54 protein-coding genes and 1 pseudogene (1 of these 55 cut by a window edge) are annotated in these 55015 nt (G+C 72.9%); 17 read left to right on the top strand and 38 right to left on the bottom strand.

The annotated features are described in order from the left end of the window. Nucleotides 1-937, bottom strand: the 5' portion of a protein-coding gene (locus ACQKQD_RS06220) for a YihY/virulence factor BrkB family protein (protein WP_091680380.1). The gene continues 254 nt to the left of window position 1, outside the view; 937 of the gene's 1191 nt are visible here — the first part of the coding sequence; its start codon is at nt 935-937; its stop codon lies off the left edge, out of view. 113 nt (nt 938-1050) lie between these two features. On the opposite strand from ACQKQD_RS06220, the gene ACQKQD_RS06215 reads away from it, so the two are divergent. The 3 genes from ACQKQD_RS06215 (at nt 1051) to ACQKQD_RS06205 (ending at nt 3104) form a co-directional block, all read left to right on the top strand. Then, nucleotides 1051-2124, top strand: coding sequence for a UV damage repair endonuclease (locus tag ACQKQD_RS06215; protein ID WP_020095377.1), 1074 nt, complete (start codon nt 1051-1053; stop codon nt 2122-2124). A gap of 46 nt (nt 2125-2170) precedes the next feature. Continuing rightward, on the top strand, nt 2171-2722 hold the full coding sequence (locus tag ACQKQD_RS06210) for an RBBP9/YdeN family alpha/beta hydrolase (protein WP_042675936.1): 552 nt from the start codon (nt 2171-2173) through the stop codon (nt 2720-2722). A 154-nt stretch (nt 2723-2876) separates the two neighbouring features. Then, nucleotides 2877-3104, top strand: coding sequence for a hypothetical protein (locus tag ACQKQD_RS06205; RefSeq protein WP_012319110.1), 228 nt, complete (start codon nt 2877-2879; stop codon nt 3102-3104). An 8-nt stretch (nt 3105-3112) separates the two neighbouring features. Here the strand turns inward: ACQKQD_RS06205 and ACQKQD_RS06200 are convergent, their stop codons facing one another. The 8 genes from ACQKQD_RS06200 to ACQKQD_RS06165 form a co-directional block, all read right to left on the bottom strand. Next, nucleotides 3113-4141 carry a YcjF family protein gene (locus ACQKQD_RS06200; RefSeq protein WP_427507791.1) on the bottom strand — a complete coding sequence of 343 codons (1029 nt, stop codon included), beginning with the start codon at nt 4139-4141 and terminating at the stop codon, nt 3113-3115. 28 nt (nt 4142-4169) lie between these two features. Next, nucleotides 4170-5615, bottom strand: coding sequence for a YcjX family protein (locus tag ACQKQD_RS06195; RefSeq protein ID WP_056532408.1), 1446 nt, complete (start codon nt 5613-5615; stop codon nt 4170-4172). A gap of 87 nt (nt 5616-5702) precedes the next feature. Continuing rightward, entirely contained in the window at nt 5703-6830 is a 1128-nt protein-coding gene (locus tag ACQKQD_RS06190; protein WP_427507790.1) for a hypothetical protein, read from the bottom strand. 46 nt (nt 6831-6876) lie between these two features. After that, complete coding sequence (gene hisN / locus ACQKQD_RS06185; RefSeq protein WP_012319114.1) at nt 6877-7665, bottom strand: histidinol-phosphatase; 789 nt, start codon at nt 7663-7665, stop codon at nt 6877-6879. A gap of 108 nt (nt 7666-7773) precedes the next feature. Further along, on the bottom strand, nt 7774-9861 hold the full coding sequence (locus tag ACQKQD_RS06180; RefSeq protein ID WP_427507789.1) for an AI-2E family transporter: 2088 nt from the start codon (nt 9859-9861) through the stop codon (nt 7774-7776). Nucleotides 9862-9975: 114 nt separating this feature from the next. Next, nucleotides 9976-11430, bottom strand: a complete 1455-nt coding sequence (locus tag ACQKQD_RS06175) for an MmgE/PrpD family protein (RefSeq protein ID WP_427507788.1) — start codon at nt 11428-11430, stop codon at nt 9976-9978. A 277-nt stretch (nt 11431-11707) separates the two neighbouring features. Then, nucleotides 11708-13000 carry a nicotinate phosphoribosyltransferase gene (locus ACQKQD_RS06170; RefSeq protein ID WP_427507787.1) on the bottom strand — a complete coding sequence of 431 codons (1293 nt, stop codon included), beginning with the start codon at nt 12998-13000 and terminating at the stop codon, nt 11708-11710. Nucleotides 13001-13122: 122 nt separating this feature from the next. Continuing rightward, nucleotides 13123-13626 (bottom strand): pyridoxamine 5'-phosphate oxidase family protein, encoded by a 504-nt coding sequence (locus tag ACQKQD_RS06165; RefSeq protein WP_024830124.1) that lies wholly within the window; start codon nt 13624-13626, stop codon nt 13123-13125. A 127-nt stretch (nt 13627-13753) separates the two neighbouring features. Here ACQKQD_RS06165 and ACQKQD_RS06160 point away from each other — a divergent pair, with 127 nt between their 5' ends. From ACQKQD_RS06160 to mobA, 3 genes are all read left to right on the top strand, one after another. Beyond that, entirely contained in the window at nt 13754-14041 is a 288-nt protein-coding gene (locus ACQKQD_RS06160; RefSeq protein ID WP_026605283.1) for a hypothetical protein, read from the top strand. 155 nt (nt 14042-14196) lie between these two features. Then, complete coding sequence (apbC, locus tag ACQKQD_RS06155; RefSeq protein ID WP_020095387.1) at nt 14197-15345, top strand: iron-sulfur cluster carrier protein ApbC; 1149 nt, start codon at nt 14197-14199, stop codon at nt 15343-15345. A 70-nt stretch (nt 15346-15415) separates the two neighbouring features. Further along, the gene (mobA, locus tag ACQKQD_RS06150) at nt 15416-15964 is read left to right on the top strand and encodes a molybdenum cofactor guanylyltransferase MobA (protein ID WP_419544793.1); all 549 of its coding nucleotides are present in this window, start codon (nt 15416-15418) and stop codon (nt 15962-15964) included. 158 nt (nt 15965-16122) lie between these two features. Here mobA and ACQKQD_RS06145 read toward each other — a convergent pair whose 3' ends face one another. From ACQKQD_RS06145 to ACQKQD_RS06120, 6 genes are all read right to left on the bottom strand, one after another. Next, nucleotides 16123-16581 carry a peptidylprolyl isomerase gene (locus tag ACQKQD_RS06145; RefSeq protein ID WP_010686120.1) on the bottom strand — a complete coding sequence of 153 codons (459 nt, stop codon included), beginning with the start codon at nt 16579-16581 and terminating at the stop codon, nt 16123-16125. 77 nt (nt 16582-16658) lie between these two features. After that, the gene (locus ACQKQD_RS06140; protein WP_020095389.1) at nt 16659-17156 is read right to left on the bottom strand and encodes a hypothetical protein; all 498 of its coding nucleotides are present in this window, start codon (nt 17154-17156) and stop codon (nt 16659-16661) included. A gap of 7 nt (nt 17157-17163) precedes the next feature. Next, nucleotides 17164-17712 carry a peptidylprolyl isomerase gene (locus tag ACQKQD_RS06135; protein WP_020095390.1) on the bottom strand — a complete coding sequence of 183 codons (549 nt, stop codon included), beginning with the start codon at nt 17710-17712 and terminating at the stop codon, nt 17164-17166. Nucleotides 17713-17739: 27 nt separating this feature from the next. Beyond that, nucleotides 17740-18243: a pantetheine-phosphate adenylyltransferase gene (gene coaD / locus ACQKQD_RS06130; RefSeq protein ID WP_012319124.1), complete on the bottom strand. Its 504-nt coding sequence runs from the start codon at nt 18241-18243 to the stop codon at nt 17740-17742. A 49-nt stretch (nt 18244-18292) separates the two neighbouring features. Then, the gene (gene gyrA, locus ACQKQD_RS06125; RefSeq protein ID WP_427507786.1) at nt 18293-21025 is read right to left on the bottom strand and encodes a DNA gyrase subunit A; all 2733 of its coding nucleotides are present in this window, start codon (nt 21023-21025) and stop codon (nt 18293-18295) included. A 213-nt stretch (nt 21026-21238) separates the two neighbouring features. After that, the gene (locus ACQKQD_RS06120; protein ID WP_056532391.1) at nt 21239-21568 is read right to left on the bottom strand and encodes a hypothetical protein; all 330 of its coding nucleotides are present in this window, start codon (nt 21566-21568) and stop codon (nt 21239-21241) included. A gap of 246 nt (nt 21569-21814) precedes the next feature. Here ACQKQD_RS06120 and ACQKQD_RS06115 point away from each other — a divergent pair, with 246 nt between their 5' ends. Then, nucleotides 21815-22672 (top strand): S49 family peptidase, encoded by an 858-nt coding sequence (locus ACQKQD_RS06115; RefSeq protein WP_091977340.1) that lies wholly within the window; start codon nt 21815-21817, stop codon nt 22670-22672. Nucleotides 22673-22676: 4 nt separating this feature from the next. Here ACQKQD_RS06115 and ACQKQD_RS06110 read toward each other — a convergent pair whose 3' ends face one another. Next, nucleotides 22677-24395, bottom strand: a complete 1719-nt coding sequence (locus tag ACQKQD_RS06110) for a methyl-accepting chemotaxis protein (protein WP_427507785.1) — start codon at nt 24393-24395, stop codon at nt 22677-22679. Nucleotides 24396-24492: 97 nt separating this feature from the next. Continuing rightward, entirely contained in the window at nt 24493-25518 is a 1026-nt protein-coding gene (locus ACQKQD_RS06105; RefSeq protein ID WP_427507784.1) for an NAD(P)-dependent oxidoreductase, read from the bottom strand. On the opposite strand from ACQKQD_RS06105, the gene ACQKQD_RS06100 reads away from it, so the two are divergent. After that, a complete protein-coding gene (locus ACQKQD_RS06100; RefSeq protein ID WP_427507783.1) occupies nt 25471-26493 on the top strand; it encodes a P1 family peptidase in 1023 nt (340 codons plus the stop codon). The genes ACQKQD_RS06105 and ACQKQD_RS06100 overlap by 48 nt on opposite strands. 133 nt (nt 26494-26626) lie before the next feature. Continuing rightward, a complete protein-coding gene (locus ACQKQD_RS06095) occupies nt 26627-26893 on the top strand; it encodes a GCG_CRPN prefix-to-repeats domain-containing protein (protein WP_100252347.1) in 267 nt (88 codons plus the stop codon). A 66-nt stretch (nt 26894-26959) separates the two neighbouring features. Here the strand turns inward: ACQKQD_RS06095 and ACQKQD_RS06090 are convergent, their stop codons facing one another. The 10 genes from ACQKQD_RS06090 to ACQKQD_RS06045 form a co-directional block, all read right to left on the bottom strand. After that, nucleotides 26960-27574, bottom strand: a complete 615-nt coding sequence (locus ACQKQD_RS06090; protein WP_331298859.1) for an NIPSNAP family protein — start codon at nt 27572-27574, stop codon at nt 26960-26962. A gap of 107 nt (nt 27575-27681) precedes the next feature. Further along, complete coding sequence (locus ACQKQD_RS06085; protein WP_056532380.1) at nt 27682-27963, bottom strand: hypothetical protein; 282 nt, start codon at nt 27961-27963, stop codon at nt 27682-27684. Further along, entirely contained in the window at nt 27960-30350 is a 2391-nt protein-coding gene (locus ACQKQD_RS06080) for a response regulator (RefSeq protein ID WP_427507782.1), read from the bottom strand. The genes ACQKQD_RS06085 and ACQKQD_RS06080 overlap by 4 nt, the downstream gene beginning before the upstream one ends. Before the next feature lie 52 nt (nt 30351-30402). Continuing rightward, the gene (rarD, locus tag ACQKQD_RS06075; protein WP_427507781.1) at nt 30403-31299 is read right to left on the bottom strand and encodes an EamA family transporter RarD; all 897 of its coding nucleotides are present in this window, start codon (nt 31297-31299) and stop codon (nt 30403-30405) included. Nucleotides 31300-31446: 147 nt separating this feature from the next. Next, entirely contained in the window at nt 31447-32049 is a 603-nt protein-coding gene (locus ACQKQD_RS06070) for a pyridoxamine 5'-phosphate oxidase family protein (RefSeq protein WP_427507780.1), read from the bottom strand. Further along, nucleotides 32046-32378, bottom strand: coding sequence for a lipid-A-disaccharide synthase N-terminal domain-containing protein (locus ACQKQD_RS06065; protein ID WP_020095404.1), 333 nt, complete (start codon nt 32376-32378; stop codon nt 32046-32048). The genes ACQKQD_RS06070 and ACQKQD_RS06065 overlap by 4 nt, the downstream gene beginning before the upstream one ends. Continuing rightward, nucleotides 32372-33163: a glycosyltransferase gene (locus ACQKQD_RS06060; protein WP_427507779.1), complete on the bottom strand. Its 792-nt coding sequence runs from the start codon at nt 33161-33163 to the stop codon at nt 32372-32374. Before ACQKQD_RS06060 ends, ACQKQD_RS06065 begins: the two co-directional genes overlap by 7 nt. Continuing rightward, nucleotides 33160-34881: an ArnT family glycosyltransferase gene (locus ACQKQD_RS06055; protein ID WP_427507778.1), complete on the bottom strand. Its 1722-nt coding sequence runs from the start codon at nt 34879-34881 to the stop codon at nt 33160-33162. Before ACQKQD_RS06055 ends, ACQKQD_RS06060 begins: the two co-directional genes overlap by 4 nt. A 165-nt stretch (nt 34882-35046) precedes the next feature. Beyond that, complete coding sequence (metC, locus tag ACQKQD_RS06050) at nt 35047-36237, bottom strand: cystathionine beta-lyase (protein ID WP_091680418.1); 1191 nt, start codon at nt 36235-36237, stop codon at nt 35047-35049. Nucleotides 36238-36344: 107 nt separating this feature from the next. Then, nucleotides 36345-36518, bottom strand: coding sequence for a ribosome modulation factor (locus ACQKQD_RS06045; protein ID WP_012319140.1), 174 nt, complete (start codon nt 36516-36518; stop codon nt 36345-36347). 88 nt (nt 36519-36606) lie between these two features. Here ACQKQD_RS06045 and ACQKQD_RS06040 point away from each other — a divergent pair, with 88 nt between their 5' ends. Then, entirely contained in the window at nt 36607-36876 is a 270-nt protein-coding gene (locus ACQKQD_RS06040; protein ID WP_056532366.1) for a hypothetical protein, read from the top strand. A gap of 100 nt (nt 36877-36976) precedes the next feature. On the opposite strand, the gene ntrC is transcribed toward ACQKQD_RS06040, so the two are convergent. The 3 genes from ntrC to dusB are packed head-to-tail and all read right to left on the bottom strand — an operon-like array spanning nt 36977 to nt 40665. Beyond that, nucleotides 36977-38443 (bottom strand): nitrogen regulation protein NR(I), encoded by a 1467-nt coding sequence (gene ntrC / locus ACQKQD_RS06035; protein ID WP_012319142.1) that lies wholly within the window; start codon nt 38441-38443, stop codon nt 36977-36979. A 48-nt stretch (nt 38444-38491) separates the two neighbouring features. Beyond that, complete coding sequence (locus tag ACQKQD_RS06030) at nt 38492-39634, bottom strand: two-component system sensor histidine kinase NtrB (protein ID WP_020095410.1); 1143 nt, start codon at nt 39632-39634, stop codon at nt 38492-38494. Further along, the gene (dusB, locus tag ACQKQD_RS06025; protein ID WP_091680420.1) at nt 39631-40665 is read right to left on the bottom strand and encodes a tRNA dihydrouridine synthase DusB; all 1035 of its coding nucleotides are present in this window, start codon (nt 40663-40665) and stop codon (nt 39631-39633) included. Before dusB ends, ACQKQD_RS06030 begins: the two co-directional genes overlap by 4 nt. Before the next feature lie 171 nt (nt 40666-40836). Here dusB and ACQKQD_RS06020 point away from each other — a divergent pair, with 171 nt between their 5' ends. After that, nucleotides 40837-42168 carry a bifunctional 2-C-methyl-D-erythritol 4-phosphate cytidylyltransferase/2-C-methyl-D-erythritol 2,4-cyclodiphosphate synthase gene (locus tag ACQKQD_RS06020; protein WP_020095412.1) on the top strand — a complete coding sequence of 444 codons (1332 nt, stop codon included), beginning with the start codon at nt 40837-40839 and terminating at the stop codon, nt 42166-42168. Nucleotides 42169-42242: 74 nt separating this feature from the next. Here ACQKQD_RS06020 and ACQKQD_RS06015 read toward each other — a convergent pair whose 3' ends face one another. Further along, complete coding sequence (locus ACQKQD_RS06015; protein WP_091680423.1) at nt 42243-42641, bottom strand: MAPEG family protein; 399 nt, start codon at nt 42639-42641, stop codon at nt 42243-42245. A 103-nt stretch (nt 42642-42744) separates the two neighbouring features. On the opposite strand from ACQKQD_RS06015, the gene ACQKQD_RS06010 reads away from it, so the two are divergent. Both ACQKQD_RS06010 and ACQKQD_RS06005 read left to right on the top strand, forming a co-directional pair. Then, nucleotides 42745-43242, top strand: coding sequence for a CinA family protein (locus tag ACQKQD_RS06010; protein WP_427507777.1), 498 nt, complete (start codon nt 42745-42747; stop codon nt 43240-43242). Nucleotides 43243-43319: 77 nt separating this feature from the next. Then, nucleotides 43320-43468 (top strand): annotated as a pseudogene (locus ACQKQD_RS06005) (FAD-dependent oxidoreductase); the annotation flags it as partial. A gap of 278 nt (nt 43469-43746) precedes the next feature. On the opposite strand, the gene ACQKQD_RS06000 reads toward ACQKQD_RS06005, so the two are convergent. The 7 genes from ACQKQD_RS06000 to ACQKQD_RS05970 form a co-directional block, all read right to left on the bottom strand. Continuing rightward, nucleotides 43747-44205 carry a type II toxin-antitoxin system RatA family toxin gene (locus ACQKQD_RS06000; protein ID WP_020095415.1) on the bottom strand — a complete coding sequence of 153 codons (459 nt, stop codon included), beginning with the start codon at nt 44203-44205 and terminating at the stop codon, nt 43747-43749. Nucleotides 44206-44220: 15 nt separating this feature from the next. Further along, the gene (lipA, locus tag ACQKQD_RS05995) at nt 44221-45204 is read right to left on the bottom strand and encodes a lipoyl synthase (protein ID WP_020095416.1); all 984 of its coding nucleotides are present in this window, start codon (nt 45202-45204) and stop codon (nt 44221-44223) included. A 138-nt stretch (nt 45205-45342) separates the two neighbouring features. Beyond that, the gene (locus tag ACQKQD_RS05990) at nt 45343-46074 is read right to left on the bottom strand and encodes an MIP/aquaporin family protein (protein ID WP_100252357.1); all 732 of its coding nucleotides are present in this window, start codon (nt 46072-46074) and stop codon (nt 45343-45345) included. A 259-nt stretch (nt 46075-46333) separates the two neighbouring features. Beyond that, nucleotides 46334-47839 (bottom strand): glycerol kinase GlpK, encoded by a 1506-nt coding sequence (gene glpK, locus ACQKQD_RS05985; RefSeq protein ID WP_091684008.1) that lies wholly within the window; start codon nt 47837-47839, stop codon nt 46334-46336. Nucleotides 47840-47894: 55 nt separating this feature from the next. Then, nucleotides 47895-49427, bottom strand: coding sequence for a glycerol-3-phosphate dehydrogenase (gene glpD, locus ACQKQD_RS05980; RefSeq protein ID WP_091684006.1), 1533 nt, complete (start codon nt 49425-49427; stop codon nt 47895-47897). Between the two features lie 83 nt (nt 49428-49510). Continuing rightward, the gene (locus tag ACQKQD_RS05975) at nt 49511-50332 is read right to left on the bottom strand and encodes a DeoR/GlpR family DNA-binding transcription regulator (protein WP_020095420.1); all 822 of its coding nucleotides are present in this window, start codon (nt 50330-50332) and stop codon (nt 49511-49513) included. Nucleotides 50333-50610: 278 nt separating this feature from the next. Continuing rightward, nucleotides 50611-50853, bottom strand: coding sequence for a hypothetical protein (locus tag ACQKQD_RS05970; protein ID WP_043343441.1), 243 nt, complete (start codon nt 50851-50853; stop codon nt 50611-50613). Nucleotides 50854-51059: 206 nt separating this feature from the next. Between ACQKQD_RS05970 and ACQKQD_RS05965 the strand changes: the two genes are divergently transcribed. The 4 genes from ACQKQD_RS05965 to ACQKQD_RS05950 all read left to right on the top strand — a co-directional run. Continuing rightward, nucleotides 51060-51554 carry a chemotaxis protein CheW gene (locus ACQKQD_RS05965; RefSeq protein WP_427507776.1) on the top strand — a complete coding sequence of 165 codons (495 nt, stop codon included), beginning with the start codon at nt 51060-51062 and terminating at the stop codon, nt 51552-51554. Between the two features lie 7 nt (nt 51555-51561). Then, the gene (locus tag ACQKQD_RS05960; protein WP_427507775.1) at nt 51562-53094 is read left to right on the top strand and encodes a CheR family methyltransferase; all 1533 of its coding nucleotides are present in this window, start codon (nt 51562-51564) and stop codon (nt 53092-53094) included. Continuing rightward, nucleotides 53094-53669 (top strand): chemotaxis protein CheW, encoded by a 576-nt coding sequence (locus tag ACQKQD_RS05955; RefSeq protein ID WP_427507774.1) that lies wholly within the window; start codon nt 53094-53096, stop codon nt 53667-53669. The genes ACQKQD_RS05960 and ACQKQD_RS05955 overlap by 1 nt, the downstream gene beginning before the upstream one ends. A 36-nt stretch (nt 53670-53705) precedes the next feature. After that, on the top strand, nt 53706-55015 hold a 1310-nt coding region (locus ACQKQD_RS05950), incomplete at its 3' end, for a methyl-accepting chemotaxis protein (protein WP_427507773.1).

Below are 55015 nucleotides of genomic sequence, written 5' to 3'. Positions count from 1 at the left end.
GTAGGCCCGCGACGACGCTGCCGAACCCGACCCAGCGCCAGCGGGCGTGCTCCCGGCTCGGCCCGAACCGGTAGAGCACCGACAGGCCGCCGAGCAGGACGATCAGGATCGCCGGCCAGCGCAGGGCCGCGAGCAGCCACGCGGTCGAGCCGAGGCCCAGGAAGTTCAGCATCACCGGCACGACGACGATCACGTTGAGCGCGACGATGATGAACAGCAGGGCGCCGACCGTGAAAGTGAGCGAGCGGAGGTTGAGCCAGAAGAAGTTTCGCTTCTCCTCCTCCTCGTAGACGACGTTCAGCGCGTCGAACATCGCCTTCATGGCCGCGTTGGCGCTCCAGATCGACAGGAGCAGGCTGGAGAAGAACGTGATGCTGAGGGAGCCGCTGCCCTTGGCGGCGATGCGCTTGACCTGGTCGCCGATGAGCTCGACCGCGCCGGACGGCAGGACCGCGTGCAGCTGGGCGAGGTGATCATTGATGACGGTCACGTCGGCGAAGAGGCCGTAGCAGGAGACCAGCGCGGCGATGGCGGGGAACAGCGACAGCAGCGTGTAGAAGGTCACCCCGGCGGCGACCGCCAGGACCCGGTCCTTGTTGAACTCCAGGTAGACCCGGACGACGATGTCCTTCCAGCCGGACCGCGTCATCTCGACGGGGCTGTCGGCGGCGCGGCCGCGCTCCGGCTGGGTCGCGGCGGTGAGCTGCGCGGCGCGCCCCGAGATCGAGCGCGCCCCCGCGGCGACGCCCTTCCGCAGGCCCCGATCGTCGCAGGACGGATCGCGGTCGAGCGGCGGCTCGTCGGCGGGGAGAGCCGCCGGCACGCGGCGCCGCGCCGGCGCCGCCGCGAGGGCGACCAGCGCCGAACCGAGCATCAGGATCCAGAGGATCGAGCCGCCCTCCGAGGGGCCGGTCGAACGCGACGGTGACGGGGGCATGGATCGGGGCCAGTGCGCGGAACTGCCGCGCTCGGGACTCCCAACGTCGTCGTGCCGCGGCCGTTCCGCGCGTCGCGCGGGGACGCCGCGGCCCTCCGCGCGTTGTGCTCGTTATGCGCGATCAGCCCCGACTCGGATTCTGCTGCAAGTTTGTCCTGGACGAGCCGCCCGGCACCCACGCCACCCTCAAGGCGGAGCGGGAGGCCACGCTGCACATGAACCTCACCAGCGTGACCATGGCCCATCTCACGAAGCTGGAGCCGGCCGCCCGGCGGGTGAAGCTCACCGGGCTCGTCGCCCACAACCTCGACGCCCTCGCCCGCCAGATCGCCTGGGTCGGGGCCCGGCCGCCGCTGGAGCGTCTCCTGCGCATGGCGAGCAACGTCCTTCCGGGCTACACCCACCCGATCGCGCAGCCGCTCTACGCCGAGCCCGAGATGGCGGCGCTGGTCGAGCGCGGCCTCGCCGAGGCCGGCGCGCTGGCCCGCCGGCTCGGGGTGCGCCTGAGCTTCCACCCGGGACCGTTCTGCCTGCTGGCGAGCCGCAACCCGGCGGCGATCGCCAACGGCCTGTCCGAGCTCGACTACCACGCCGAGATCTTCGACCGGATGGGCTACGGCGGCGGCTGGCATCCGCACGGCGCCCATATCAACATCCATGTCGGCGCGGGCGACCCGGGGGTCGAGGGCTTCCGCGAGACCCTGCCCCGGGCGAGCCGGGTGGCGCGCGACCTCGTGACGGTCGAGAACGACGAGAACGTGTTCGGCCTCGACGCGGTGCTGCGGCTCGCCGACCTCGTGCCCGTGGTGCTCGACCTGCACCACCACTGGGTCGAGAGCGGCGGGGAATATCTCGAGCCGGACGATGCCCGGATCGCCCGGGTGCAGGAATCCTGGCGCGGCGTCCGGCCCGTGGCCCATATCAGCGTGTCGCGCGAGGCGGTCTCCGCCGCCTGCGATCCGGACGCCCTGCCCGACTTCCCGGCCCTGCGCGCGGCCGGCCACGCGGTCCGGGACCTCGCGGCCCATTCCGACATGATGTGGAACCGGGCGGTGAACGACCTCGTCGCCCGGCACCTCGCCTGGGCGGATTTCGAGATCGAGGCCAAGGCGAAGAACCGCGCCTCCGTGCAGATCGCCCGACACATCCTGGCCCTCGAGGGGGCGGCGCCGATCGCGGCCGAATGACGGGACGGTCTCGACGCGTCCGCCGGTCCGCACTAGGCATCCCGGTATGAAGACCGCCGACTGCGACATCCTCATCGTCCCGGGGCTCGGGGGCTCCGAGGAGGACCATTGGCAGGCCCGCTGGGCGGGCCGCCTCGCCACCGCGCGCGTGGTCGAGCAGGACCAGTGGCACGAACCGACCCCGGAGGCGTGGTGCGGCCGCATCGCCGAGGCGGTCGCGGCGGCGACGCGGCCGGTCATCCTGATCGCCCACAGCCTCGGCGTGGTGGCGTGCGTCGAGGCGGTGCCGCGCTTTCCCGCGGGGGTGGTGCGCGGCGCCCTCCTGGTGGCGCTCCCGGACGTCGAGGAAGCGCCGGGCCTGCCCGACGCGGTCCGGGCCTTCGCGCCGGTGCCGCGCGATCCCCTGCCCTTCCCGGCCCTGCTGGTCGCCAGCCGTACCGACCCGTACTGCCGCTACGAGCGGGCGGACGACTTTGCCCATGCCTGGGGGGCGCTCACGGTCGACGCGGGCGAATCCGGCCACCTCAACGTGGCGAGCGGGCACGGCCCCTGGCCCGAGGGACTGATGCGGCTCGCCGGGTTCCTGAAGGGGCTCTGAGCCTGCGAGCCCTGCGGCGCGCGAGGACGATCGGCGTCCCCGGGGCTCGGCGGGATGGGACCGGCACGGGTCGTATTAACGCGCTGTTTACCACCGCCCTCTTCAGTGGCGGCACGGGCGGTCCTTCGTCCCGAAGCCGCCCCTGGAGAGCACCGTGACGCGCAAAGAGCTTCTCGAACGACTCGAAGCGGTGCAGACCGCCCTCGGCCCCCGGGCCCAGAGCAACTTCAACAGCTCGCTGTTCAACGACGTGACGCTGCTCAAGCGGATCGAGGCCTTCGAGGCCAAGCTCGGCGAGCCCGAGAAGCCGAAGACCGCCGACTACACCGGCAACATGTTCTCGCGCATCGCCAACCGCCGCGCCGCCGCGGGCGCCAAGTAGCCCCGCCCCTATTTCGGCTCGGCCTCGGCCGAGCGCAGCAGCTCGCCGGCGACGTCGGCGAGCCGCGGCGGGGCCTCCCGCACGAACGGCAGCGGCCGGCAGACGTTGAGCGCCGCGAGCCCGAACCGGGCGGTCATCAGCCCGTTGAGCACGCCCTCCCCCAGCTTGGCGGAGACCCGGGCGGCGATCCCGAGCCCCAGAACCTGCTGCATCACGCTCTCGCCCACCGCCATGCCGCCGGTGACCGTGAGATGCGCGAGCGCCGCGCGCCCCAGTCGCAGGAAGCCCAGGAAGCCCGGCCGGCCGCCGTAGATCGCGGCAATCTGGCGCAACAGCCGCACCGCCGCGAACACCACGAAGGCCACGTCGACGATCGCCCGCGGGCTCAGCGCCGTCACCGCCGAGACCTGCTTGGCCGTCGTCGCGATGGCGTTGCGCGCCTGCCGGTCGAGGCCGGCGAGCAGTTCGTGCTCGGCCAGGCCGATCCGGTCGTCGACGTCGAGGATCGCGTCGGCGGCCGCGTCGATCCGGGCGCGGCCCGCCGACAGGGCGTCGCGGTCCGCGTAGAAGGTCGAGAGCGCCTGCACCACCGCCTGCGCGCCGGTGTGGTCGCGGGTGGCGAGGGCGTCCAGCGCCGACTGGCGCAGCCGCTCGATCTTGCGCTCGCGCCGCAGGCCGGCGAGTTCCCGCACCACGATCGCCAGCAGCGCCAGCGCGGCGAGGCCCAGCAGCGCGAGGGCGACCCAGCCGAGCCAGGGGGCGGCCTGGAACAGGTCGCTGATCATCCGCTCGACCGACAGGCCGACGCCCAGGGAGACGAGGCCGCCCACCGCCGAGAAGAACAGGGCGCCCCAGGGCGAGCGCGAGCGCGGCGCCACCGGAACGGCGACGCCGTCGGCGGCGTCGAGGATCTCGAAGGGTTCCTCGACGATCCGGGCCTGCGGCGGCCGGGGCCCGAGCGGCGTCGTGGTCACGCTCGGCTCGCCGACCGGTTCGGGGCTGATCCGGAAGGCGCGGGGTTTCTGGCCGGAGGTCATGGTCGCGGGCTCCGCATCGCACACATCGTCACGCCAGCCGGTCGCCGATCAGGAACTGCATCGCCCGGTCGAGCCGGATCTGCGGCAGGTGCCCCGCGCGGCCGAGCCCGTCCGGGCGCACCAGCGGCGGCCGGAAGCGCGGGAAGCGCAGCGAGCCCGGCTCGACCGCGCCCTCCAGCACCGCCTCCGCGCGGGCCGGCAGCTCGCCCGGGAAGATCGCGGCCTCGCTGTTGCCGTCGAAGACCTCGTCGCCAACCACCTCGCCGGCTTCCGGCGTGCCGGCCACCGCCCGCAGCGTCTCCGACCCGTCGTGGACGGTGGTCTCGCGGGTGGCGCGCACCGAGGCGAGCGCCACCGTACCGACCCGGGCGCCCGCGGCCTCGGTCCGCCGCATGGCCCGCGACACGAGCAGCCGCAGCAGCGCGTCGAGCCGGTCGTGGCTCGTCTGGTGGAGATGGTCGGCCTTGGTGGCGGCGAACAGCACGCGGTCGGCCCGTGGCGCGAACAGCCGCGACAGCACCGTGTTGCGGCCGATGTTGAGGCTGAGCAGCACCGCGTCCAGCGCCTCCTCCAGCTCAGCCAGGGCGGTCGGCCCGGCATCGACCGCCGACAGGACGTCCACCAGCACGATCTGCCGGTCGACCCGCTGGAAATGGTCGCGGAAGAACGGCGTCACGACCTTGGCCTTGTAGGCCTCGAAGCGCCGCTCCATCAGCCCGGCGAGGCTGTCGGGGGCGATCGTCTCGGTGAGCCGGTCGAGGGGCGCGAAGGTGAGCGCCGGGGAACCCGCGAGGTCGCCCGGCATCAGGAACCGGCCCGGGGGCGTCGTCGCCACGGCTTCGGGGCCGGCGCGCAGGCCCGCGAGGTAGGTCTTGAAGGCGTCGCTCGCCCGCTCGGCCGCGACCTCGTCGAGGGGGCCGTTCGGGTCGAAGCCCTTCAGCGCCTCCAGCCAGGGCGCCGCCACGGCGGCGCGGCCGGGCCGGCGGGTGCCGCCGATCGTGGCCCGGGACCACGCCGTGTAGCTGGTCTCGATCAGCGCGAGGTCGAGGAGCCACTCGCCCGGGTAGTCGACCACGTCCAGCATCAGAGTCGCGGGGCCGGTGCGCCAGCCGGCGGCGCGCTCGTAGGCGATCTCCAGGCGGAACTGGCTGATCCGGTCGGTGGAGCGCGGCCAGCGCCGCGCCTCGGTGAGCGTCGCGAAATGCTCCTCGAAGGGGAAGCGCGGCACGTCGTCGTCGGGCTGGGGCACCAGCTTGGCGCGGCGCAGGCGGCCCTCCTGCGCGGGCGCGAAGGCCGGCAGCGCGTGGGTCTCCACGAGATGGTGGATCAGCGCCGTGGTGAACACGGTCTTGCCCGAGCGCGCGAGCCCGGTCACGCCCAGCCGCAGGGTCGGCTGGACCAGCAGGTCGTGCGAGGCTTCGGCGAAGGCTTTGACGGCCGAGCCGGCGCGCGCGGCAAGGTCGATCAGGGGCACGGGCGGGCTCGTGGTGAGGGGAACGGGCCGGGCAGAGGTGGCGCGGGCGGGCCGGAACCGCAAGGCTTGCCGCCCGGGAAGCCGCCCCTAGGGCGGCGCGGTGTTGGCGGCCGGCGTGGGCGGCTTCAGCCGGGCGATCGCCCCGGCGACGAGGTCCGGGCCGGCGCGCAGCGTGCCGAGCTCTACCGCCGACATCGCCAGCATCACGGGCGCCAGATTGGCGCGCGGCGTGCCGTCCGGCCCGAACAGGTCGAGGTCGTCGCCGGGCTTCAGGCCGACGCTGGCGCTGATGCGGTTGGCGTAGGCCTGGATCCGGACCTCGTCGCCGGTGCAGAGCGGAGCCGGCAGGCGCAGGTCGAGGACCGGCAGGCCGGCCGCGATCGCCGGCAGCAGCGCGGATTCTGCGACCATCCGGTCGGCACTCGGGACGCGACTTGGCTTCCGGTCGAGCAGCGCCGACGGGTCGGCGACGCTCCCGGCCGGGCGGCCGGTGGAGGCGGAGATGCCCGCGGCGATGTCGGGAACCGGCTGGAGCATCGCCACCCGCGGGATGGCGACCGGGCGCCGGGTCGGGCGGCCGGCCATCCGGGCGAGCGGCGACCAGGGCTGCACCCGCAGGGCCGCCCGGCCCCGCGGCGCGCCGCCGGGGCGGTGCGCGGCGAGGTAGCGCGCCCGCAGGGTCCGCCCGAGGCCGCGGGGCGCGAGGGCCGCCGAGACGACCGGCGCCGCTACCGCCCGGCCCGGCCGCGCGGGCGCGGCGCCGACGCGGCACTCGGCCGGCGCCCAGCGGCGCACGATGGCCAGCGCCGTGCGACGGCCGTAGTCGCGGTAGTAGCGCCGCAGCAGGTTCGCGGCGGCGTCGGCGCCGTCGTCGAGGGTGGCGAAGGCGGTGTGGCCCTCCCCGTCGGCGCCGATCTCGCCGGACCAGCGGGCGGACTTGATGCACCAGCCATTGTTGAGCCGCACGCAGCGGGCGACGTAGGGCGGGTCGTCCGCCAGCGAGGCCGTGATCGCCAGCGCCCGCGGCGTCAGCTGCGCGCCGGTCTGGGCGTTCCAGTTGGACACGGAGCGGGTCGCGGGGTCGAAGCGCGGGGGCCGGCTGTCCGCCGGGGCGGCGACCGTCGCGCGGGGCGGAAGGGCGCGCGCGAGGGCGTCCGCGCCGGCCTCGGCGCTCGGCACCAGGGTCGTGATCAGGATGAGCGCGTTCAGCAGCACGCGGTCGGGCCTTCGTGGCGGCGGACGGCCTGGATGCCGACGCGCGTCACGGGTTCAGGACCTTGAGCGCGGCCTCGTGCAGCCGCGGGTCGCCGGCCGCGATCACGCGGCCGCCGCCGGCGGCGGAGCCGCCGTCCCAGGCGGTGACCCGTCCCCCCGCCCCCTCGACGATCGGGATCAGCGCGACGATGTCGTAGGGCTTCAGCCCGGCCTCGACCACGAGGTCGATCTGGCCGGCGGCCAGCATGCAGTAGGCGTAGCAATCCGCGCCGTAGCGGGACATTCGCACCTGGCCTTCCAGCGCCCGGAAGCGCTCGGCCTCGTCGCCGGCCGCGAACAGCCGGGGATCCGTGGTCGCCAGGATCGCCTGGGCGAGGTCACCGCAGCGGCGGGTGCGCAGGGTCCGCTCGCCCGCCGGCGCGCGGAGCTTGGCGCTGCGCCCGTCCCCGGTGAACCGCTCCGCGAGGTAGGGCTGGTGCATCATCCCCCGCACCGGCACGCCGTTTCGGGTCAGCCCGATCAGGGTGCCCCAGGTCGGCAGGCCGCCGATGAAGGCGCGGGTGCCGTCGATCGGGTCGAGGACCCAGACGCACTCGGCGTCGGTGCGCTCCGCGCCGAACTCCTCGCCGAGGATGCCGTGGCCCGGGAAGGTCTGGCCGATCATCGCCCGGAGGACGACCTCGGCGGCCCGGTCGGCCTCGGTGACCGGATCGAACGGCGCCCCGCCGCGGGCCTTGTCGTCCAGGCCGAACTGGGCGCGGAAGAACGGCAGGATCGCCTTCCCGGACGCGTCCGCGAGGTCGTCCATGAACCGGCCGAGTTCGACGACGCTCATCCGTTCCGTCCCCTGTTGCGCCCGAAGGCCGCCCGGCCAAACGGCCCGTCCCGACGAAACCGGCGCGCGCCCCTGCCCGTCAAGCCCCCGCCCCCGCGCATCCGCGACTCACGCCCCGGCCGGCGCGGGCAGACGCGCCGCCTCGCCGCGGGCGTCCGAAGTGCCCTCCGATGTGTCCGCCGATGCGTCCGTCGCGGCCGCGCAGGTCGCGTCCTCCTGCGCGGCCGCCAGAATAGCCTCGACGGCCTCGCGCAGCGATCCCACCTGCGCGTCGGCCTCGGCGCCCCCCGGCCCGCCGGCGAGGCGGTTCGCCCCGCTGTCCTGGGCGAGCCACAGGCCGAGCAGGATCGGCACGCCCGGGACCCGGCCGCGCAGCCGGCGGATCAGACGGCGCAGGTGCGTCGGCTCGCCGTCGAGCGCCAGGGAGACCACGCAGGCGATCCGCGCCGGCCCGGCCTCGAACCGGCCGATCCGCACGGAGGCCGTCTCGGCGAAGGGGACCGTGCGGACGCCGAGGCCGCGCTTCTCCAGGATCTGCGAGAGGATCGCGGCCGCGGCCTCGTCCAGGAAGCCGCGCCCCGCCACGCACAGCACCGCGCCCTCGCGCGTCCAGGCGACGGGCAGCGCCTCCGCGGGCGGCCCCATCGGGAGCGGGCTGCAGGCGCTCTCCTCGCCGTCGCCCGTCGCCCCCGCGACGGCGTCGCTGCGGTCGGAGAGGTCGGCGATCAACTCGGTGAGCGCGGCGCGCATCGCGCCCTTCTGCTGCGCGGTCAGCACCCCGCGGGCCGCGTCGCGGGCGGCGAGTTCCAGCGCCTTGAGCACGACGTCGTCGTAGTAGGACGAGAGCGAGCATTCCTGCAGGATCAGCTCGGCATGGCCCAGCACCTCCTCGGAATCGCCCGCCAGGATGCGCTGGTAGAAGTTCTGGACCGGCGTCAGCGCTGGCCGGTCGCCGAACAGCACGTCCAGGAACTCCAGGTGCTCGACGTAGCGTCCGAGCACCACGAGGCAGACGGTCAGGGGCGTCGAGAGCAGCAGGCCGACCGGCCCCCACAGCCACGTCCAGAACAGGGCCGAGACCAGAACCGCGAAGGGCGAGAGCCCGGTGGATTGCCCGTAGAAGATCGGCTCGAAGACCTGGCCGGTCAGCGGCTCCAGGACGACGAACAGGATCGCCACGGCGATCATCATGTTCCAGCCGGGATCGACCGCCGCGGCGAGCGCCATCGGGAGGATCGCCGACAGGACCGCCCCGAGATACGGCACGAAGCGCATCAGGGCCGCGAAGATCGCCCAGAGCACCGGGTTCGGCACGCCGATGAGGTAGAGGCCGATGCCGATGACCACGCCGAAGGCGGCGTTGAGGGCGAGCTGGACCACGAAGTAGCGGCTCAGGCGCTTGGCCGCGTCGTCGATGGCCACGGTGGTCCGGTGCAGGTCGCTCGATCCGGCCAGCCGGATCATGCGGTCGCGCAGGTCCTCGCGCTGCATCAGCACGAACAGCAGCACCACGAAGACGATGCCGACCGTGGCCAGGGGATGCATCACCGGCGTGAGCACGGTCGAGAGCATCTCCAGGGAGCCCGGCGGGGTCGTGGCGACCTCGACGAGGACGGGCTTGGGCGCGGCCTGGGCCGGCTCGGGAGCCGCCGACGGCGACGAGGGCGGCGTTGCCGGCGACGTTGACGGCGGTGGCGCGGCCGGCTGCGCCTCCGGGCTCCCGGCCTCCTTTGCGCCGCCGTGCAGCGCCCGGCCGATATTGGCGACGTATTCCGTGACGTGGCCCACGGGCGAGTCGCGCAGGCCGTTGATCTTGCGCTCGATCGTGGCCCGGTAACGCGGGACGTCCCCCGCGAGATCGGCCGCCTGGATGCCGATCAGGGTCGCCAGAGAGGCCACGATGCCCACGGTCAGGAGCACGCTGACGCCCACCGCCACCAGCCGCGGCAGCCGCAGCCGCCGCAGGCGGTTCACCAGCGGCGTCAGCACGAACGACAGCAGCAGCGCGATCGCGATCGGGATGAAGATCTCGCGGCCGAAATACAGGGCGGCGATGATGGTGGCGCCGACCACGACCGGCGACGCCATGGCGGCCCGCGGCGTCTCGGCCGCGGCGACGCGGGTCGGCCGCGGCGGGATCAGGGGAGTCCCGGGCCGCGCTGCCGGTTCGACCCCGACCGGGGTTCTCGTGCCCATACCGTGATCCACGTCCCGAACGCCACGCGCGGGCGGCCGCCGGGAGCGGCGGAAGCCTCGCGGACGGGGAACGGCACAGGACGCGAAATCGATCCCGCGGGTTTCGCGTTCAGGTTAGGCCCCCGCGACGCCGGCCCGCGCCACGTCGCCCGCATCCTTCAGCTCGGGCAGAGACCAGCACAGCTGCATCACCTTCCTGGCCTGCGCGTCCGGCAGGATGCCGGCGGCGAGGTCGGTGAATTTCGCCTCCAGCTGCGCGTCCGACATCGGCTTCTCGACGCTGCCGATGGCGTGCTCGATATGCCGGTGGAAGGTCCGCCCGTCGTTCAGCGTCACGGTCATGTCGACCTGCGCGGGATCGACGCCGGGGGTGATCACCGGCACCACCTTCTGGCGCAGGGCCACCACCCGCGGATCGTTCACCGCCCGGTCGCTGAACTGCTTCTCGCCGCCCGCGCCCTCCACGAAGGCCACCGCGGCGGCGTGGTAGATGCTGAACTTGCCCTCCAGGCCGGTCTTCGGCGCGGTCTTGCCGGTCAGCTCCAGGACGAGCGGGTGGACCTTCAGGTCGACGCGCTGGATGTCCTCCGGCCTGACGTGGTCCTGGTCGCGGATCTGGATCGCCGCGTCGATCGTCGGGTGCATGACGATCCCGCAGGCGAAGGGCTTGTAGGTGTTGAGCTGCGCCTCGTAGCGGGTGCCGAGGCCGTCGGTGATCTGCGACCAGTCCTGCTTGGTGGAGATCGTGTTGGCCCAGCCGCGCTTGGCCTCGATCATGCCGTCCGACGAGGTGAAGCCCTTGGCCGCCAGGATCGCGGCGAACAACCCGTTCGACGCGGCCCGGCCCGGGTTGAAGCTCTTGTTCATCGAGCCGAACGACTCGCGCAGGCCCACCGGCTGCGAGGCGGCGAGGCCGAGGGCGTAGACCATCTGCTGCTCCGTGAGGCCCATCAGCTTGCCCGCGGCGGCGGCCGATCCGAACACGCCCGCGGTGCCGGTGATGTGCCACCCGGCATCGTAGTGGTTCGGGTAGACCGCGTTGCCGATCCGGCATTCGGCCTCGATCCCGACCACCAGGGCTTCGAGGAAGTCCTTGCCGGAGACCGGTTTCATCGCCGCGTAGGCCAGGATCGCCGAGGCGACCGGGCCGGCCGGGTGGATGATCGTCTTCAGGTGGGTGTCGTCGAAGTCGAAGATGTGGCTCGACACGCCGTTGAGGAAGGCGGCGTTCATGATGTCGAACCGCTCGGTCCGTCCGAACAGCCCGGCCTGCGGCGGCCCGGAGAAGAGCTGCAGCGCCGAGACCGCCACGTCGACGGTCTCGTGGTGCGAGCCGCCGATGGCCACCCCGACCCAGTTGAGGAAGCTGCGCACGCCCTCGCGGCGGACGGGCTCCGGCAGGGTGTCGTAGGAGGATCCCAGGATCCACTGCGCGAGGATCTTCGTGACGTGCGGCGGCGCTGCCTTCGCGGCCGGCTTCGCGGCCTCGGCCGCCTGCGCGCCCTGCAGGGCGGGCGCCGTCAGGGCGAGGCCCGCGGCCCCGATGAGCGAGCGGCGATTCATCGACATGGCGTTCTCCCGGACAGGGCCGCCCGAGGCGCCCCGATTGCCGGACATGATAATGAATTCATCCCTGGGGCGGCGGCCTCCGTGTTTCACCGCAGCGGGTCTGATACCGTTTCCGGTTGAACGCTTCGGTCGGTGCGGCCCGCTCCGTCTTTGCGAGCGCAGCGAAGCAACCCAGGGCTGCGGGACAGCAGGGGGCGTGGCGCTATCTGGATTGCTTCGCTCCGCTCGCAAGGACGGCGGAACCGATCTGATCAACCGGAAACGGTACGAACCCCCTTCACACCACTACCGGGAGTGCCTCCTGCGCGCCCACGCCGAAGACGCGCCGGTACCGGGCGACCTCGTCGGCCGGGCCCTGCGCCTTGGTGGGATTGTCGGAGAGCTTCACGGTCGGCCGGCCGTCGGCCTGCGTGACCTTGCAGACGATGGAGACCGGGTCGAGCTTGCCGTCCGGCAGGAGCCCGCGGAAATCGTTGGTGAGCAGCGTGCCCCAGCCGTAGCCGATGCGCATGCGCCCGTGGAACCGGGCGTGGATGCGCTCGATCTCGTCGATGTCGAGGCCGTCCGAGAAGATCGCGAGCTTCTCCCGCGGGTCGTGCCCGCGATCCTGCCAGAAGCGGATGACCTCCTCGCCACCCTCGATCGGGTCCTTCGAGTCGATGCGGATGCCGGTCCAGTCGCTGACCCAGTCGGGGGCGTTCGCCAGGAACCCGGTGGTTCCGTAGGTATCGGGCAGGATCACCAGCAGGTTGCCGCCGTAATCCTCCTGCCAGTCGGCGAGCACCGCGTAGGGCGCGGCGGCGAGCGCCGCGTCGTCCTCGGCGAGCGCCGCGTAGACCATCGGCAATTCGTGGGCGTTCGTCCCCACCGGCTCGACCTCCTGCCGGGCCGCGATCAGGCAATTGGAGGTGCCGAGGAACGCGCCGTCCAGGCCCTCCGCCATGGCCTGCACGCACCAGTCCTGCCACAGGAATCCGTGGCGCCGACGCGTGCCGAAATCCGCTACCGACAGGTCCGGAAGTCTCTGCAGCCGCTCGATCTTCTCCCAGACCCGGGTCATGGCGCGGGCGTAGAGCACCTGCAGGTCGAGCTTGCCGAGGCCCCGCAGCACGGCCCGCGCCCGCAGCTCGTTCAGGATCGCGAGCGCCGGGACCTCCCACATGGTGGTCTCGACCCAGGGGCCGTGGAAAGTCAGCTCGTACTGGCCGTCATGGACGGCGAGCTCGTATTCGGGGAGCTGGAAGGTCTCGAACCAGGAGACAAATTCGGGGCCGAGGATGCGTCCCTGGCCGCGGAACACGTTGCCCCGCAGCCACGTGATCTCGCCCTTGCTGAGGCGCAGCGTCCGCGCGTGGTCGAGCTGTTCCCGCAGCAGCCCGGCATCGACCTCGTCGGCGATCCGGATCCGGCGGGTGCGGTTGGTGATGCCGAAGGTGGTCTGGATGGCAGGGTGCCGGCGCAGGATCGTCTGCGCCATCAGGAGCTTGTAGAAATCGGTGTCGAGGAGCGACCGCACGATCGGGTCGATGCGGAAACTGTGATCGTAGACCCGTTTCGCCAGATCGAGCATTCGTCAGGCACTCTGCCGCGCTTGGAACGCGCAGAGCGCATGCCGGGACCGCACACGTCAAGAAGACGGGCGGCCTCCGCCCGGAGACCGCCCGCGAAACCGCCGATCCTGACGACCGATCCTCAGGCGAGGTCGACCTTCTTGGTCTCGGTCTTCGGGCTCTCGCCGGTGAGCGAGGCCTTCACGTAGCCGTAGAGGTGCAGCATCGTGCTGTTCGGGCTGTCCCAGTACTCGCCCTTCTCCGGGTGGACGCGGATCAGAGCGACCTCCGGGTCGTCCTTGCCGTTCGGGAACCAAGTCTTCAGGCTCTCATTCCACTTCGCGTCGATGATCGACTGGTCGCGCACGATCTCGGCCTTACCGGCCACCGAGACGTAGTTCTGGCTCGACGGGTCGGAATAGGCGAGGTTGATCTGGTTATCCTTGCTGATCTCGGCCGTCTTGGGCGAGTGCAGCTTGGTGAAGAACCACAGGTCGCCGTTCTCGTCGGCGTCGTTGTTCCACATCGGGCGGCTGTTGAGCGTGCCGTCGGAGTCGACGGTGGTCATCATGGCGATCTTCACGTCCTTGATGAGCTCGAACAGCTTCTTCGCGCCCTCGTGGTCGCGGTGGTTGCCCTGATGCATGAAAGTGGTCTCCTACGCGTCGTTTCGGTCCCGGCGGGGTCTCCGGAGGGTGCCCCGCCCGAAGGCTGCCCCGACAACGGATCAGTCTCCGGTTGGTTCAGCTTGCCCGTGCGGTGAGGAGGTTCGTATGCGAGGTGTTCGGAGATTGGGGCGTACGGCCGCGGCGCTGGCGCTGGGCGCGCTCTGTCTCGGCGCTCGGCCGGCCGGCGCCGAGGTGCGTTTCGGCCCGGGCGTGCGCATCGGCGGCCACGACTTCTCGAACCGCCGCTACGGCAGCGTCCACATCGAGCGCGTGAAGCGCCTACGCGGCCCCCTCGGCTGCCGTCGCCTGCGGCACGGGTTCTACCGGCGCGGCGACGGGACCGTGGTGCGCGGCCCGATGGAGGCGTGCAACCTCATCGCCCGGCCGCACTGACGCCGGCACGGTCCGGGCGGCGCCCCGCTCCGGCGCGCGATGGCCGCGGGGACGCGGGCCACCGGAGCGCGCCGATCTCGGGCTCGGGGTCTGGTGTTCTGGGCCCGCTCGGTTACATGCACTGGCATACCTGCTTGCCCCGGTGGAGAACGATTTTGGCGATCACCCGCGACGACGTGCTGAAGGCGCTCGCCGACGTCACCGTCGATGCCGCCGGCACCACCTTGCCCGGCTCGGGACGGCTGTCCCAGGTCGTGGTCGATCCGAACAGCCGCGTGATGTTCTCGATCCTCGTCGATCCCAGCGAGGCCGAGCGGTTCGAGCCGGTGCGGCGCCAAGCCGAGGGGCGCGTCCTGAAGATGCCGGGCGTCTCGGGCGTGTTCGCGAGCCTCACCTCCGAGCGGAACCAGAGCCACCCGGCCCAGAGCGGCGCCGCTCCCCGGCCCGTGACGCCGCCTCCGGTCGCGCCGCCGCGGCCCGGCGCGCCGCCGAACCAGGGCCCGCAGATCGCGGGCGTGCGCCACATCGTGGCGGTCGCATCCGGCAAGGGCGGCGTCGGCAAGTCGACCACCGCCTGCAACCTCGCCCTGGCGCTCCAGGCGCAGGGGCTGAAGGTCGGCCTCCTCGACGCCGACATCTACGGCCCCTCCGTGCCGAAGCTGTTCGGGCTCTCGGGCAAGCCCAACGTCGTCGACAACAAGGCCATGGAGCCGATGGTCGGCTACGGCCTCAAGGTCATGTCGATCGGCTTCCTGATCGAGCCCGAGACGGCGATGATCTGGCGCGGCCCGATGGTGCAGTCGGCCATCACCCAGATGCTGCGCGACGTGCTCTGGGGCGAGCTCGACGTGCTGCTCGTCGACATGCCGCCCGGCACCGGCGACGCGCAGCTCACCATGGCGCAGGCGACGCCGCTCTCCGGCGCCGTGATCGTCTCCACCCCGCAGGATCTCGCGCTGATCGACGCGCGGCGCGGCGTGACCATGTTCAAGAAGGTCGCGGTGCCGATCCTCGGCGTGATCGAGAACATGGCGACCTTCGTCTGCCCGAATTGCGGCCACGCCTCGCACATCTTCGGGCACGGCGGCGCGCGGAACGAGGCGCAGCGGCTCGGCGTGCCGTTCCTCGGCGAGGTGCCGCTGAACATGACCATCCGCGAGACCTCGGATGCCGGTCGGCCGGTGGTGGCGACCGATCCGGAGGGGCCGCACGCCAAGGTCTACCGGGACATCGCCGCCCAGCTCTGGGCGAACCTGTCCGGCGCTCCGGCCGGGCGGACGGCGCCGAAGATCGTCTTCGAGTGATCCTGTGCCCTCCCCGCCTCTTCCGCCGCCGGTCCTGGGCCTGATCCTCGCCGGCGGGCGGGCGCGGCGGATGGGCGGGGGCGACAAGCCGCTGCTGCGGCTCGGGGGGCGGACCCTGCTGGAGCGGGTGGTCGAGCGGCTGGGGCCGCAATGCGGGGCGGGACTGGCGCTCAGCGCCAACGGCGACCCGGCGCGGTTCTCCGGCTTTCCCGGTCCGGTCCTGCCGGACCCCGTGCCGGATCAGCCGGGCCCGCTCGCCGGCATCCTCGCCGGGCTGGAGCACGCCGGCGCGCGGGGTATCGCGCGGGTGGTGAGCGTGTCGGGCGACGCGCCGTTCCTGCCGGAGGATCTGGTAGCGCGCCTCGGCGCGGCCGGACCGGAGACCGGCATCGCGCTCGCGGCCTCAGGGGAGCGGCAGCACTACACGATCGCGCTCTGGCCGACGGCTCTGAGCGACGCGCTCCGGGACTATCTCGAACGCGGCGAGCGGCGCGTCGGCGCCTTCATCGCGCGCCACGGGGCCGCGGTCGCGACCTGGCCGATCGAGCCCGTGGACCCGTTCCTCAACATCAATTCGCCGGCGGATCTGGCGGCGGCGGAAGCCCTGGACCGCGGGTGATGCGGCCCGCCGTCATCACGAGCGAAGCGAAGTGACCCCCCAGGGCAACGCGAAATCTTGGAGATGTGGCGCGACCCTGGCTCGCTTCGCTCCGCTCGCAAAGACGGTACAGCCGAAGCCATCGAGAGATGGCTTCGGCTGTGAGGCTTGATCCGAGCTCAGGCCGCCGCGACGGTCGCCTTCACGATCTTGTCCGGCGAGCGCGGCGGCTCGCCCTTGTTGATCGTGTCGACCACGTCCATGCCTTCCACGACCTTGCCCCACACCGTGTACTGCTTGTCGAGGAAGCGGGCGTCGTCGAAGCAGATGAAGAACTGCGAGTTCGCCGAGTGCGGGAAGTTCGTCCGCGCCATCGAGCAGGTGCCGCGCACGTGCGGCTCGGCGTTGAACTCGGCCTTCAAGTCCGGCAGGTCGGAGCCGCCCGAGCCGGTGCCGGTCGGGTCGCCGGTCTGGGCCATGAACCCGTCGATCACCCGGTGGAACGGCACGCCGTCGTAGAAGCCCTGGGCGGCGAGCGTCTTGATGCGCTCGACGTGGCCCGGGGCGAGGTCGGGGCGCAGCGCGATCACGACGCGGCCCTTGGTGGTCTCCAGCACGATGGTCTCGTTGTCGGCCATAGTCTTTCCTTCCGGTTGGGGGAACTGTATCGGCGCGTGCCGGATCCGGCCAGCGCCCGTGTCGGTCTCGCCGGCGCTCAGGCCGGCGGGCGGTAGACGAAGCGGAGCGCCACCGGCCGCCCCGCGATCGCCCGGCCCAGACCCGGCGTGATGTGGACCGGGGTGCAGCGCGCGAGGGCGTCGAGGGTCCCGCGCACCAGGGTATTCCGCCGATCGCCCGCGACCCCCGCCGCGTAGGTGACGCGGGGCGGCCCGATCAGGCTGCCGTCGCGCCGCAGCGCGAGCCGCAGGGTGATCTCGATGTCGTCGGACCCGCCGCTCGGGCGGCCGAGGCCGCCCGGTGCCTGCCAGCAGGCGGCGAGCGCCGGGTAGAGCTCGGCCAGGGTGTCGGCGGGCTTGGTCGCCATCCGGGCGACCGGGACCGGGACCGTGGCGCGCAGGGTCTGGGGCAGGCTCAGCGGGTAGCCGCCCCCCGGCTCCTCGGCGTAGCCGTAGAACGGCGCGCCGTCATAGGCCGCGGCGGCCGCCGGGATCAAGCTCAGCAGGAGGATCGAGGCGGCGCGCCGGCCCGGCATGCGGCCGCTACTTGGCCTTCTCGGCGAGCGTCATGCTGACGATCTTGTCGGGATCCTGGACGGCCCCGCCCGGCGCGCCTGGGGCGGCCTTCTTGATCTTGTCGAGGACGTCGAGCCCGTCCGTGACGTTGCCGACGATCGTGTACTGGCCGTTCAGGAACGGCGCGTCGCCGAGGCAGATGAAGAACTGCGAGTTCGCCGAGTTCGGATCCTGCGAGCGGGCCATGCCCACGGTGCCGCGGCGGAACTGGGCCGACTGCGTGAACTCGGCCGGGATGTTCGGCAGGCTGGAGCCGCCGGTGCCGTTGCCCTTCGGGTCGCCGGTCTGGGCCATGAACCCGTCGATGACGCGGTGGAACTTGAGGCCGTTGTAGAAGCCCTGCGAGACGAGGGTCTTGATCTGCTTGACGTGCTTGGGCGCGATGTCGGGCCGCAGCTCGATGGTGATCCGCCCGTCCTTGGTCTGGAGATAGACCGTGTTGGCGTCGGCGGCCCGGGCCGCCTGGGCGGTGCCGAGCGTCAGGGCGAGCGCGAGGAGGGCGTGGCGTCGGTTCATCGAAGTCCTTCCAGGGTCGGGCCGGTGTCAGGAATGGGCGGCGAAGCGCTGCCGGAGCCGCGCGGCGACCGCCGCGGGCACGAAGGGCGAGACGTCACCCCCCATGCCGGCGATCTGGCGCACCAGCGTCGCGGTGATCGGGCGGGCCTGCGTCGAGGCGGGCAGGAACACGGTCTGCACCTCGGGCGCCATGGCACCGTTCATGCCGGCGAGCTGCATCTCGTAGTCGAGATCCGTGCCGTCGCGCAGGCCGCGGATGAAGATCGCGGCGCCGCAGCGCCGGGCGGCCGAGACGGCGAGATCGTTGAAGGTGACGATCTCCAGCGCCGCACCCTCGGCCTGGGCCACCGGCCCGCAGGTCTCGGTCAGGAGCGCCGCCCGCTCCTCGGCGGAGAACAGCGGGGCCTTGCCGGGGTGGACGCCGATGGCGATCACGAGGCGGTCCACCAGCCGGCAGGCCTGGCGGACCACGTCGAGATGGCCGTTCGTGACCGGATCGAACGAGCCGGCGTAGAGGGCAGTGCGGGTCATCGCGACCCGACCTAGAGCATTTTCGCGCCGGACGGAACCGGGCGGCGCCTCAGGCCTCCTCGCCGCCCTCGGGGCCGGCCTCGGCGCCCTCGTCCTCGCCCTCGATGTGCTCCACCGAGACGACCTTCTCGTCCTTGGCGGTGTTGAACACCGTCACGCCCTGCGAGGCGCGGCCGACGATGCGGATGTCGTCCACCGGCACGCGGATGAGCTGGCCGCCGTCGGTCACCAGCATGATCTGGTCCGAGGCCTCGACGGGGAAGGACGCCACGAGGCTGCCGTTGCGGGGATTGACCCGCATCGCCGTGATGCCCTTCCCGCCGCGTCCCGAGGTCCGGTACTCGAACGACGAGGAGCGCTTGCCGAAGCCCCGCTCCGACAGGGTCAGCACGTACTGCTCGGCCGCGCCCATCTCGTTGTAGCGGTCGAGCGAGATCGCGGCCGCCTCGGCGCCGTCCTCGGGCTCCGCGTCGCCGTTCTCCTCGGCCTCGCCGGTCACGGCGCGGCGCATCTTCAGGTAGCCGGCCCGCTCCTCGGCGCTGGCGTCGAAGGCGTTCAGGATGGTCATCGAGATGACCCGGTCGTCCTTGGCCAGCAGGATGCCGCGCACGCCGGTCGAGTCGCGGCCCTTGAACACGCGCACGTCCTCGACGGGGAAGCGGATGCACTGACCCAGAGCGGTGGTCAGCAGCACGTTCTGGTCCGGCCGGCAGATCTCGACGTGGACGATGTGGTCGCCCGGGTCGAGCTTCATGGCGATCTTGCCGTTGCGGTTCACCGTGGTGAAGTCCGACAGCTTGTTGCGCCGGACGTTGCCGCGCGCGGTCGCGAACATGACGTCGAGCGTCTCCCACGACGCCTCGTCCTCGGGCAGCGGCATGATCGTGGTGATGCGCTCGGAGGTGTCCTGCAATTGCAGGATGTTGACCAGCGCCTTGCCGCGGGCGTTCGGGGCGGCCATCGGCAGGCGCCAGACCTTCTCCTTGTAGGCCTGGCCCTGGCTGGAGAAGAACAGCACCGGCGTGTGGGTGTTGGCCACGAACAGGCGGGTGACGAAATCCTCGTCGCGGGTCGCCATGCCGGAGCGGCCCTTGCCGCCGCGGCGCTGGGCCCGGTAGGTCGAGAGCGGCACGCGCTTGACGTAGCCGGCGTGCGACACGGTCACGACCATGTCCTCGCGGGCGATCAGATCCTCGTCCTCGACGCTGCCGTCGAAGTCGACGATCTCGGTCCGGCGCGGGGTGGCGAACTGCTCGCGGACCTCGGCGAGCTCGCCCTTGACGATGCCCTGGATGCGGGCGCGCGAGCGCAGGATGTCGAGGTAGTCGGCGATCTCGTCCGCCAGCGTCTTCAGCTCGTCGCCGACCTCGTCGCGGCCCAGAGCCGTCAGGCGCTGCAGGCGCAGGTCGAGGATGGCGCGGGCCTGGGTCTCGGACAGGCGGTAGGTCCCGTCCTCGGCGACGCGGTGGCGCGGGTCGTCCACCAGCGCGATCAGCGGCGCGATGTCGTGGGCCGGCCAGTCGCGGGCCATCAGGGCCTCGCGGGCCGTGTTCGGGTCCGGCGAGGTCCGGATCAGGCGGATCACCTCGTCGATGTTGGCGACCGCGATGGCGAGGCCGCACAAGACGTGGGCGCGCTCGCGGGCCTTGCCGAGCAGGAACTTGGTCCGGCGGGAGACGACCTCCTCGCGGAAATCCACGAAGGCCTGGAGCAGGTCCTTCAGGTTCATCAGCTCGGGGCGGCCGCCGTTCAGCGCCACCATGTTGCAGCCGAAGGAGCTCTGCAGCGGCGTGAACCGGTAGAGCTGGTTCAGCACCACGTCGGCCATGGCGTCGCGCTTGATCTCGACGACGATGCGCATGCCCGTCCGGTCGGATTCGTCGCGCAGGTCCGAGATGCCCTCGACGCGCTTCTCCTTCACCAGCTCGGCGATCTTCTCGACGAGCGTCGCCTTGTTCACCTGATAGGGGATCTCGGTGAAGATCAGCGCCTCGCGCTCCTTGCGCAGCTCCTCGACATGCGACTTGGCGCGCATGATCACCGAGCCGCGGCCCGTCGCGTAGGCCTGCCGGGTGCCGGCGCGGCCGAGGATCATGCCGCCGGTCGGGAAGTCCGGGCCGGGCACGATCTCGGTGAGCTGCTCGATGGTCAGGCCCGGATCGTCGATCAGCGCCACGCAGGCGTCGATCAGCTCGCCGAGATTGTGCGGCGGGATGTTGGTCGCCATGCCGACCGCGATGCCGCCCGCGCCGTTGACCAGCAGGTTCGGGAAGCGGGCCGGCAGGACGGTCGGCTCCTCGCGCGACTCGTCGTAGTTCGGTCCGAAATCGACGGTGTTCTTGTCGATATCGGTGAGCAGCGCGGTGGCGGGCTTGGCCAGCCGCGACTCGGTGTAGCGCATGGCGGCCGGCGGATCGCCGTCCACCGAGCCGAAATTGCCCTGCCCGTCGATGAGCATGAGGCGCATGGAGAAGTCCTGCGCCATCCGCACGAGGGCGTCGTAGATCGATTGGTCGCCGTGCGGGTGGTAGAGACCGATCACGTCGCCGACGATGCGCGCCGACTTGACGTATTTCCGCTCGGGCAGGTGCCCGGATTCGAAGGCGGAGTAGAGGATGCGCCGGTGCACCGGCTTGAGACCGTCGCGGGCGTCGGGAAGCGCCCGGCTCACGATCACGCTCATCGCGTAATCGAGGTAGGAGCGGCGCATCTCGTCGGTGATGGAGACGGGGCGGATGTCGCTGGCGGGCGGGGCGGCGCCAGTCGGATCGTTCTCGGCCAAGTCGGTATCCGTTCTGAAGCCCGGACGGGCGGTGCTCACGGCCGTTCCCGGGTGGCGCGCGATGCGCCGGAACGGCCTCTCGGAAGAGCAGTGATATCAGACGGTTAAATAAGGTTTTCCGAGGCCGCCCGCAAGGTCGCAGCGCGGCTGCCGGCGCGCGTCCCGGCCGGGATGCGTCCCGGCCGTATCGGGCCGGGACGCGCAGGGCCGCGCTCAGTAGAACGTGACGTGCCGGTGGCCGTACGGACGGGCGTACGGGCGGCCATGCCAGACGTGGTGGCGGTGCCAGTGCCGGCGGAAATGGTGGTGCCGGTGCCAGTGATGGCGACGGTGCCAGTGGTGGCGGCGGTGGTGCCAGTGGCGCCGCCAGTGGTGGCGGCGGTGCCAGTGGCGGCGGTGGCGCCAGTGGGCCTGCTGCACCGCGGGGGCGGGCGCGGCGGCCTCGGCGCTCGCGGGGACCGGCAGGGGCGCCGCGCGCGCGGGCGCACTCGCCAGCCCGCCGAGCAGCGCGGCGAGGAGGACCAGGATCGGCCAGGGTCGCATCGTTTCTCTCCCGTGTGAGCGCCCGTCCGAGTCCAGCGGATCCGGGCCGGCACGAGGCTCGCGCCGTCGCCTGAAACGGCCAAGGTCGGCAAACGGTTCGATCCGTTCCGACTGCGCAGATGCGCCACCCTCGCGCACCACCCTCGCGCACCGCCCTTGCGCGGGGCCGGAAAGCGCCCAGTTTCCGGAGCAGGCGCTTCCGGGCCGTCTCCCGCCCGGCTTCCCGACGAGCCGCGTAAGACTCCCATGGCGTTCGCGTTCCCCGACACATTCCGCGCCCTCCTCCCGCGCCGCTTCCGGGACCGACGCCCGCGGGTCGCGGTGGTCCGGCTGTCGGGCACGATCGGGGCGGTCTCGCCGCTCCGGCCGGGGCTCTCGATCGGGGGCGTCGCGGGCAGCCTGGAGCGCGCCTTCGGGATGCCGGGGGTGAAGGCGGTGGCGCTGGTGATCAACTCGCCCGGCGGCTCGCCGGCGCAGTCGCACCTGATCCACCGCCGCATCCGGGCGCTGGCCGAGGAGAAGGGCGTGCCGGTGATCGCCTTCGTGGAGGATGTCGCGGCCTCCGGCGGCTACATGATCGCCTGCGCGGCCGACGAGATCGTCGCCGACCCGACCTCGATCGTCGGCTCGATCGGCGTGGTCTCGGCCGGCTTCGGCTTCCACGGCCTCCTGGAGAAGCTCGGCGTCGAGCGCCGGGTGCACACGCAGGGCGAGGCGAAGTCGATGCTCGACCCGTTCCGCCCGGAGGATCCCGCCGACGTGGAGCGCCTGAAGCGCATCCAGGCCGACGTGCAGGACCTGTTCACCGGCCTCGTCACGGCCCGGCGCCCGGGCCTGTCGACGTCCGAGAACCTGTTCACCGGCGCGGTCTGGACCGGGCGGCAGGCGCTGCCCCTCGGCCTCGTCGACGCCCTGGGCGACGTGCGCACCGCGATGCGTGCGCGCTTCGGCGAGAAGGTCGACCTGCGCCTCGTCGCCGAGGCGCGCGGCGGCCTGCTCTCCCGCATCCTGCGCCGGGGCGGCGCGCCGGGCGGGATCGACCTGGCCGAGGGGGCGATGGCCGCGTTCGCGGAGCGCGCGGCCTTCGCCCGCTACGGGCTCTGAGGGCTCAGGCCGCGACCTGACCGAGGAAGCGCTCGATCTCGCCCTCGAGGTCGGCCGCGACCGCGTCGACGGTCTGAGCCGCCTCGGTGACCGTGGCGGCCATGCGGGCCGAGCGCCGCGCGGCGCCGGCGACCGTGGTCAGGCCGCCCGCGATGGCCTCGGTGGCGCCGGCCGTGTCGGCGACGTTGCGGGAGATCTCGGCGGTGGCCGCGCCCTGGGCCGAGACCGCCGACGCGATCCCACCCGTGGTGGCGCTGACCGCCCGCATCCGCTCGCCCATCCGGCCGATGGCCGCCACGGCCGCCGTCGTCGAGGCCTGCACGCCGGCGATCTGGCTGCCGATCTCCTCGGTCGCCCGCGCGGTCTGCGACGCCAGCGCCTTCACCTCCGCGGCCACCACGGCGAAGCCCTTGCCGGCGGCGCCGGCCCGGGCGGACTCGATCGTGGCGTTGAGCGCCAGCAGGTTGGTCTGCTCGGCGATCTGGCGGATCAGCCCGACCACCGCGCCGATGCGCCCCGCGGCCTCGGCGAGCTCGCCGATCTCGGCGTTCATGGCGTCCGACTCCGCGGCGGCCGTGGCCACCAGGGCCTCGGCCTGGTCGAGCTGGGTCTCGATCTCCGCGATGGAGGCGGAGAGCTCCTCGGCGGCGCTCGCGACGGTCTGGACGCTGGCGGAGGTCTCGTGCGAGCCGCGCTCGGTCTCGGCGACGGCGGCCTCCGCCTCGGCGGAGCTGGCCGCCATCTCGCCGGCCCGGGCGCGCATCGCGCCGGTGCTGGCGGTCAGCGCGTCCTTCAGGCGGACGATCTGGCCGCGGAACGCCTCGATGGCGCGGTCGAGGGCGGCCCGCCGCCGCGTCTCGTCGGCCGCGCCCGCGCTCTGCAGGCTCTCGAGTTCCCGGGTCCGCAGGCCGGAGACGCGCAGCACCTCGAGGGCGTGCGCCACCGTGCCGATCTCGTCGCCGCGCGCCGCGTGGGGGATCGCCGAGTCCAGGTCGCCGGCCGCGAGGGCCTCGATCCGCGCCGCGATCGCCGAGAAGGGCCGGAACAGCCGCGCCGCCGCCAGCCCGACGAGGGCACAGGCCAGCACCGCGATGATCAGGGCGGCGACGCTGAGGCTCGTCATCGTCTGGGCGTGGGCGTCGAAGTACATCTCGATCGGCAGGCCGACGAACAGGATGCCGTTCACCTTGCCGGCGGCGTCGACCGTCGGCTGGTACACCGTGTGGTAGCGCCGCCCGAACAGGGTCGCCGGCCCCTCGTAGGTTCGCCCGGCGCGGATCGCGGCCTGGGCCGGGCTGTCGGCGGCGAGCGCCGTGCCGACCGCGCGGGTCCCGTCCTCCCGGCGCACGGTGGTCTGGCGCCGCACGAAGCTGTCGGAGGCGGGCTCGTAGCTGAACACCGTCGCCAGGCCGCCCGAGTAGGCGACGGCGTCGTCCACGACGCCGGCATCGGCGAAGCCCGACAGGCTCGGCGTCGACACCCGGGCGACGCGCGCCCCGTCGAGGTCCGCCGCCGCGCCCTCGACCCGCGCCGCCAGGACGAGCGCCAGAGTTCTCAGGTTGCGCTCGCCGTTGGTGCGCTGGCGCGCCTCCATCTGCGACCAAGTTTGTCGCGAGACCGTAATCCAGATGGCGCCGGCGGTGAGTGTCACGGCGAGCATCGCCAGCAGGATGACTTTCGTCGACAGAGTCATCCTGCGCAGCGAATAGGAATGTGTGCGCATCTATTGGTATCCGTGCCTATAGCCGGCCGGACACTCTGTCGTGAGGTTGAAATGACGGGTTAAGGTTCGCCAGAAAGGCGAGCCATTGCCGCAGATTTCAACCCTGCCCTGCGCGCCGGGCGGAGACGCGGGCGAGCGCCGCCAGATCCTTCTCGCCGTCGCCGTGGCTGATCGCCTCGATGAGACCGTCCCGCAGCACGCTGGCGAAGGGCATCGGCACCCCGGCGCCCTCGGCCGCCTGAAGGGCGAGCCGCACGTCCTTGGCCCCGAGCCTGAGGATGAAGCCCGGCGGCTCGTAGCGGTTCTGCGCGATCGAGGCGCCGTAGCCCTTGTAGACCGGCGAGGCGAACAGCGTGTTGGTCATCAGGTCGAGGAAGTCGGCGCCCGGGACGCCGTGGCCCTCCGTCAGGGCGCAGGCCTCGGCCATGGCCTCGATCGCCGAGATCAGCATGAAGTTGCCGGCGAGCTTGACGGCGTTCGCCCGCGTCGGGTCGTCGCCGAAGCGCCAGGTCCTGGCGCCCATCGCGTCGAGGAGTGGGCCGGCGCGGTCGATGAGGGCTCCCTCTCCCGCCGCAACGATGTTGAGCTTCCCGGCCTCCGCCACGTCCGGCCGCCCGAAGACCGGGGCCGAGACGTAGGGGACGCCGGCCCGCGCGTGGACGGCGGCGAGCTGCTTCGCCAGGGCCACCGAGACCGTGCTCATCCCGATATGCAGGCCGGGGCGCTCCGGCCGGTCGAGGAGGCCGCCGGCCACGATCACGGCCTCGAGGGCCGCGTCGTCGGCCAGCATGGTGATCACGGCGTCCCCGGCGAAGGCCTCGGCGGCGCTCGCCACCGGGGTGACGCCGTCGATGCCGCGCGCGGCCTCCGGCGAGCGGTTCCAGGCGCGGACCGCGTGGCCGGCCCGCGCGAGATTGGCCGCCATGGCGCGACCCATTCGCCCCATTCCGATGAATCCGACGTCCATGCCGTGCTCCTCGACGCGCTGTGCCGTCTGCCAACTGGGAAATCCCGGCCGGCGGTCAACGGCCCCGGCCGGATTTGCGGCGCTCGCACGGCGTGGCAAGCTCGATCCATGCTGCAGAATCGCATCACCGACATTCCCGGCCTGCGGGTCGGCCACGCCACCGACCTGCGGCTCGCCAGCGGCGTCACCGCGATCGTGTTCGATGAGCCGGCCATCGCCGCGGTCGACGTGCGCGGCGGCGGGCCGGGCACCCGCGAGACCGACCTGCTCGACCCCGAGCGCACCGTGGAGCGGGTCGACGCCTTCGTGCTCTCCGGGGGCTCGGCCTTCGGCCTCGACGCGGGGCCGGGCGTGGCGGCGTGGCTCGCCGAGGCCGGGCGCGGCTTCCCGGTCGGTGCCATGCGGGTGCCGATCGTCCCCGGGGCGGTCCTGTTCGATCTCCCCAACGGCGGGGACAAGGCCTGGGGCCGCTATCCGCCCTATCGCGAGCTGGGCTTTCAGGCCGCCGCGGCCGCGGCGGAGGATTTCGCCCTGGGCTCGGTCGGGGCCGGGACAGGCGCGCGCACCGGGCGACTGAAGGGCGGGATCGGATCCGCCTCGGCGCACGTCCCGGGAACGGGCTTCCGCGTCGGGGCGCTCGCGGCCGTGAACGCCTTCGGCAACGCGACGATCGGAGCCGGGCCGCATTTCTGGGCGGCGCCCTTCGAAGAGGGCGACGAGTTCGGTGGTCTCGGCGCGCCGGTCCGGGTGCCGCCGGAGGCCCTCGCCTTCCCGGCCCGGGCGCTGCCGGGCGCCGCTACGACGCTCGCCGTGGTGGCGACCGACGCGGCGCTGACCAAGGCGCAGTGCCGGCGCCTCGCGGTGGCCGCGCAGGACGGCCTCGCCCGCGCGCTCGTGCCGGCGCACACGCCCCTCGACGGCGACCTAGTCTTCGCCGCGGCGACCGGCGCCGTGCCCCTCGCCGAACCGGTGGTCGACCTCGCCCGCCTCGGCGACGTCGCCGCGCGCGTCCTGGCCCGGGCGGTGGCCCGCGGCGTGTTCTCGGCGACGAGCCTGCCCGGGCACGCGCCGTCATTGCCCCTGGCCGGCACGGGGCTTCCACCGGCCTGGCGCGACCTGTTCGGCGCCTGATCGGCGGCGCCGGCCCCGCCCCGCCCCGGCGCGGAACGATGCCGCAGGCCCGGGGTTACTGGCCGCGGCCGGAGGCCGCGACGCGGCCCGGATCGCACCGGGCCGCGCCCTGTGCCCAGCGGGAGAGAATCTCATGAGAATGACCGGCCTGATCGTCGCCGCGTCCGTCGCCCTGTTCGCCGGCGGAGCCCAGGCGATGCCCGTGGCACCGCTGACCGGCGGCGACGCCGCCGTCACCCTCGTCCGCGGCGGCTGCGGGTTCGGCGCCCATCGCGGGGCCTACGGCGGCTGCCGCCTGAATCGCGGCCCGCGCGGTGCGATCCGCCGCGCCGTCACCGGCGCTCCCCGCGGCTGCCCGCCCGGCCTCTATCGCGGCCCGCGGGGCGTCTGCCGCCGCTGAGTGACGGCGCTGGCGCCGCCCCCTGGGGTGGCGCCAGCGCGGGTTGCGGCTCTCGACGGATGGCGGTCAGCGCAGGGGCGAGCGCCCCTGGGGGAGCGCGATCGTCGCGGTCGCCTCGGCGATCTGGTCCGGGCCGCCCTTCGGCGGCCAGATTCCCGCCTCGTAGGCGCGGGCTCGCAGCGCGGCCCGCTCCTCCAGGCTGCGGAAACCCCAGATGTGCGTGATGCGCGGCGCGCCGTCGAGGGCGTACAGGTTGACGACGAGGTGCTGCGTGTAGGCGCGTGCCGGCCCGATCGCGGCCTCCCAGGCCGCGAGGGTCGGCGGCAGGCCCCCCGGCTTCTGGCGATAGGTCCGGATCTCGTACACCCCGCCCCGGTCGCCCGTCCGGATCGGCGGCAGGAAAGGGAACGGGGCGTAGCTGTCCATCTCCAGCGCGGTGATCACGTGCCCGGCGTTGAACGGGTTGGCGCTGAGGAGGGCGCGCCGGCGCTCGGCGGTCATGTCCTCGGGCGCCGCGAAGCCGCGCAGCACGATCAGGCGCCCCAGCGTCCCGATCTCGGTGCGCCAGCAGCCGACCAGCTCGCCCTTGGCGTCGGGATCGTCCAGCCAAGCCTCGACGCCCTCCGAGACCTGACCCACCGCGAGCAGCGGGCACGAGAGGGTCGCGAGTTCGTACAGCATGGGCGCCTCGGCGACGTCGTCCCATCGACGTCACGCCGTCAAAGCGGGAGAACGCCTTTCGTTGCCATCGGGACGCGCGGGCAAGCCTCCGCGCTGCCGGCCGAGCCTCACAACTCGGCGCGGGCATCCTCCAGCAGCTGCGCCAGCCCGCTATCGACCTCCTCGGCGAGCATCGTCCGCTCGGCGTCGGTGAGGTCCTTGGCCCAGGCGCCGCTGCCGAACCCGTCCGTGCAGCGCGCCCGCTCCGCGGCGATGTAGGCCTCGGTCTCGACCGGCCGGGTCTTCATCGCGTGGACGAAGCCGAACCACGCCGCCCGCTCCACCACCGCGAGCCGCGCCCGCAGCCGGATGGCCACCGCCTTCTCCGGATCGATCCCGTCCGCGCTCATCGTGGTTCTCCCGCGTCCTTCTCGGCGAGCCGATCCAGCAAACCCTGGAGCTGCCCCGGCACCGGCTCGGTCGCCGAACGCGCGTAGAGGACGCGCAGTTGCCGGCCGATCTCCGCGAGGCTCATGGAGCCCTTGGCGATCACCCGGTCGGCCTGCCGGTTCAGGCTCTCCTTCTCGGCCGCCGTGACCTCCTTGGCGGTGAGCACCACCACGGGCACGTCGCCGTCGGGCCGCGACCGGAGGGCCCGCAGGAAGCCGAACCCGTCCATCTCGGGCATCATCAGGTCGAGCAGGATCAGGCTCGGCCGCGCCTGGCTGACCCGCTCCAGGGCGATCCGGCCGTTCTCCGCCTCGTCGACGGTCCAGCCCTCGCGGCCGAGCGACCGGCGCAGGCGCTCCCGGGCATCCGCGTCGTCGTCGACCACGAGGACCCGCGCCTCGTTCGGTGCCGCGGGCCGGTAGCGCTCCATCAGGCCCTTGAGCCGGTCCCAGTCGATCGGCTTGACGAAGTAGTCGGTGGCGCCGAGCGCCTGGCCGAGCCCCTGCTCGGCCACCACCGAGGTCATGATCACCGGCGTCCCGGCGAGGTCGGGGTCGTTGCGGACCGCGTGCAGGACCGCCCAGCCGTCCATGCGCGGCATCTCGACGTCGAGCAGGATCGCCCGCGGCTTCAGGGCCCGGGCGAGCGTCAGGCCGGCGCGGCCGTCGTTGGCGCTGCGGACGTGGAAGCCCTCCCGTTCCAGGAAGCGCTGGAGCAGCTCCCGGGCGGCCGGGTCGTCGTCGACCAGCAGCACCGTCTCGTGCTCCTCGTGCGGCTCCACCGGCGTGTGCGCCTCGGCCTCGGTCGGCGGCGCGTCCTCGGGCCGCAGCGTCGCGGGCAGGCGGATCGTGAAGGTCGCGCCCGCGCCCGGGGTGCTGGCGACGCCGATATCGCCGCCCATCGTCCGGCAGAACGCGCGGGTGATGGCGAGCCCGAGGCCCGTCCCGCCGAACTGCCGGGTGGTCGAATCGTCGGCCTGGACGAAGCGCTCGAACAGGCGCTCGATCTGGGCCTCGGTCAGGCCGATGCCGGTGTCGGCGACCGCGAAGGACAGCCAGTCCGCCCCCGCGTCCCGGTGCCGCCGCACCGTCAGGCTGATCGTCCCCCGCTCGGTGAACTTCGCGGCGTTGCCGATCAGGTTCAGCAGGCACTGGCGGATCTTGGTCTGGTCCTGGTGCATGGACCCGAGGCCGGCCTCGCCCGCCGCGCCGGCGTCGAGGACGAAGCGGTTGCCCTTCTTCTCGACCAGGGAGCCGGTGGAGTCGGTGACGTCCCGGAGCAGGTCGGCCACCGTGAAGGTCTCGGCCGAGGCGGTCATGCGGCCGGCCTCGATCTTCGAGATGTCGAGGACGTCGTTGATCAGCGACAGCAGGTGGCGGGCGGCCGCCTCGATCTTGCGCAGGTCCGGCAGGAGGGCGGCCTGGCCGATATCCTCCAGCTCCTCGCCGAGCATCTCGGAGTAGCCGATCACCGCCGAGAGCGGGGTGCGCAGCTCGTGGCTCATGTTGGCGATGAACTGGCTCTTCGCCCGGTTGGCCGCCTCGGCGGCCTGTCGGGCGCGCTCCACCGCCTCCTCGGCCTCCTTGCGCTCGGTGACGTCGACGCAGGTACCGACCCATTCCCGCAGGGAGCCGTCCTCGGCGAGGACCGGCACGCCGCGCACCTCCATGGCGCGCCAAGCCCCGTCGTGCCGGCGCAGCCTGTACTCGACCTCGTAGGTCGCGCGCGCCTCCACGCAGGCGGCCCAGGCATCGGCCGCGTGGCCCCGGTCGTCGGGATGGACGGCGTCCAGCCAGCCCCAGCCCTGGTAGGCCTCCTCGGTCTGGCCGGTATAGGTGCTCCAGCGGACCTGCGGCGGCATCAGCTCGCCCGCCGCATCCGTGTTCCAGATCACCGCCGCCGAGGCGTCCACCAGCGCCCGGAAGCGCTGCTCGGAATGGCGCAGGCGCTCCTCGACCGCGCGGCGGACGGTGATGTCGGTGTTGGTCCCGTACCAGCGCAGGATCCGCCCGGATCCGTCCCGGTGGGGCAGCGCCTTCGACAGGAACCAGCGGTAGCTCCCGTCGCGGCCGCGCAGCGGGAACGTGTCTTCCCAGGACCGGCCCAGCGTGATCGCGGCGCGGTAGCGCTCGGTCACCGCCGCGACGTGGTCCGGGTGGTGGACCGTGCGCCAGCCCCAGCCCCGCATCTCGTCCAGGGAGGTGCCCGTGTAGTCGTACCAGCGCTGATTGTACCAGACGATGGTGCCGTCGGCCTCGGCGATCCAGGCGAGCTGCGGCAGCGTCTCGGCGAGGTTGCGGTAATCGGCCTCCGTGACGGACCCTGGGCCGCTCTCAGTCTCACTCATCGACCCGACGCTGTCCCGTCACCCGCCCCGCGGCGGCTCGAACCAGTATTCCTTATACACGCATCGCGTCCGGATCCGACCGCGCGGCCGCGGGAGCCGGCGGCCGGCGAAACCGCAGGGCGTCGATCGTGTAGAGCGCGAGCGCCACCCAGATCAGCGCGAGCATCAGCGCCCGATGCGGCTCGACGCGCTCGCCGTAGACGAGGACGCTCAGGACGAGCAGGCAGGTCGGCGCCACGTACTGCAGGAGGCCCAGGGTCGTGAGCCGCAGGCGCACCGCCGCCGCGGCGAACCAGATCAGCGGCAGCGCGGTGGTCAGCCCCGTGAGCATCAGCAGGGCACGGTCCCCCGGCGCGGCCGGCAGGAACGGCTCGGGCGACAGGACGAGCCAGACGATCGCCGCCGGCAGCAGCAGCAGGGTCTCGGCCAGGAAGCCGACCAGCGCGTCGACGCCGACGATCTTCCGGGCGAGCCCGTAGAGGGCGAAGCTCACCGCCAGCGACAGCGACATCAGGGGCAGTTCCCCGGCCCACACCACCGCGACGGCGACGCCCGTCGCGGCGATGCCGATCGCGACGGCCTGCGCCGGCCGCAGGCGCTCGCCCAGCACCACCCGGCCGAAGGCCACGCTCACCAGGGGATTGATGTAGTAGCCGAGGCTCGCGTCGAGCAGGTGACCGCCGCTGACGGCGTAGAGGTAGAGCAGCCAGTTCACGCCGATCATCGCCGCCGAGAGCACCAGCAGCGCGTGGCGCTTCCGGAGCGGCAGCGGCAGGTTGAGGCGGTGGCGGGCCGCGAGGATCAGCGCCAGCGCGCCGGCGAACACGCTCGACCAGACGATCCGCTCCGACAGGATGTGGTACGGCGTGTAGGCCCCGAGCATCCGGAAATGCACCGGGACCACGAGGCCCCAGCTCAGGTAGGCGGCGAGCGCGTAGACGAGGCCCACGGAGTCCTCCCGGTCGACCCGGATGGGCGGCCGGGTCCGCGGGCTTTAGCCCGGACGGCCCGATCGCGACAGGCCGGGCGGTGCAGGGCTGCCATCCGGACCGGCGGGCCGACCCCGGGGCGGCCCGGCTCGCGGACGGCGCTCCGGCTACGGCGCGATCCAGCCACCGGACCACCCGCCGGCCTGCCGATGCCAGGCGGTCCGGCGGTGTCCGCGGCGGTCGAGATAGAGGAAATCCAGCCGCTCGGCCCGAACCAGAACGGCGGCGAAGTGCGGCCGGCCGAGCGTCGCGGCCGCGGTCTCGTCCGGCAGGCTGTAGGCGTCCCCCGCCGGAAGCGACGTACCGGGGCCGGGCTCGGCCCCGTAGCAGACCCGGCTCATCGCCCGGGATCCGGTCCAGGCCGCCTCGGCCAGAGCGTCGTCGGTGTGCAGCGTGGCGCGGCCCTCGACGCGGATCTGGATCTTCGCGGCCGCATCGTAGGCGGCGAGGGCGCAGGCCGGATCGGCCAGGATCTCGGCGGCCTTGTCGGAGCGGCGGTCGCAGTGGAACCGGAGCGTCCCCTCGGCCGGGTCGGCGGCGCGCAGGACCACGGTGCGCAGCCGCGGCCCGCCGTCGGCCCCGAGCGTCGCCAGGGTCGGCAGGTGGACGCCGCCACGGCCATGGGCGGCCCCGTCCGCCAGCAGCCGCCAGAGTTCCGCGAAGGTGGCGTCGAGGTCGTCGTAGAAGGCGGGCAGCGGCGTCCGTGTCATGCGGCGCCCCGCTTCCTCCGCCGCTCGCGGAAGATCAGCGCGAGGTTGCGCAGGTAGATGCCGGTGGAGAGGCTCTGGCCGATGATGATCACCGGCTCGCGGCGCACGAACCCGTAGACCAGCGTCATCATCCCGCCGAGGATCGACAGGAACCAGAACGACAGCGGCATCACGCTCCGCCCGGCCCGCTCGCTCGCGATCCATTGCAGGATGAAGCGCGATCCGAACACCACCTGGGCGACGATTCCGAACACCAGCCAGAAGTCGAGCCGGGTGACGAACACGTCGTAGAAATAGGCCGGCAGATCGTGGGCGAGCTGGATCAGCATCCGACGTCCTGGTCCGCGGGTTGGCCGACCGGCGGGTCCGCCGACGCGCCGGCCGGGCCGGCGATCTCCTCGGGCCGCGGGTCCGCGCGCTTGCGCCGGATCAGCCACCAGACGCCGGCGAGGTCGAGGAGCCCGACCCAGAGGCGGTCGAACAGGCCGTAATTGGACACCCCCGTCAGCCGCGGCCGGTCGACCACGTCGCGGTGGACGACGGAGAAGCCCTCGCGGGCGACCAGGGCCGGCATGAACCGGTGGAGGGCGTCGAAGTACGGCAGCCTGAGATACACGGCGCGGCGGAAGACCTTCAGGCCGCAGCCGGTGTCGCGGGTGGAATCGTTGAGGATCCGGCCGCGCACGCCGTTGGCGATCCGGGACTGGAGCATCTTGAAGCGGCCGTCCTTGCGGCCGCGCCGCTGGCCCTGGGCGAGTCCGGCCCCCGGTCCCGCCGCCTCCAGGGCCTCGAGCAGCGCGGGGATGAAGGCCGGATCGTTCTGGCCATCGCCGTCGAGGGTCGCGACGATCCCGCCGCGGGCCGCCAGGACGCCGCTGCGCACCGCCGCCGACTGGCCGCCGCTCCGCGCGTGGCGCAGCACCCGCAGCCAGGGGCGCCCCGCCCGGGCCGCCGCCAGGGCCGCCGGCGTGCCGTCGGTGGAGCCGTCGTCCACGTAGATCAGCTCGAAGGCGAGGCCCGCGCAGGCGGCCTCGATCTCGGCCACCAGGGGTGCGATGTTGCCGGCCTCGTTCTTGACCGGAACGACGACGCTGAGATGGGGAGATCCGCTCACGGCGCCACCGCGTAGGCCGTCACGAAGACCCGGCGGCCGGTGTTGAGGTTGAAGCCCTCGACCTCCGCCAGGGGCGCGGGCGCGCCGCGTCCCACCGGCCAAGCCGCGTTGAAATCGTCGCGGTCCCGGGACTCCACGAAGAGCAGGCGGCAGCCGCCGCCCTCGAGGAAGGACCGGGCGGCGGCCCCGTCGGGCGGCAGGGCGAGGCCGGTGCCGACGAGGAAGACGAGGCTCGGCTCGCGGTAGCCGAGGCTCGCCACGAGCGGGTTCGGGCACGGCATCCGCTCGCGCAGGGCCGCGAGCCGCGGCGAGACCTTCAGGGCCGGCAGCGAGCGCTGCGCCACGCCGAGCACCGCGGGCCCGAGCAGGGCGGAGGCCAGCACGCCGAGGACAAGCGCGCGCTCGGCCGACCCGTGCGCGAAGGCGAGCCAGGCCAGGAATGCGACCGCGCAGGCGGCGGCGAGCAGCGGGAGGGCCGGCCACGGGATCGTGTGGGCGTCGAGGCGCCAGCCGGCGAGGCAGAGGCCGAGGGTCAGGGCGACGGGGATCGCCGGCAGCAGCAGGGCCGTCAGGCGGGCGCCCCGCAGGCGCGGGTCCAGCGCACCCCGGTTCAGCGCCAGCACGGTCAGGATCGCGAGCCAGGGCATCAGCGGCAGCACGTAGTGGGGCAGCTTGGTCGGCACCGCCTCGAAGATCAGCCAGGCCGGCAGCACCGCGGCGATCAGGAAGGTCACGGCGGGCTCCCGCCGCGCCCGCCACGCGAAGGGCAGGCTCATGGCGGCGAAGGCCGCCCCGGGCCAGAAGGTCGCGAAGAACACGAGCGCGTAGGCTCCGGGCGGTCCCCAGTGCCGCTCGGCCACCCCGCCGACCTTGCCGAGCATGTCGTGCCCGACCGCCTCTGCGTAGAACGCGCCGCCGCTCTTCCACGCGATCGCCGCGAACCAGGGCGCCACCAGCAGGAGCGTCAGGGCGAGGCCCGGCCACGGCCGCAGGGGCAGCAGCCAGCGGCCGGACCGCGCCGCGAGCGACAGGCCGAGCGCCGGCAGCGCGACGAAGAGCGGCACCATCGGCCCCTTCACCAGGATCCCGACCGCCATGCCGAGCCAGAACGCCGCGAAGGTCGGCCCCGAGACCGGCCTGCCGTCCCGCGGCGCCAGCCACGCCCGGGCGAGCGCGGCGAGGCTCGCGGTGGCGCAGGCGGCGAGCAGCGCGTCGGTCTTGGCGAGGTGGGCTTCGGCCGAGAGCATCAGGCAGGCGCCGTAGAGGCCGGCCGCCAGCAGCGCCGACCGTCGGGGCAGGAAGGCGAGCGCGCCCCAGTAGGCGAGCAGGACCGAGGCGACGGCGCCGATCAGCGACGGAATGCGGTACAGGGCGATCTGGGTGCGGGCGCCGGGCACGCCCAGCGCCTCGCCGGCCGCCACGGCGGCGGCCTGCGCCCAGTAGATCCCCACCGGCTTCTTGTGCCGCGCCTCGCCCTGGAAGCGGATATCCACGAGGTCGCCGCTCTCCAGCATCTGCTTCGAGGCCTGGGCGAAGCGGGGCTCGTCCCGGTCCATCGGCTGCAGCGAGATCTGGCCCGGCAGGAACAGGAGCAGGCACAGCGCCAGCAGGGCGGCGACGGCCCTGCCATGGGTGAGGCTCAGCGCGTCGAGCCCGCGGCCGATCCGGTCGACGGGGGCAAGGCGCGGCGCGCCGCCGGCGGAGAGGCTCGTGGTCATGCCGGGCCGGTCAATCAGGAACGCGGCGCGAGGTCAAATGCAGCGGTGCCGTCGCCGGTCGCCACGGCGCGCGCGCACATCACGATGCGCGGATGTGGCGCCGCTCCCGCCGCGCGTCCCGGCCCTGAGGTTCGCCGGTCCCCGCCTGTCGGGGACGGGACTGCCCTACGACGCCGCCCGGAGGCGCGCGAAGCCGGCGTCGAGGTCGGCCTTGAGATCGGCGGTGTCCTCGAGGCCGATGTGGAAGCGGAGCGCCGGTCCGCCGGGGGCCCACCGGGTCGCGGTCCGGTAGCCCGCGCAGTCGAAGGGGATCACGAGGCTCTCGAAGCCGCCCCAGGAGAAGCCCATCCCGAAGAGCTGCAGCCCGTCGAGCATGGCCGCCACCGCCGCCTCGGGTACCGGCTTGAGGATCACCCCGAACAGACCGGAGGCGCCCGCGAAGTCGCGCTTCCAGATCGCGTGGCCCGGATCCTCCGGCAGGCCGGGATGGAGCACCCGCAGCACCTCGGGCCGCGCCTGGAACCACTGGGCCATCTCCAGCCCGGCGCGGCCGTGCTCGCGCAGCCGCAGGTTCATCGTCCGCAGGCCGCGCAGCGCCAGGAAGATGTCCTCCGCGCCGGCGCACATGGCGAAATGGTCGAAGGTGCGGCGCACGGCCGGGTAGTAGCGCGCGTTGGCGGAGGTCAGGCCGATCAGCAGGTCCGAGCCGCCGCTCAGGTACTTGGTGCCGGCCTCGACCGCGATGTCGACCCCGCGCGCGTGCGGCGGGAACAGCAGCGGCGTCGCCCAGGTGTTGTCCATGATCACGCAGGCATCGTGGGCGTGCGCCACCTCGGCGATGGCCGGGATGTCCTGCATCTCGAAGCTCTGAGATCCGGGCGCCTCGACCAGCACGGCCCGGGTGTTCGGGCGCATCAGCGCCGCGATGCCGGCCCCGATGACCGGGTCGTAGTAGGTGATCTCGACGCCGTAGCGCGCCAGCACGCCGTCGCAGAACTGGCGGGTCGGCCGGTAGGCGGAATCGGTGACGAGGAGGTGGTCGCCCGCCGACACCGCGGCCATCAGCGCGACGGTGAGCGCCGCGAGGCCCGAGGGCGTCACGACGGTGCCGGCGGCGCCGGCGAGTTCCGTCCAGGCCCCCGTCAGCGCGTCCATGGTGGGCGTCGCCGAGGTGCCGTAATTGTAGCGCCCGCGCCGGTTCTTGATCGCGTCGTAGGTCGGGTAGAGGACCGTGGAGCCGCGGTAGATCGGCGTGTTCACGAAGCCGTGCTGCTCGCCCGGGTCGCGGCCCGCGTGGACGAGGCGCGTCGCGGGCGCGAAGGTCTGCGTGGCGTCGGGCGAGGGCTTCAGGGACATCGAGGCTCGGAGATCGCGTTGCGGTGCACCGCACGAAGCGCGCCGCGCCCGGCGAGGTCAAGCCGGACGCGCGGGCTCGCAGTGCCGGGCCGCCGCGTTTTCCGCCGTCACGGCTTCTCGGGCGGATCCGAGACCACGGCCTCCTCGTAGGCCTCCATCCACGCGGCGCGCTCCTGGGAGCCCTCCGGGTAGGGGCATTCGCTCACGGGCTTCCCGTAGAGGCGCGCGTTGCGACCCTGGATGAACGGGCTGTCGCTCGCGGTGGCCTGGACGTTGGTCAATATCGCCTCCCGAAGACTTGGAGTGGGGCTTCGTTAACGGCCGCGCCGTAAATCTGTTGCCGTCTCAAGTCGCGTCCCGGGTGGTCGCTTGCGTATCCTGCGTTCCCTCCTCGGCGCCGTCCTCGTCCTCGTCTCGACGGCGACCGTCGCCCTCGTCAGCGCCGACCGGCTCGCCCATCTGGCGCCGGCGCCGGTGGTCCGTGCTGCCCAGGCCGAGCCGTCGGCGACGGGGTCGATCCCGCTTCCGGCGAAGGCCGCACCGGCGCCGAAGCCGGCCGTGCCCAGCATCCCCAACGGGTTCGACACGGAGCGGCTGCACGCGCTGATGCGCGGCGACCCGATCCTGCCGGGCCGCTGAGAGCGGGCCGGAGCGCACTCATCCCACCCTCCGCGTGATCCCGGGGCGCGCCGCGCGCACCTCGGGACCTGGGATTTGTTGGGATCGGCCGGGGATCGCCCTACCGCGCCGTCCGGAAGACCTGCAGGTCGAGGTCGCGGACCTTCTTGCGCAGGGTGTTGCGGTTGACGCCGAGCAGCTCCGCGGCCCGGATCTGGTTGCCGCGGGTGGCGGCGAGCGCCGCGCCGATCAGCGGGCCTTCGATCTCCCGCAGGATCCGGTGATACAGCCCGGGGGGCGGCAGCGTGTCGCGATAGCCGGAGAAGTAGTCCGAGAGGTGGCGCTCCACCGCGCTGGACAGGGTCTCCGACTCGCCGTTGGCCTTGCGGGCGGCGCCGTTGGCGGCCGGCGCCGCGGGTGTCGCCAGCGGCAGCGTGTCGAGCTCGGCCTCGATCACCGGGCCGGTGATCGTCTCCTGCGGGTAGAGGGCGGCGAGCCGCCGGACGAGGTTCTCGAGCTCGCGGACGTTGCCGGGCCAGCGGTAGCGCTTCAGCCGCTCCATGGCGTCGCCGTCGAGGGTCTTCCGGGTCAGGCCCTCGCGCTCGACCAGCACGAAGAAGTGGCGGACGAGGTCCGGCACGTCCTCGGAGCGCTCGCGCAGGGCCGGCAGCCGCAGCGGCACGACGTTGAGGCGGAAGAACAGGTCCTCGCGGAAGATGCCCTGCTGGATCGAGACCCGCAGGTCCTTGTTGGTGGCCGCGATGATCCGGACGTTGGTGCGGATCGGGACGCGCCCGCCCACCGTCGTGTACTCGCCCTGCTGGAGCACGCGCAGCAGCCGGGTCTGCGCCTCCATGGGCATGTCGCCGATCTCGTCGAGGAACAGCGTGCCGCCCTCGGCCTGCTCGAACCGGCCGGCGGAGCGCTGGAGCGCCCCCGTGAACGCGCCCTTCTCGTGGCCGAACAGCTCGGACTCGATCAGGTCGCGCGGGATCGCCGCCATGTTGACCGGCACGAACGGGCCGGTGCGGCGGCGGCCGTAATCGTGCAGCGCGCGGGCGACCAGCTCCTTGCCGGTGCCCGACTCGCCGGTGATCATCACGGTGAGGTCGGTTGGCATCAGCCGGGCGAGCGCCCGGTAGATCTCCTGCATGGCCGGCGAGCGGCCGACCAGCGGGATGTCCTCGTTCTCGGGGGGCGCCCCGGCCGGCGCCGCGCCGCGGGGGCGCGAGAGCGCCCGGCCCACGATGGCGATCAGCTCCTTCAGGTCGAAGGGCTTCGGCAGGTACTCGTAGGCGCCCCGCTCCGAGGCGCGGATCGCCGTCATGAAGGTGTTCTGCGCGCTCATCACGATGATCGGCAGCTCCGGCCGCACCCGCTTGATGCGCGGCAGCAGGTCGAACACGTTCTCGTCGGGCATGACCACGTCGGTGATGACGAGGTCGCCCTCCCCCTGCGCGACCCAGCGCCAGAGGGTGGCGCAGTTGCCCGTCGAGCGGACCTCGTAGCCCGCCCGGGACAGCGCTTGGTTCAGCACGGTGCGGATGGCGGCGTCGTCGTCGGCGACGATGATGTGGCCGTTCGGCATGACTCTCTACTCAGACCTCCGACGGGGGGCCGGATTCGGGGATCGACATCACGGATCGACCGCCGATTCGCGCCCGTCCCGGGCACTCGACATCGGCAGAAGGATGCGGAACGCCGTGCGGCGCGGGGCGGGATCGCACTCGACGATCCCGCCGTGATCGCCGACGATCTTGGCCACCAAAGCAAGACCCAGGCCGGAGCCCTGCGCCTTGGTGGTGACGAACGGGTCGAACAGATCGGGCAGGAGGTCGGCCGAGATGCCCGGGCCGTTGTCGCGCACCGCCACCTCGATCGGCAGGCTGACCCGCTCGCGGGAGCCCGGAACCTGAAGGCGCAGGCCGGTGCGGAAGGCGGTCGACAGGGTGATCTCGCCCTCGACCGCGTCCGGGCCGATCGCCTCGGCGGCGTTCTTCACGAGGTTCAGGATCACCTGGATCAGCTGGTCGCGGTTGCCGAGCACCGGCGGCAGCGACGGGTCGTAGGTCTCGATGAACCGGATGTGCCGCGCGAAGCCCGACTGCGCCGAGCGCTTCACCTGGTCGAGCACCCCGTGGACGTTGACGGCGCCGCGATCCGAGGGGCGCTCGTCGCCGAACAGCTCCATGCGCTCGACGATGCGGACGATCCGGTCGGACTCGTCGCAGATCAGGCGGGTGAGCAGCCGGTCCTCCTCGGCGCCGGTGCTCTCGAGGAGCTGCGCCGCGCCGCGGATGCCCGCGAGCGGGTTCTTGATCTCGTGGGCCAGCATCGCGCCGAGCGCCACCATCGAGCGCGCCGCGCCGCGATGGGTGAGCTGGCGGTTCATCTTGTCGGCGATGGTGCGCTCCTGGAGCATCATCACCACGGCCTCGCCGTCGTCGCCGAGCGGCGTCGCGAACACGTCGACGCTGCGCTCCAGGCCGAGGCGCGGCTGGGTCAGCTCGACCCGGTACTCGCTGACGCTGGCGCGGCGCCGTCGGACCTCGGCCACCAGGGCGATGATCGGCGAGGCGAACGGGATGATGTCGCGCAGCCGCCGGCGCTGCATCAGCCGCGCCGAGTAGTCGAAGAACGCCTCCGCGGCGTGGTTGCAGTGGAGGATCTGCTCGTCGGCGCCGATGGTCAGGACCGGCAGCGGCAGCGCGTTCAGGACGGCCTCGGCGGCCGTGTCGCGCCGGGTGCCGGGCTCGCGCGGGAGGGGCTCGTCGCTCACGCGGCCTCCTGCACGGGGTTCGCCGCACCCGCGAAGGCCCGGGCCAGCAGGTTGAGCGCGATCTCCGGGTCGGTGGTGGTGAGGAGGGTCGCGCGTTCCGCGGGACCCAGCGCGCCGCCGGTCTCGGCATAGGCGGCGAGGTGCTTGCGGGCGTGGCGCACGCCCATGTCGCGGCCGTAAAGCGACAGCAGCCCCGCGTAATGCTCGGCGGCCAGGACGGCCTGCGCGGCCCGTGACGGTTCCGCGGCCGGCCGGCCCGCGAGCGCCGCGGCGACCTGCCCGACCAGCCAGGGGCGGCCGGTCGCCGCACGGCCGATCATGACGCCCGCGGCGCCGGAGGCGTCCAGGCAGGCGCGGGCGCTGGCGAGGTCGGTCACGTCGCCGTTGGCGATCACCGGGATCGACACCGCCGCGACGACGGCCCGGATCGCCGACCAGTCGGCGCTGCCCTTGTAGAATTGCTGCCGGGTCCGCCCGTGGACCGTCACGGCGTTCAGGCCCAGCCGCTCGGCCCGGGCGGCGAGATCCGCGGCGTTGCGGCTCGCGTCGTCCCAGCCGAGGCGCATCTTCACCGTCACCGGGACCGACACCGCGCCCCGGACCGCGGCGAGCAGGCGCTCGGCGTGGTCGAGGTCGCGCATCAGGGCCGAGCCCGAGGCGATCCCCGTCACGATCTTGGCCGGGCAGCCCATGTTCACGTCGATCACGTCGGCGCCCCCGGCCTCCGCGATCCGGGCGGCCTCCGCCATCGGGCCCGCCTCGCAGCCCGCGAGCTGGACCACGTGCAGGTCGACCCCGGATCCCTCGGCGCGCATCGCGGCCTCGCCGGACCCGCGCGCCAGTTCCCGGGCCGCCACCATCTCCGAGACGACCGCGTCGGCGCCGCAGCGGCGGGCGATGCGGCGCATGTGCAGGTCGGTGACGCCCGAGAGCGGCGCGAGCAGGCAGAGCGGGGCGGGATCGGTCCCGTTTGCCCCCTCCGCGGTCGCTCCCGCACGGCGCAGCGCGCTCAAATATTGGTCAGTCGTCATTCTGCACAACAATGAGGCAAAGCCGGTCCGCTGGCAAGCGGGACCGCGCGTTGATTTCGGGCCCTCCCCCGCTTAAACGACGGGCACCCTCCGCGGCAGGGTCACGGCGGCACGCCTGGCCCGCGCGCTGGCCGCCATTCCGCCCCTCAGGACGTCACGAGCTCGTTGCCCATGCCCGCCACCGGCACGCCAGCCACCGGACCCGCCAGCGCGGGAGCCGGCGTCGCCGCGGTGGTGGTGGCGGCCGGACGCGGCATCCGCATCGGCGGCGGCACCCCCAAGCAGTACCGCCGCGTCGGCGGCCAGGCGGTCCTCACCCGCACCCTGGCGGCGCTCGCGGCGGACGACGCGATCGCGCGGATCCAGCCTGTGATCGCCGCCGACGCGGCGGAGTTCTTCCGCGACTGCCTGGAGGAACTCGCGCCCGCGATCCGCGCCAAGCTCGCGCCGCCGGTCGAGGGCGGCGCGACGCGCCAGCTCTCCGTGCGCGCCGGTCTCGAGGCCCTGGCCGCCGGCGACGCGCCCGAGATCGTGCTCGTCCACGATGCCGCCCGCCCCTACGTGGATTCCGCTTTGATCGCCCGGGCGATCGCGGCTGGCCGCGACCACGGGGCGGCCGTTCCCGGCGTGCCGGTCACCGACACGGTCAAGCGCGTCGTCGACATCGCGCCCGGCATCGGCCGGGTGCACGAGACCCCGCCGCGGGAGCACCTGCGCGCGGTCCAGACACCCCAGGCCTTCGTGTTCGGCCCGCTGCTCGGCGCCCACCGGGACGCCGCCGCGCAGGGCCTCGACGGTTTCACCGACGACGGCGCCCTCGCCGAATGGGCCGGCCTGCCGGTGGTGGTGTTCGCGGGCGACGTCGCCAACCGCAAGATCACCCAGCCCGCCGACCTGATCGAGGCGGACCGCGCCTTCGCGACCGAGACCACCGCATTGCCAGCGCCGGGAGCCCGCGCCATGACCACCTACGTGACCCGCCTCGGCACCGGCTTCGACGTGCACGCCTTCACCACCGGCGACCATGTCTGGCTGGGCGGGGTGAAGATCCCCGCCGACCGCGGCGTGCTCGCCCATTCGGACGGCGACGTCGCGCTGCACGCCCTGACCGACGCCCTGCTCGGGGCCATCGCGGACGGCGATATCGGCACCCACTTCCCACCCTCCGACGAGCGCTGGCGCGGGGCTTCCTCGGACCAGTTCCTGGCCCATGCCTGCGACCTCGTCCGTGCCCGCGGCGGCCGCATCGACCACCTCGACATCACCGTGCTCGCCGAGGCTCCCCGCATCGGCAAGCACCGCGAGGAGATCCGCGCGCGCATCGCCGCCATCGCGGGCGTCCCGCTCTCGGCGGTCTCCATCAAGGCGACGACCACCGAGAAGCTCGGCTTCGTCGGCCGGGCGGAGGGGCTCGCCGCCCAGGCGGCCGCGACGGTCCGGCTGCCCGAGGAGGACGGCCCCGCCCTCGACGCGCAGGCCGAGACGGCGATGCGGCAGGGCTAAGCGGCCAGAGGTCGGGCGGCCAGGGCTGGGCGGCCAGGGCTGGGCGGCCAGGACCGGGCGCGTCGCGCTCGGTGTCAGGCCACCCGCACCAGCAGCGCGATCGCCGCGACGCCCAGGACCGCCATCGTCAGCAGGATGCCGCCGCCCCGGCAGGCGAACTGGCGCGGCGAGTTCGGGGGCGCGAACATCCCGATCGGGTGCAGGATCCGGGCGACCAGCAGGGCGACCAGCAGCGCCCGGACGAGCCCGTGGCTGCCGCCGCTCGCCTCCAGCAGGCCGACGACGATCAGGGCCAGCGGCACGTATTCCGCGAAATTGGCGTGCGAGCGCACGCGCCTGAGGACCGTGTCGTCGCCGCCGTCGCCGAGCAGCACGTTCCCGGAGACGCGGGCCCCGATCACCCATCCCGAGAGGCCGAGATACACGAGGGCGAGCAGCCCGGCGTAGAAGGCCGTGGTCGCGGGGAAGATCATGGAAGGGCTGTCTCCAGTCGGCGGCCGCCGGTCCTTGAGCCGGGCTCGGCCATGGGTCACAACAGGAGATAGGGCGGCGGCGCCCGAGGGGAGCCCGTTCGCGATGGTCGACGACGCAGAGCTTCTCGCCCGGGCCGAGGCGCTGGTGACCGCCTACGCGGCGGACGGGCGCACCGTCGCCACCGCCGAATCCTGCACGGGCGGCCTCGTGGCCGGGCTGCTCACCGCGGTGCCGGGCTCGTCGGCCGTCCTGGAGCGCGGCTTCGTCACCTACTCGAACGACGCGAAGGCCGAGGCGATCGGTGTGCCCATCGACCTGATCCGCCGGCACGGCGCGGTCAGCGAGCCCGTGGCGCGGGCGATGGCCGCCGGGGCGCTGGCCGCGTCGCGGGCCTCCGTCGCGGTGGCGATCACTGGCATCGCCGGCCCGGGGGGCGGGAGCGCCGAGAAGCCGGTGGGGCTGGTGCATTTCGGCCTCAGTCGGCGAGATGGCGACACGCTCCACCTGGAGCGGCGCTACGGCGATCTCGGGCGCGCAGGCATCCGCCGCGCCGCCGTGGCCGACGCGCTCGGTCTGTTGGAGGACGCCCTCGGCGACTGATCGCGGCACGGGAAGGACGGCCCACGGGTACGGTGACGACCCGCCTCTGCATCGTCGGCGGGGGCCCCGCCGGGACGATGGCCGGCCTGCTCTTCGTCCGCGCGAGCCTCGACGTCACCGTTCTGGAGCAGCACGCGGACTTCCTGCGCGACTTCCGCGGCGAGACCATCCACCCCTCCGGCCGATGGACGAGCCGGGCTTCACCGAGCGCTTCCGCGCTCTCCCCCATTCAGTCCCGCGTGATCGCCGCGTCGCTGGCGGCCGACGTGCCGGTCCGGGCGCCGCTCGCCCTGCGCCTCCTCGACGCCCTGCCGCGGCTTCAGGTCCTGCCGGCGCGGAGGATCGGGATGGATGTGCGGCCCGAGCACGTGCGCGTGTCGCTGCGGGCCTGACGCCATCCCTGCGCACCGTCTTTGTGAGCGCAGCGAAGCAATCCAGGGCAACGCCACATTCGGAGGCGTCCCATTTCCCCGGGTCGCTTCACGGCGCGCGCGAGGACGGCGGCTAAGCCCGCGCCCCGTACATCCGGTTCGCCCGCCCCTCGAAGGCGTCGGTGAACTTGCGGAAGGCGCGGTCGAACATCGTGCCCATGAGGAGCCCCAGGGTGCGGCTCTTGAACTCGTAGGTGATGAAGAAGTCGACGTTGCAGCCGCCGTCGGGGCCGTCCTTGAACAGCCAGCGGTTCTCCAGGTGCCGGAACGGGCCGTCGATGTACTCGGCGACGATCTTGAGACTCGCCGGATCGAGGGTAACCCGGGTGGTGAAGCGCTCGCGGATCGCCTTGTAGCCGACGCCCATCTCGGCGATCAGCACCTGCCCGCCCTCGGGCATGTCCTGCCGGCGGATCACCCGCAGGGATTCGCAGAGCGGCAGGAACTCGGGGTAGCGCTCCACGTCGGCGACGAGGTCGTACATCTGCTGCGGCGTGTGCTTCACCGCGCGGGTGACCCGGAAGGACGGCATGGTCTTCGGATATCCTCAGGCCGAGAGCGCGGGCGACAGTTTGGCCAGACGCGCCGCCTGCAAACGCGCGAAATCCTCGCCGGCATGGTGCGACGAGCGCGTGAGCGGCGTGGCCGAGACCAGCAGGAAACCCTTGGCGTAGGCGGTGGTCTCGTAGGCCTTGAACTCGTCGGGGGGGACGAAGCGCACGACCTCGTGGTGCTTCTTCGACGGCTGCAGGTACTGTCCGACGGTGAGGAAGTCGACGTCGGCCGAGCGCAGGTCGTCCATCAGCTGGAGCACCTCGTTCCGCTCCTCGCCGAGCCCGACCATGATGCCGGACTTGGTGAAGATCGTCGGGTCGAGCTCCTTCACCCGCTGCAGCAGGCGCACCGAGTGGAAGTAGCGGGCACCCGGCCGCACCGTGAGGTACTTGGCCGGCACCGTCTCCAGGTTGTGATTGAACACGTCGGGCTTGGCGGCGACCACGACCTCCAGCGCCCCGTCCTTGCGCAGGAAGTCGGGCGTCAGGATCTCGACGGTCGTGCCGGGACTCGCGAGCCGGATGGCCGCGATGGTCCGGGCGAAGTGCTCGGCGCCGCCGTCCTTCAGGTCGTCCCGGTCCACCGAGGTGATGACCACGTGGTGCAGGCCGAGCTTGGCCACCGAATCGGCGATCTTGTCCGGCTCGCCCAGGTCGAGGGCGTCGGGCAGGCCGGTGCGCACGTTGCAGAAGGCGCAGGCCCGCGTGCAGGTGTCGCCCATGATCATGAAGGTGGCGTGCCGCTTCTCCCAGCACTCGCCGATATTCGGGCAGCCCGCCTCCTCGCAGACCGTGACCAGACCGTGCTCGCGCACGATCTTCTGCGTCTCGGACCAGGCCCTGGAGCCCGGCGCCTTCACGCGGATCCAGTCCGGCTTCTTGGCCTGGACGGGCTGGTCGGGCCGGTGCGCCTTCTCGGGGTGGCGCAGGCGGACCGGCCGCGGATCGTTCTTCAGGGTGTCGAGGACGACGGCCATGGGTCGGGGGCTGCCACACCGCGGGGAAGCGCCCCAGGGGCGCGGTCGGGATCGCCCTGACTTAAGGCCCAAGGCCGCGCGCCGCAAACCGCCGCGACGCCGGGCCGCCCCGCGGTGGTTGAGGGTGCGGCCGTTCCGTCAGATCCCCAGCGCCCGGACGAAGAGCCCGGCCAGCACCGCCCCGACCAGGGGCGCGGCCACCGGGATCAGCGCGTAGCCCCAGTCGGAGCTGCCCTTGCCGGCGATCGGCAGCACCGCGTGGGCGACGCGCGGCCCGAGGTCGCGGGCCGGATTGATGGCGTAGCCGGTGGTGCCGCCGAGCGACAGGCCGATGCCCCAGACCAGCATGCCGACCATGTAGGGCGCGACGGCCCGCGGGATCGCGCCGGCCGAGCCCAGGGTGGTGGTCACGAGGGCGGAGATCGTCAGGATCAGGAAGAAGGTCGCGATGATCTCGGAGATCCAGTTGGCCTTCGCGTCGCGGATCGCCGGGCCGGTGCAGAAGCAGGCGAGCTTGAGGCCCGGATCCTGGGTCGCGCCCCAGTGCGGCAGGTAGTGGAGCCAGACCAGCACGGCGCCCACGAAGGCGCCGAGCATCTGGGCCGGGATGTAGACGGGGATCTTGCTGAAATCGCCGGAACTGACCGCGCCCGCCACGGTGACGGCCGGGTTGATGTGGGCGTCGGCGCTGCCGGTGGCGTTGGCCACGAAGACGCCCGCGAGGACCGCGAAGGCCCAGCCCGCCGTGATGGCGATCCAGCCGGCATTCTCGCCCTTGGAATGCTTGAGCAGGGCGCCGGCCACGACGCCGTCGCCGAGCACGATCAGGGTCATGGTGCCCAGGAATTCGCCCATGAAGGGTGATGTCATCGTCTCGTCTCCCCCGTTCGCTGCTTTTTGTGAAAGTTCAAAGCTTTGGCGAGCGCGTGAACGCCGGTGGCGGTCACCGAATGGTTACGCAGGTCCGGGCCGGCGCCCTCTCCTGCGGTACCGGAGCGCCCCGGAGGCCTCTTCGAAGGCCTCCGGGGATCCCGCGGCGATCTGGAGCCCTTCTTCGAGGCCGCCGCGCAGCGGCTCCGGATGCGGGCGCGAGTGGGACTGCGCGGGGCGTGTGCGCCCCGAGCCCGTCTCAATCCTCGTCGGTCTTCCAGTCGAAGGAGCGCTGCACAGCCCGGCTCCAGGCGGCGGCGATCTTCTCGCGCTGGCCGGCATCCATCTTCGGCGTCCAGCGCTTGTCGACGCCCCAGTTGCGCTTGAGGTCGTCGAGGCCCTTCCAGTAGCCGACCGCGAGACCCGCCGCGTAGGCGGCGCCGAGCGCCGTGGTCTCGGCCACCTTCGGGCGCACCACCGGCACGTCGAGCAGGTCGGACTGGAACTGCATCAGGGTGTTGTTGGCGACCATGCCGCCGTCGGCCCGCAACTCCTTGACGGGGATGCCGGAATCCTTGGCCATGGCCTGCAGCACCTCGCGGGTCTGGAAGGCGGTCGCCTCCAGCACCGAGCGGGCGATGTGGCCGCGGTTGACGTAGCGGGTCAGGCCGATGATCAGGCCGCGGGCGCCCTCGTTCCAGTGCGGCGCGTAGAGGCCCGAGAAGGCCGGCACGAAGTAGACGCCGCCGTTGTCCTCGACCGTCGTGGCGAGCGTCTCGACCTCGGCGGAATCCTTGATCATGTGCAGGTTGTCGCGCAGCCACTGCACCAGGGCGCCCGTGATGGCGATCGAGCCCTCCAGCGCGTAGGCCGGCTTCTGCCCGTCGAGGCGGTAGGCCAGCGTGGTGACGAGGCCGGCCTTCGACGGGACCGGCTCCTCGCCGGTGTTCATCAGCGCGAAGCAGCCGGTGCCGTAGGTGTTCTTGGCCTCGCCCGGCGCGAAGCAGGTCTGGCCGAACAGGGCCGCCTGCTGGTCGCCCAGGATGCCGGCGATCGGCACGCCCGCGAACGGAGCCTTGGTCTCGCCGTAGACCTCGCTCGACGAGACGATCTTCGGTAGCATCGCCCGCGGGATGCCGAAGGTCGACAGCATGCCCTCGTCCCAGTCGAGGGTCTTCAGCGACATGAGCTGCGTGCGGCTGGCGTTGGTCACGTCGGTGACGTGGAGGCCGCCCTCGGTGCCGCCGGTCAGGTTCCAGACGAGCCACGTGTCGATGTTGCCGAACAGCACGTCCCCGGCCTCGGCCTTCTGCCGGGCGCCTTCGACGTGGTCGAGCAGCCAGCGCAGCTTGAGGCCGGAGAAGTAGCTCGCCAGCGGCAGGCCGGTGAGATCGCGGAACCGGTCGCGGCCGCCGTCGCGGGCGAACTCGCCCACCAGCCGGTCGTTGCGGGTGTCCTGCCAGACCAGGGCGTTGTGCAGGGGCTTGCCGGTCGTCCGGTCCCAGATCAGCGTGGTCTCGCGCTGGTTGGTGATGCCGACCGCCGCGAGGTCGGAGGGCTGGAGCCCGCCCTTCTCCAGGGCCTCGCGCATCACGCTCTGGGTCTTCGTCCAGATCTCCGTGGCGTCGTGCTCGACGTGGCCGGGAGCCGGGTAGATCTGCGCGTGCTCGGCCTGGGCGAGCGCGATCACGCTGCCCTCCCGGTCGAACACGATGAAGCGGCTGCTGGTTGTGCCCTGGTCGATGGCCCCGACGTAACGGCTCATCGTTCCCTCCCCTAGATGGCCCGACCGGTCTGTCGCCGGATCGGGTTCGAATGCGTCAGGCGGCCTCGGCCCTGCGGTCGAGGTAGGCGGCGAGGCGCGCGGCGCTCTCCGCGCCGGTGCGCAGGCCGAGCTTGGAGCGCCGCCACAGGATGTCGTCGGCGGTGACCGCCCACTCCTCGGTCCGCAGGTAGTCGACCTCGGCCGCCGTGAGGCCGCCGTCGAAGGCCTCGCCGAGATCCGCCAGGGACTGCGCCGTACCGACGATGTCCCGGGCCCGGGTGCCGTAGGCGCGGGCGAGGCGGCGGGCGGTCTCCTCCGGCAGGAACGGCGTCTCGGCCCGCAGCTTGGCGAGGAACTGGTCGAAGTCGGCGTCCTTCATGGCGCCGCCCGGCAGGACCGCGTCGCCGGTCCAGGACTTCCCGAGGTGCGGGAAGTACGGCTTCAGCTTCTCCAGCGCGTGCTCGGCGAGCCGCCGGTAGGTCGTGATCTTGCCGCCGAAGACCGACAGCACCGCAGCCGCCCCGCCCTGGTCCTCCACGTCGAGGACGTAGTCGCGGGTTACGGCCGAGGCGTTCTCGGCCGCGTCGTCGTAGAGCGGGCGCACGCCCGAGTAGCTCCAGACCACGTCGGCCGGGGTGATCGTCGTGTCGAAGGAGCGGTTGATGCAGCCGCAGAGGTAGTCGGTCTCGCTCTCGGAGATCGAGACCGGGCCGGGCTCGCCGTCATAGGGCACGTCGGTGGTGCCGATCAGCGTGAAGTCGCGCTCGTAGGGGATCGCGAAGATGATGCGCTTGTCGGGCTGCTGCAGGATGTAGGCCTGATCGCCCGCGAACAGGCGCTTGACCACGATGTGGCTGCCCTTGATCAGCCGCACCGCCGCGCGGCTGTTGATGCCGAGCGTGCCGCCGAGCGTCTCGCTGACCCACGGGCCGGCGGCGTTGACGACGGCCTTCGCGCGGATCGTCCGCTCGGTGCCGCCGCGCTCGTCGCGCAGCGTCGCGACCCAGCCGTCACCCTCGCGCCGGGCCGAGACGACGCCGGTGCGGGTCATCACCGTGGCGCCGCGCTCGCGGGCGTCCATGGCGTTGAGCACCACGAGGCGGCTGTCCTCGACCCAGCAGTCGGAATAGACGAAGCCGCGCGTCAGGCGCCGCTGCAGCGGCGCCCCGTAGGCGGAGCTGCGCAGGTCGACCCCGTGCGAGCCTGGGAGCGTGCGCAGCCGCGCGAGGTGATCGTAGAGGAACAGGCCGAGCCGCAGCATCCAGGCCGGGCGCAGGCCCTCGTCGTGAGGCAGGACGAAGCGCAGGGGCCAGATCACGTGCGGGGCGAGCCGCAGCAGCCGCTCGCGCTCGGCGAGCGCCTCACGCACGAGGCGGAACTCGTAGTATTCAAGGTAGCGCAGGCCGCCGTGGATCAGCTTCGTCGACGACGAGGAGGTGAAGCCGGCAAGGTCACCGCGCTCGGCCAGCAGGACCGACAGACCCCGGCCGGCCGCGTCCCGGGCGATGCCCGTGCCGTTGATGCCGCCGCCGATGATCAGGAGATCGTAGGCGTCGGACGGCTCGCGCTGTCGCGGTGCAGCCGCCATGGTTCCTCCTGGGCCGCCTTGGTGGCGTTTCGGCACTATATTGACGCGGCGGTCGGCTTTCGCAAGCGAAAAATCGATGTTCGTTACGGTTCGTCCGCGCTGTCGGCGACCGCCAAGTTGACGCCCAGACGCTCCATGAGCGCGACGATCTCGGCCGGTGGCGCCCGGTCGGTGAAGAAGGTGTCGACCTGCTCCAGGCGCCCGACCTGGACCATGGGCCGCCGCGTGAACTTGGTGTGGTCGGCCACCAGGAAGGTTTTCCGGGCATGGGCCAGGATGGTCTGGGTCGCCCGCACCTCCTCGTAATCGTAGTCGAGGAGCGCCCCGTCGCCGTCGATGCCGCTGATGCCGATCACCGCCACGTCGACCCGGAACTGGCTGAGCGTGTCGCAGGTGAGCTGACCCAGCACCGCGCCGTCGCGGTTCCGCACGGTGCCGCCCGCCACGACGATGCGGAACTCGGTCGTCTCGGCGAGCGAGATCGCCACGTTGAGGTTGTTGGTGATGATGCTGAGATCGTCGTGTCGGGTCAGCTCGCGCGCGACGGCCTCCGGTGTCGTGCCGATGTTGATGAAGACCGAGCAGTGCGACGGGATACGGCTCGCCGCGAGGCGGCCGATCCGGCTCTTCTCCGGCAGCAGGGTCACCCGCCGGTCGGCGTAATCGATGTTCTCGACGCTGGAGGGCAGGCCGCCGCCGCCGCGGTAGCGCTCCAGCCGCCCCTCGGCGCTCAGCTCGTTGAGGTCGCGCCGGATCGTCTGGACGGTGACGCCGAACTGCGCCGCCAGGGCCTCGATCGTCACGAAGCCGCGCTGGCGGACCGAGGCGACGATCGCGCTGCGCCGCCCCTCGACACCGGTCGCCTCGATCCTGTCGTCGGATCTCCGGTCGAGCGGTCGTGACATCGATACTCCCTCGCCTTCGTGAGGCCGTCGCACCGCTGTACTGATTGCCGGACGATGTTCGTTTGCGAACATGTTCGGGCGTCGCGGCTTTCGCACAACTCTGGACCGCGCCGCGCCGGCCGGCAACAGTCGGACGCCACGCGTCGACCGGACTGCACTATGCTTCAGGCCCGCACGACCGGCACTTCGCCTGCGACCGGGCATAAAAAAGGCCTGCCGCGGGTGCGACAGGCCGAGCCACCCGGACGACGCCTGCGGCGCGTCCCGGTGTTCGCCACTCACATGTGGTGGCGCATCCGGCGATGATGCTTCATGCGCTTGTGCTTCATGCGCTTGCGCATCGTCGGACGCGCGGCCGGAGCGGCACCCTGCTCCATCGCGGCCGCCTCGCCGGCGCGCTCCAGGCCGCCGCGCGGGCCGCCGGCCTGCGCGCCCGAGGCGTTGTAGGGCGAGTTGCCCTGGGCGTAGGCGGAGCCCGCGAGGAGCGTCAGCGACGCGGCGGCCAACAGAAGTTTCCTCATCGTCAATCCCTGGCGTAGACCGGCGCAGGCAAAGCACGCGCCTCGTCAGGCGCGTTGCCGCTGCGTCGGAAAATAAGCGGCTCAGACGAGACTTGGTTCCGCGTCATCGTGCCGGTGCGGCGCACAATTGCCGGCAGCGTTAACTCGGCCTATGTCGCGACCCGTCCCGGCCCGGCCGCGACCGAGCAACAGGGGAGCGGGTGGCGGTGGCCAGCAGCGGTTCGGCCTATCTCCTGCTGGATGTCGCAGGCACGGCCTGCGCCCTGCCCCGCGGCGCGGTCGCCGAGATCCTGCCGCTGCCGGATCTGCACGCGCCGCCCGCTTCCGGCAGCTGGCTCGCCGGATTCCTCAATCTCGGCGGCACGCCGGTCCCGGTCGTCGACCTCGCGGCGCTGCTCGGCCTGCGCCCGGCCGGCGCGACGACCGGTCTCTACGCCCATCTCGCGCTGATGCAGGGCGAGGCCGTGGCGTACCTCGTCGATCGCGTGGCGGACCTCGCGACCGTCCCGGATTCCGCGATCCGGCCGGCCGAGGCGGCCGACACGCTCAACGGCTGCGTCGCGGCCGAGCTCGTCCTCGGCGAGCGCCTCGTCCACGCTCTGGCGCCGGAGCGCCTCCTGACCGTGCAGGAACGGGCCCGCGTCGACGCCCTGGCCCGGGCGGCCGCCGAACGTCTCGCCGCGCTGCCGCACGCCGTCTGACCGCGCGATGGCCCGACCGGGGAATCCCCGTCCCGACCTGAGTGCCGATCCCGCCTACGCGCCGCTCAAGGCGCGGATCATCGCGCGCACCGGCCACCACTACTACACCGACAAGGACGAGCTGCTGATCGAGCGGCTGCACCGCCGGTTCCGCGCCGCCGCCGTGGCCGATTGCGCCGCCTACGCGGCCCTCCTGTCGAGCGGCGCGGAAGGCGAGGCGGAATGGGCCCGGCTGGAGGCCGAGATCACCGTCGGCGAGACGTTCTTCTTCCGCTACGCCGAGCAGTTCAGCGCGCTGCGCGCGACGATCCTGCCGGCGCTGATCGCGGCGCGGGCGTCCGAGCGCGTCCTGCGGATCTGGAGCGCGGGCTGCTCCACCGGGGCCGAGGCCTATTCCCTGGCGATCCTGGTGCACGAGTTGCTCGGCGACGCCCTGCCCGAGTGGCGGGTGGCGATCCTCGGCACCGACATCAGCGTCGAGGCGCTCGCCACGGCCCGCGCCGCCGAGTACGGCCGCTGGGCGCTCCGGACCATGCCGCCGGAGGACCGGCTCCGCTACTTCACCCGGCTGCCGCCCGCGCCGGGCATCCGGCGCGAGGGCGGCTACGCCCTCCGGCCCGAATACCGCGGGCCGGTCCGGTTCGAGCGCGGCAACCTGCTGAGCCTCGTCGAGCCGGGGCCGCCGCAGGGCGAGCCCTTCGACCTGATCCTCTGCCGGAACGTGCTGATCTACTTCGATGCCCGGACGGTCGCCGCGGTGGTGCGCGGGCTGGGCCGCAGGCTGCGGCCGGAGGGCTGGCTGCTCCTCGGCCACGCCGAGCCGAGTCCCGCCTTCGCGAGCTTCCTCGACGCCGTCAGCCTGCCCGGGACCGTGGCCTACCGACCGCGCGCCGAGGCGCCGCCGGTCGCGCCACCGGTCGACCTGTCCGGTGCGCCCGCGCCGGACCCCGTCCCTCCGGCGCGACAGGCGACGGAGCCGCTCCCGGCGGATCCTGGCCCGGGCCAGTCCGGGGCTGCAGAGGCCGACGCCGCGGCCGTTCCCGCCCCGGACCCGGTCGCCGCACCCGGCACCGGTGCGGCTCCCGCAGCGCCCGAGACCCGGGGGGACCGGCCGGAAGAGGAGGACGCCGTCGATCTCGACCGGATCCGCGCGCTGGCCGATTCCGGCGAGACCGGAGCGGCCTGGCGGGCGCTGCGGGGCGCCCTGGACCGCGATCCGACCGACACCGCCCTGCGCTTCTACGAGGGTCTCCTGGCCCGCACCCTCGGACGCGACGCCGAGGCCGAGCGGGCGCTGCGGGCCGCGCTCTACCTCGACCGCGGTTTCGTGATGGCCCACTACCACCTCGGCCTGCTGCTGATCGCGCTGCGACGGCCGCACGAGGCGCTCCGCGCCCTCGACAACGCCGTCGCCTTGAGTCAAGCCCTCGGGCCGGACACGGCGCTGCCCGAGGGCGACGGCGCCTCCGCGGGCGAGATCGCGGCCAGCGCGGCCGCGGCCCGCGCCGCGCTCGGCGGCGCCGGCAGCAGGAGGTCCTGATGGGCACAGGCCCGAGTGCACAGGGCGGCCGTCCGCGGCCGGAGCGGGACCTGCGCGCCGAGCGCGCCGCCGCCCTCGCCCGGCGCGGTGCCGCGGCGGCCGCGACCGATTCGGGCGTCGATCACCTCGTCTGCGCCTGCGGCGGCGAGCGCTACGGCGTGCCGCTGGCGGCCGTCGCCCAGGTCCTGCCGTCGCGCCCCGCCACGCCGATGCCCGGGGCGGTGCCGGCGCTGGACGGTCTCGTCGCCCTGTCCGGGCGGATCGTCGGCGTGCTCAGCCTCGCCCGGGCCCTCGGCCGGCCGGATCCCGCGTCCGACGCCGACGCGGCGGCGGGCCACATGATCGTGCTGCGCGGCGTCCACCCCCAGCCCCTCGCCCTCGCGGTGGACCGGGTCCTGGGCATCGCCCGGGCCCCTGGCGCGGTCGCCGCGGCCGGCGCCGAGGCGGCCGATCCCGACCGCTTGGGCAACGAGGCCGCCTCGGTCTATGCCCCGGCCTCCGGGGCGGCGGGCGACGGCCGTCCCGACTTCGTCGTCATCGACCTCCCCCGCCTCCTGCGCCGCGCGCTGCCCTGACCGGGCCGTCTGCCACAACCGGAGCCATCCCCGCCCGTGTCGCTCTCGATCGGAAAACGCATCCTCCTCGGCTTCTTCGCCATCACGGTGGTGGTGGTGGCGCTCGGCCTCTACGCCCTGGAGCAGATCGGCGCGGTGCGCGACACGACCGACGCGATCGTCCGGCGGGACATGACGATCCTGCGCCAGCTCGACGATCTCGGGAACGACGCGCGCGACCTCGGTCTCCTGCGCCGCACGGCCGTGATCACGATGCTGATGCAGGTTCAGGGGCGCGCGACCCAGGCCGGCGACACCCTGGCGGCCTGGCGCCAGACCGCGGCCCAGGTCGAGAACCGGCTCGCCACGACGATCCAGCTCGCCACCCAGTACCGGACGCAGGTCGTATCCGCCGAGCGCGTCGCGGCCTGGGACCGCATCGCCGCGGCGGCGACCGCGGTCCAGGGCTCGTTCCGCGAGGTCAGGGCGCAGGGCGAGGCGCAGTTCGCCGCCATCGCCCAGCAGGACGTCGCGGCGGTCGAGGCCCGCAACGCGGAGATCGCGCGGCTGCAGGCACCCTTCCTCGAGGGGATCAAGAACCTCCGCTCGCAGCTCGACGGCGGCATGGCGCTGGGCCAGCGCGCCGCGCAGGAGGTCTACGAGCGCTCGCGCCTCTCGATCTACCTGACCCTGGCCGCCGCGGTGCTGCTGGCGGTCCTGATCACGTGGCTGATCAGCCGCGCGGTGGTGCGGCCGCTCGAGACGGTCATGGCCTTCGTCGGCCGCGTCGGCGAGGGTGACCTGTCCGGCCAGCTGGCGGCCGGCGGCCGCGACGAGATCGGCCGTCTGAGCGCGACGCTGAACACGATGGTCTCGGGTCTGTCGGACCTGGCGCGGACGAACCGGGCGGCGACGGCGGACCTGAACGCGGCCGCGGCCGAGATCCGCGCCTCGGCGCAGGAGCAGGCGGCCTCGGTCGAGCAGCAGTTCGCCGCCGTGCAGGAGACCGCCGCCACGGTGGACGAGATCACCCATTCGGGGGCGCAGATCTCCAAGCGCGCCACCGAGGTGATCGCCACCGCCCAGGCCACCGCCCAGACCTCGCGCCAGGGGCTGCGCGCGGTCTCCGACACCGCCAAGGCCATGGACGCGATCCGCGAGCAGGCGGAGGCGGTGGCGGGCAACATCGTCAGCCTGTCGGAGAAGACCCAGACGATCGGCGACATCATCGAGACGGTCAACGACATCTCGGAGCGCACGCACCTGCTGGCACTGAACGCCGCCATCGAGGCGGCCGCGGCCGGCGAGAGCGGGCGCAGCTTCTCGGTGGTGGCCTCGGAGATGAAGCTCCTGGCCGACCAGGCCAA

Source organism: Methylobacterium sp. NPDC080182 (assembly GCF_050281105.1).
Taxonomy (GTDB): domain Bacteria; phylum Pseudomonadota; class Alphaproteobacteria; order Rhizobiales; family Beijerinckiaceae; genus Methylobacterium.
This window is presented reverse-complemented; position numbering and strand designations above follow the sequence as displayed.

Excerpts from the sequence above, each read along its gene's own strand:
- ACQKQD_RS06065 (WP_020095404.1), bottom strand. The coding sequence starts at position 32,378 with ATGCTGATCCAGCTCGCCCACGATCTGCCGGCCTATTTCTACGACGTG.
- ACQKQD_RS06200 (WP_427507791.1), bottom strand. The coding sequence starts at position 4,141 with ATGACCTCCGGCCAGAAACCCCGCGCCTTCCGGATCAGCCCCGAACCG.
- ACQKQD_RS06160 (WP_026605283.1), top strand. The coding sequence starts at position 13,754 with ATGCGAGGTGTTCGGAGATTGGGGCGTACGGCCGCGGCGCTGGCGCTG.
- mobA (WP_419544793.1), top strand. The coding sequence starts at position 15,416 with ATGGGCGGGGGCGACAAGCCGCTGCTGCGGCTCGGGGGGCGGACCCTG.
- ACQKQD_RS06010 (WP_427507777.1), top strand. The coding sequence starts at position 42,745 with ATGGTCGACGACGCAGAGCTTCTCGCCCGGGCCGAGGCGCTGGTGACC.
- metC (WP_091680418.1), bottom strand. The coding sequence starts at position 36,237 with ATGTCCCTGAAGCCCTCGCCCGACGCCACGCAGACCTTCGCGCCCGCG.
- ACQKQD_RS06145 (WP_010686120.1), bottom strand. The coding sequence starts at position 16,581 with ATGGCCGACAACGAGACCATCGTGCTGGAGACCACCAAGGGCCGCGTC.
- ACQKQD_RS06080 (WP_427507782.1), bottom strand. The coding sequence starts at position 30,350 with ATGAGTGAGACTGAGAGCGGCCCAGGGTCCGTCACGGAGGCCGATTAC.
- ACQKQD_RS06020 (WP_020095412.1), top strand. The coding sequence starts at position 40,837 with ATGCCCGCCACCGGCACGCCAGCCACCGGACCCGCCAGCGCGGGAGCC.
- ACQKQD_RS06210 (WP_042675936.1), top strand. The coding sequence starts at position 2,171 with ATGAAGACCGCCGACTGCGACATCCTCATCGTCCCGGGGCTCGGGGGC.
- ACQKQD_RS06115 (WP_091977340.1), top strand. The coding sequence starts at position 21,815 with ATGGCGTTCGCGTTCCCCGACACATTCCGCGCCCTCCTCCCGCGCCGC.
- ACQKQD_RS06165 (WP_024830124.1), bottom strand. The coding sequence starts at position 13,626 with ATGCATCAGGGCAACCACCGCGACCACGAGGGCGCGAAGAAGCTGTTC.
- ACQKQD_RS06070 (WP_427507780.1), bottom strand. The coding sequence starts at position 32,049 with ATGACACGGACGCCGCTGCCCGCCTTCTACGACGACCTCGACGCCACC.
- glpK (WP_091684008.1), bottom strand. The coding sequence starts at position 47,839 with ATGAGCCGTTACGTCGGGGCCATCGACCAGGGCACAACCAGCAGCCGC.
- ACQKQD_RS06085 (WP_056532380.1), bottom strand. The coding sequence starts at position 27,963 with ATGAGCGCGGACGGGATCGATCCGGAGAAGGCGGTGGCCATCCGGCTG.
- ACQKQD_RS05990 (WP_100252357.1), bottom strand. The coding sequence starts at position 46,074 with ATGACATCACCCTTCATGGGCGAATTCCTGGGCACCATGACCCTGATC.
- ACQKQD_RS05960 (WP_427507775.1), top strand. The coding sequence starts at position 51,562 with ATGGCCCGACCGGGGAATCCCCGTCCCGACCTGAGTGCCGATCCCGCC.
- ACQKQD_RS06215 (WP_020095377.1), top strand. The coding sequence starts at position 1,051 with ATGCGCGATCAGCCCCGACTCGGATTCTGCTGCAAGTTTGTCCTGGAC.
- ACQKQD_RS06015 (WP_091680423.1), bottom strand. The coding sequence starts at position 42,641 with ATGATCTTCCCCGCGACCACGGCCTTCTACGCCGGGCTGCTCGCCCTC.
- coaD (WP_012319124.1), bottom strand. The coding sequence starts at position 18,243 with ATGACCCGCACTGCCCTCTACGCCGGCTCGTTCGATCCGGTCACGAAC.
- ACQKQD_RS05970 (WP_043343441.1), bottom strand. The coding sequence starts at position 50,853 with ATGAGGAAACTTCTGTTGGCCGCCGCGTCGCTGACGCTCCTCGCGGGC.
- ACQKQD_RS06100 (WP_427507783.1), top strand. The coding sequence starts at position 25,471 with ATGCTGCAGAATCGCATCACCGACATTCCCGGCCTGCGGGTCGGCCAC.
- ACQKQD_RS06180 (WP_427507789.1), bottom strand. The coding sequence starts at position 9,861 with ATGGGCACGAGAACCCCGGTCGGGGTCGAACCGGCAGCGCGGCCCGGG.
- ntrC (WP_012319142.1), bottom strand. The coding sequence starts at position 38,443 with ATGCCGAACGGCCACATCATCGTCGCCGACGACGACGCCGCCATCCGC.
- dusB (WP_091680420.1), bottom strand. The coding sequence starts at position 40,665 with ATGACGACTGACCAATATTTGAGCGCGCTGCGCCGTGCGGGAGCGACC.
- hisN (WP_012319114.1), bottom strand. The coding sequence starts at position 7,665 with ATGAGCGTCGTCGAACTCGGCCGGTTCATGGACGACCTCGCGGACGCG.
- ACQKQD_RS06175 (WP_427507788.1), bottom strand. The coding sequence starts at position 11,430 with ATGTCGATGAATCGCCGCTCGCTCATCGGGGCCGCGGGCCTCGCCCTG.
- ACQKQD_RS05975 (WP_020095420.1), bottom strand. The coding sequence starts at position 50,332 with ATGTCACGACCGCTCGACCGGAGATCCGACGACAGGATCGAGGCGACC.
- ACQKQD_RS06110 (WP_427507785.1), bottom strand. The coding sequence starts at position 24,395 with ATGCGCACACATTCCTATTCGCTGCGCAGGATGACTCTGTCGACGAAA.
- ACQKQD_RS06055 (WP_427507778.1), bottom strand. The coding sequence starts at position 34,881 with ATGACCACGAGCCTCTCCGCCGGCGGCGCGCCGCGCCTTGCCCCCGTC.
- ACQKQD_RS06095 (WP_100252347.1), top strand. The coding sequence starts at position 26,627 with ATGAGAATGACCGGCCTGATCGTCGCCGCGTCCGTCGCCCTGTTCGCC.
- ACQKQD_RS06135 (WP_020095390.1), bottom strand. The coding sequence starts at position 17,712 with ATGAACCGACGCCACGCCCTCCTCGCGCTCGCCCTGACGCTCGGCACC.
- ACQKQD_RS06170 (WP_427507787.1), bottom strand. The coding sequence starts at position 13,000 with ATGCTCGATCTGGCGAAACGGGTCTACGATCACAGTTTCCGCATCGAC.
- ACQKQD_RS05955 (WP_427507774.1), top strand. The coding sequence starts at position 53,094 with ATGGGCACAGGCCCGAGTGCACAGGGCGGCCGTCCGCGGCCGGAGCGG.
- ACQKQD_RS06090 (WP_331298859.1), bottom strand. The coding sequence starts at position 27,574 with ATGCTGTACGAACTCGCGACCCTCTCGTGCCCGCTGCTCGCGGTGGGT.
- ACQKQD_RS06000 (WP_020095415.1), bottom strand. The coding sequence starts at position 44,205 with ATGCCGTCCTTCCGGGTCACCCGCGCGGTGAAGCACACGCCGCAGCAG.
- ACQKQD_RS06140 (WP_020095389.1), bottom strand. The coding sequence starts at position 17,156 with ATGCCGGGCCGGCGCGCCGCCTCGATCCTCCTGCTGAGCTTGATCCCG.
- glpD (WP_091684006.1), bottom strand. The coding sequence starts at position 49,427 with ATGGCGGCTGCACCGCGACAGCGCGAGCCGTCCGACGCCTACGATCTC.
- ACQKQD_RS06120 (WP_056532391.1), bottom strand. The coding sequence starts at position 21,568 with ATGCGACCCTGGCCGATCCTGGTCCTCCTCGCCGCGCTGCTCGGCGGG.
- lipA (WP_020095416.1), bottom strand. The coding sequence starts at position 45,204 with ATGGCCGTCGTCCTCGACACCCTGAAGAACGATCCGCGGCCGGTCCGC.